Origin of the sequence: Rhodomicrobium sp. Az07 (assembly GCF_018619475.1) — a bacterium.
Taxonomy (GTDB): Bacteria; Pseudomonadota; Alphaproteobacteria; order Rhizobiales; family Rhodomicrobiaceae; genus Rhodomicrobium.
Window position 1 is genome coordinate 1 of the sequence record NZ_JAHFZG010000005.1, and the last position, 57069, is coordinate 57069.

The 57069-nt window shown below is 63.0% G+C and carries 51 protein-coding genes and 1 other RNA gene (1 of these 52 only partly in view); 20 read left to right on the top strand and 32 right to left on the bottom strand.

The genetic code is table 11. From position 1 onward, the window contains the following. Positions 1 to 3: 3 nt before the first annotated feature. Together KKP04_RS15885 and KKP04_RS04995 are read left to right on the top strand one after the other, a co-directional pair. Positions 4 to 192, top strand: coding sequence for an ATP-binding protein (locus KKP04_RS15885; protein WP_371818712.1), 189 nt, complete (start codon positions 4 to 6; stop codon positions 190 to 192). A 140-nt stretch (positions 193 to 332) separates the two neighbouring features. Further along, positions 333 to 1226, top strand: coding sequence for a response regulator (locus KKP04_RS04995; RefSeq protein WP_215027615.1), 894 nt, complete (start codon positions 333 to 335; stop codon positions 1224 to 1226). Between the two features lie 48 nt (positions 1227 to 1274). On the opposite strand, the gene KKP04_RS05000 is transcribed toward KKP04_RS04995, so the two are convergent. The 8 genes from KKP04_RS05000 to KKP04_RS05035 all read right to left on the bottom strand — a co-directional run bounded on the left by KKP04_RS05000 (position 1275) and on the right by KKP04_RS05035 (position 8817). Beyond that, a complete protein-coding gene (locus KKP04_RS05000) occupies positions 1275 to 1805 on the bottom strand; it encodes a GNAT family N-acetyltransferase (RefSeq protein WP_215027617.1) in 531 nt (176 codons plus the stop codon). 52 nt (positions 1806 to 1857) lie between these two features. Beyond that, positions 1858 to 2382 (bottom strand): MarR family winged helix-turn-helix transcriptional regulator, encoded by a 525-nt coding sequence (locus tag KKP04_RS05005; RefSeq protein ID WP_215027619.1) that lies wholly within the window; start codon positions 2380 to 2382, stop codon positions 1858 to 1860. A gap of 99 nt (positions 2383 to 2481) precedes the next feature. Continuing rightward, complete coding sequence (locus tag KKP04_RS05010) at positions 2482 to 3102, bottom strand: septation protein A (protein WP_215027888.1); 621 nt, start codon at positions 3100 to 3102, stop codon at positions 2482 to 2484. Positions 3103 to 3137: 35 nt separating this feature from the next. Then, on the bottom strand, positions 3138 to 4355 hold the full coding sequence (gene ftsY, locus KKP04_RS05015) for a signal recognition particle-docking protein FtsY (RefSeq protein ID WP_251133917.1): 1218 nt from the start codon (positions 4353 to 4355) through the stop codon (positions 3138 to 3140). Further along, positions 4352 to 5608, bottom strand: coding sequence for a tRNA (N(6)-L-threonylcarbamoyladenosine(37)-C(2))-methylthiotransferase MtaB (mtaB, locus tag KKP04_RS05020; protein WP_215027621.1), 1257 nt, complete (start codon positions 5606 to 5608; stop codon positions 4352 to 4354). The genes ftsY and mtaB overlap by 4 nt, the downstream gene beginning before the upstream one ends. Further along, entirely contained in the window at positions 5605 to 6480 is an 876-nt protein-coding gene (gene dapF, locus KKP04_RS05025; protein ID WP_215027623.1) for a diaminopimelate epimerase, read from the bottom strand. The genes mtaB and dapF overlap by 4 nt, the downstream gene beginning before the upstream one ends. Before the next feature lie 89 nt (positions 6481 to 6569). Further along, the gene (locus tag KKP04_RS05030; protein WP_215027625.1) at positions 6570 to 6980 is read right to left on the bottom strand and encodes a tellurite resistance TerB family protein; all 411 of its coding nucleotides are present in this window, start codon (positions 6978 to 6980) and stop codon (positions 6570 to 6572) included. 268 nt (positions 6981 to 7248) lie between these two features. After that, positions 7249 to 8817 (bottom strand): trypsin-like peptidase domain-containing protein, encoded by a 1569-nt coding sequence (locus tag KKP04_RS05035; RefSeq protein ID WP_215027627.1) that lies wholly within the window; start codon positions 8815 to 8817, stop codon positions 7249 to 7251. 289 nt (positions 8818 to 9106) lie between these two features. Between KKP04_RS05035 and KKP04_RS05040 the strand changes: the two genes are divergently transcribed. Then, a complete protein-coding gene (locus KKP04_RS05040) occupies positions 9107 to 9634 on the top strand; it encodes a Spy/CpxP family protein refolding chaperone (protein WP_215027629.1) in 528 nt (175 codons plus the stop codon). A gap of 137 nt (positions 9635 to 9771) precedes the next feature. On the opposite strand, the gene KKP04_RS05045 is transcribed toward KKP04_RS05040, so the two are convergent. Beyond that, positions 9772 to 10032, bottom strand: a complete 261-nt coding sequence (locus KKP04_RS05045) for a hypothetical protein (protein ID WP_215027631.1) — start codon at positions 10030 to 10032, stop codon at positions 9772 to 9774. A gap of 310 nt (positions 10033 to 10342) precedes the next feature. Between KKP04_RS05045 and mutM the strand changes: the two genes are divergently transcribed. The 3 genes from mutM to KKP04_RS05060 all read left to right on the top strand — a co-directional run bounded on the left by mutM (position 10343) and on the right by KKP04_RS05060 (position 12906). Then, positions 10343 to 11230, top strand: coding sequence for a bifunctional DNA-formamidopyrimidine glycosylase/DNA-(apurinic or apyrimidinic site) lyase (mutM, locus tag KKP04_RS05050; protein WP_215027633.1), 888 nt, complete (start codon positions 10343 to 10345; stop codon positions 11228 to 11230). A 14-nt stretch (positions 11231 to 11244) separates the two neighbouring features. Continuing rightward, complete coding sequence (locus tag KKP04_RS05055) at positions 11245 to 12033, top strand: enoyl-CoA hydratase (RefSeq protein ID WP_215027635.1); 789 nt, start codon at positions 11245 to 11247, stop codon at positions 12031 to 12033. Between the two features lie 180 nt (positions 12034 to 12213). Continuing rightward, positions 12214 to 12906, top strand: a complete 693-nt coding sequence (locus tag KKP04_RS05060; protein WP_215027637.1) for a Crp/Fnr family transcriptional regulator — start codon at positions 12214 to 12216, stop codon at positions 12904 to 12906. Positions 12907 to 12931: 25 nt separating this feature from the next. On the opposite strand, the gene KKP04_RS05065 is transcribed toward KKP04_RS05060, so the two are convergent. Beyond that, positions 12932 to 13348, bottom strand: coding sequence for a cytochrome c (locus KKP04_RS05065; RefSeq protein ID WP_215027639.1), 417 nt, complete (start codon positions 13346 to 13348; stop codon positions 12932 to 12934). Between the two features lie 123 nt (positions 13349 to 13471). On the opposite strand from KKP04_RS05065, the gene KKP04_RS05070 reads away from it, so the two are divergent. Then, positions 13472 to 13933 carry a GatB/YqeY domain-containing protein gene (locus KKP04_RS05070; RefSeq protein ID WP_215027641.1) on the top strand — a complete coding sequence of 154 codons (462 nt, stop codon included), beginning with the start codon at positions 13472 to 13474 and terminating at the stop codon, positions 13931 to 13933. 117 nt (positions 13934 to 14050) lie between these two features. Here KKP04_RS05070 and KKP04_RS05075 read toward each other — a convergent pair whose 3' ends face one another. Continuing rightward, positions 14051 to 14290, bottom strand: a complete 240-nt coding sequence (locus tag KKP04_RS05075) for a hypothetical protein (protein WP_215027643.1) — start codon at positions 14288 to 14290, stop codon at positions 14051 to 14053. 435 nt (positions 14291 to 14725) lie between these two features. On the opposite strand from KKP04_RS05075, the gene apbC reads away from it, so the two are divergent. The 6 genes from apbC to hpnH all read left to right on the top strand — a co-directional run bounded on the left by apbC (position 14726) and on the right by hpnH (position 20390). Then, positions 14726 to 15817: an iron-sulfur cluster carrier protein ApbC gene (apbC, locus tag KKP04_RS05080; protein ID WP_215027645.1), complete on the top strand. Its 1092-nt coding sequence runs from the start codon at positions 14726 to 14728 to the stop codon at positions 15815 to 15817. A 78-nt stretch (positions 15818 to 15895) separates the two neighbouring features. Next, positions 15896 to 16272: a transfer-messenger RNA gene (gene ssrA / locus KKP04_RS05085) on the top strand. Between the two features lie 37 nt (positions 16273 to 16309). Further along, positions 16310 to 16861, top strand: coding sequence for an SspB family protein (locus tag KKP04_RS05090; protein WP_215027648.1), 552 nt, complete (start codon positions 16310 to 16312; stop codon positions 16859 to 16861). Positions 16862 to 17138: 277 nt separating this feature from the next. Further along, positions 17139 to 17720: a L,D-transpeptidase gene (locus KKP04_RS05095; RefSeq protein ID WP_215027650.1), complete on the top strand. Its 582-nt coding sequence runs from the start codon at positions 17139 to 17141 to the stop codon at positions 17718 to 17720. Positions 17721 to 18201: 481 nt separating this feature from the next. Further along, on the top strand, positions 18202 to 19158 hold the full coding sequence (gene ispH, locus KKP04_RS05100) for a 4-hydroxy-3-methylbut-2-enyl diphosphate reductase (RefSeq protein WP_215027651.1): 957 nt from the start codon (positions 18202 to 18204) through the stop codon (positions 19156 to 19158). A gap of 89 nt (positions 19159 to 19247) precedes the next feature. After that, the gene (gene hpnH / locus KKP04_RS05105; protein ID WP_215027653.1) at positions 19248 to 20390 is read left to right on the top strand and encodes an adenosyl-hopene transferase HpnH; all 1143 of its coding nucleotides are present in this window, start codon (positions 19248 to 19250) and stop codon (positions 20388 to 20390) included. Between the two features lie 231 nt (positions 20391 to 20621). Here hpnH and KKP04_RS05110 read toward each other — a convergent pair whose 3' ends face one another. The 11 genes from KKP04_RS05110 to KKP04_RS05160 all read right to left on the bottom strand — a co-directional run bounded on the left by KKP04_RS05110 (position 20622) and on the right by KKP04_RS05160 (position 36657). After that, entirely contained in the window at positions 20622 to 21329 is a 708-nt protein-coding gene (locus KKP04_RS05110; protein ID WP_215027654.1) for a phosphorylase, read from the bottom strand. Positions 21330 to 21710: 381 nt separating this feature from the next. Further along, a complete protein-coding gene (gene shc, locus KKP04_RS05115; protein WP_215027655.1) occupies positions 21711 to 23750 on the bottom strand; it encodes a squalene--hopene cyclase in 2040 nt (679 codons plus the stop codon). 4 nt (positions 23751 to 23754) lie between these two features. After that, entirely contained in the window at positions 23755 to 25074 is a 1320-nt protein-coding gene (hpnE, locus tag KKP04_RS05120) for a hydroxysqualene dehydroxylase HpnE (protein ID WP_251133918.1), read from the bottom strand. Between the two features lie 2 nt (positions 25075 to 25076). After that, entirely contained in the window at positions 25077 to 25934 is an 858-nt protein-coding gene (hpnD, locus tag KKP04_RS05125) for a presqualene diphosphate synthase HpnD (RefSeq protein WP_215027656.1), read from the bottom strand. Continuing rightward, a complete protein-coding gene (gene hpnC / locus KKP04_RS05130) occupies positions 25931 to 26812 on the bottom strand; it encodes a squalene synthase HpnC (RefSeq protein WP_215027657.1) in 882 nt (293 codons plus the stop codon). Before hpnC ends, hpnD begins: the two co-directional genes overlap by 4 nt. Next, complete coding sequence (locus KKP04_RS05135) at positions 26809 to 27975, bottom strand: glycosyltransferase (protein ID WP_215027658.1); 1167 nt, start codon at positions 27973 to 27975, stop codon at positions 26809 to 26811. The genes hpnC and KKP04_RS05135 overlap by 4 nt, the downstream gene beginning before the upstream one ends. A 259-nt stretch (positions 27976 to 28234) precedes the next feature. Further along, positions 28235 to 30046 carry a translation elongation factor 4 gene (gene lepA / locus KKP04_RS05140; protein WP_215027894.1) on the bottom strand — a complete coding sequence of 604 codons (1812 nt, stop codon included), beginning with the start codon at positions 30044 to 30046 and terminating at the stop codon, positions 28235 to 28237. A gap of 679 nt (positions 30047 to 30725) precedes the next feature. Beyond that, the gene (alaS, locus tag KKP04_RS05145) at positions 30726 to 33410 is read right to left on the bottom strand and encodes an alanine--tRNA ligase (RefSeq protein ID WP_215027659.1); all 2685 of its coding nucleotides are present in this window, start codon (positions 33408 to 33410) and stop codon (positions 30726 to 30728) included. Between the two features lie 143 nt (positions 33411 to 33553). Continuing rightward, positions 33554 to 34693, bottom strand: a complete 1140-nt coding sequence (gene recA / locus KKP04_RS05150) for a recombinase RecA (RefSeq protein ID WP_215027660.1) — start codon at positions 34691 to 34693, stop codon at positions 33554 to 33556. A gap of 237 nt (positions 34694 to 34930) precedes the next feature. Continuing rightward, a complete protein-coding gene (locus KKP04_RS05155) occupies positions 34931 to 36229 on the bottom strand; it encodes a RuBisCO large subunit C-terminal-like domain-containing protein (RefSeq protein WP_215027661.1) in 1299 nt (432 codons plus the stop codon). Beyond that, positions 36226 to 36657: a secondary thiamine-phosphate synthase enzyme YjbQ gene (locus tag KKP04_RS05160; protein ID WP_215027662.1), complete on the bottom strand. Its 432-nt coding sequence runs from the start codon at positions 36655 to 36657 to the stop codon at positions 36226 to 36228. Before KKP04_RS05160 ends, KKP04_RS05155 begins: the two co-directional genes overlap by 4 nt. Before the next feature lie 149 nt (positions 36658 to 36806). Here KKP04_RS05160 and KKP04_RS05165 point away from each other — a divergent pair, with 149 nt between their 5' ends. After that, positions 36807 to 37469: a heme-binding protein gene (locus KKP04_RS05165; RefSeq protein ID WP_215027663.1), complete on the top strand. Its 663-nt coding sequence runs from the start codon at positions 36807 to 36809 to the stop codon at positions 37467 to 37469. 18 nt (positions 37470 to 37487) lie between these two features. Here the strand turns inward: KKP04_RS05165 and KKP04_RS05170 are convergent, their stop codons facing one another. The 4 genes from KKP04_RS05170 to KKP04_RS05185 form a co-directional block, all read right to left on the bottom strand. Then, positions 37488 to 38048 carry a metallophosphoesterase family protein gene (locus KKP04_RS05170; protein ID WP_215027664.1) on the bottom strand — a complete coding sequence of 187 codons (561 nt, stop codon included), beginning with the start codon at positions 38046 to 38048 and terminating at the stop codon, positions 37488 to 37490. A 172-nt stretch (positions 38049 to 38220) separates the two neighbouring features. After that, the gene (locus tag KKP04_RS05175) at positions 38221 to 38628 is read right to left on the bottom strand and encodes a DUF3775 domain-containing protein (RefSeq protein WP_215027665.1); all 408 of its coding nucleotides are present in this window, start codon (positions 38626 to 38628) and stop codon (positions 38221 to 38223) included. After that, positions 38576 to 39286: a uracil-DNA glycosylase gene (locus tag KKP04_RS05180; RefSeq protein ID WP_215027666.1), complete on the bottom strand. Its 711-nt coding sequence runs from the start codon at positions 39284 to 39286 to the stop codon at positions 38576 to 38578. The genes KKP04_RS05175 and KKP04_RS05180 overlap by 53 nt, the downstream gene beginning before the upstream one ends. Positions 39287 to 39355: 69 nt before the next feature. Beyond that, complete coding sequence (locus KKP04_RS05185) at positions 39356 to 39988, bottom strand: NYN domain-containing protein (RefSeq protein WP_215027896.1); 633 nt, start codon at positions 39986 to 39988, stop codon at positions 39356 to 39358. An 86-nt stretch (positions 39989 to 40074) separates the two neighbouring features. On the opposite strand from KKP04_RS05185, the gene folK reads away from it, so the two are divergent. The 4 genes from folK to KKP04_RS05205 all read left to right on the top strand — a co-directional run bounded on the left by folK (position 40075) and on the right by KKP04_RS05205 (position 46793). Further along, complete coding sequence (gene folK, locus KKP04_RS05190) at positions 40075 to 40674, top strand: 2-amino-4-hydroxy-6-hydroxymethyldihydropteridine diphosphokinase (RefSeq protein WP_215027667.1); 600 nt, start codon at positions 40075 to 40077, stop codon at positions 40672 to 40674. Positions 40675 to 40858: 184 nt separating this feature from the next. Further along, a complete protein-coding gene (locus KKP04_RS05195; RefSeq protein WP_215027668.1) occupies positions 40859 to 42085 on the top strand; it encodes an efflux RND transporter periplasmic adaptor subunit in 1227 nt (408 codons plus the stop codon). Next, on the top strand, positions 42082 to 45231 hold the full coding sequence (locus KKP04_RS05200) for an efflux RND transporter permease subunit (RefSeq protein ID WP_215027670.1): 3150 nt from the start codon (positions 42082 to 42084) through the stop codon (positions 45229 to 45231). The genes KKP04_RS05195 and KKP04_RS05200 overlap by 4 nt, the downstream gene beginning before the upstream one ends. Before the next feature lie 143 nt (positions 45232 to 45374). After that, on the top strand, positions 45375 to 46793 hold the full coding sequence (locus KKP04_RS05205; RefSeq protein WP_215027672.1) for a mannose-1-phosphate guanylyltransferase/mannose-6-phosphate isomerase: 1419 nt from the start codon (positions 45375 to 45377) through the stop codon (positions 46791 to 46793). Between the two features lie 196 nt (positions 46794 to 46989). Here KKP04_RS05205 and truA read toward each other — a convergent pair whose 3' ends face one another. The 6 genes from truA to KKP04_RS05235 all read right to left on the bottom strand — a co-directional run bounded on the left by truA (position 46990) and on the right by KKP04_RS05235 (position 54740). After that, entirely contained in the window at positions 46990 to 47727 is a 738-nt protein-coding gene (gene truA, locus KKP04_RS05210) for a tRNA pseudouridine(38-40) synthase TruA (RefSeq protein WP_215027674.1), read from the bottom strand. Between the two features lie 57 nt (positions 47728 to 47784). After that, entirely contained in the window at positions 47785 to 48537 is a 753-nt protein-coding gene (locus tag KKP04_RS05215) for a ribonuclease T2 (protein WP_251133921.1), read from the bottom strand. Between the two features lie 204 nt (positions 48538 to 48741). Then, positions 48742 to 50289, bottom strand: coding sequence for a helicase HerA-like domain-containing protein (locus KKP04_RS05220; RefSeq protein WP_215027678.1), 1548 nt, complete (start codon positions 50287 to 50289; stop codon positions 48742 to 48744). 268 nt (positions 50290 to 50557) lie between these two features. Continuing rightward, complete coding sequence (locus tag KKP04_RS05225; RefSeq protein ID WP_215027680.1) at positions 50558 to 50782, bottom strand: hypothetical protein; 225 nt, start codon at positions 50780 to 50782, stop codon at positions 50558 to 50560. Between the two features lie 186 nt (positions 50783 to 50968). Beyond that, entirely contained in the window at positions 50969 to 52789 is a 1821-nt protein-coding gene (locus KKP04_RS05230; RefSeq protein WP_215027681.1) for a glycosyltransferase family 39 protein, read from the bottom strand. 346 nt (positions 52790 to 53135) lie between these two features. Then, positions 53136 to 54740, bottom strand: coding sequence for a phosphoenolpyruvate carboxykinase (locus tag KKP04_RS05235; protein ID WP_215027684.1), 1605 nt, complete (start codon positions 54738 to 54740; stop codon positions 53136 to 53138). A 365-nt stretch (positions 54741 to 55105) separates the two neighbouring features. Here KKP04_RS05235 and KKP04_RS05240 point away from each other — a divergent pair, with 365 nt between their 5' ends. Then, positions 55106 to 55801 (top strand): response regulator transcription factor, encoded by a 696-nt coding sequence (locus KKP04_RS05240; protein ID WP_215027686.1) that lies wholly within the window; start codon positions 55106 to 55108, stop codon positions 55799 to 55801. Positions 55802 to 55909: 108 nt separating this feature from the next. Next, a protein-coding gene (locus tag KKP04_RS05245; RefSeq protein ID WP_251133922.1) for a sensor histidine kinase crosses the window boundary here: on the top strand, positions 55910 to 57069 show its 5' portion. Its footprint extends 703 nt past the window's final position; the window shows 1160 of its 1863 coding nt (coding positions 1-1160); its start codon is at positions 55910 to 55912; its stop codon lies off the right edge, out of view.

Genomic DNA, 57069 nt, shown 5'->3' on the forward strand with positions numbered 1-57069 from the left:
CGCGTGTTCGATAAATTTGCCCAGAGCGGCAAGACGAACATCGGAGCGGGCGGATCCGGGCTCGGTTTGACGATCTGCCGGGAAATCGTTCGGCTGCATGGCGGCCGGATCCGGGCAGCCCCGTCGACAACCGGGGGCTTCGATCCATTTCGAAATCCCGAGAGCCGGACCCGAGCGGATATATCAGTCTGAACCGGACAAGCAGAAAATCCCCTGAAGCCGGTCAATATTGCACATTCGGAACCCTGCATCGCGTTTTCAGGTTTTTCTAGTTCCTTGGTCAGGAGGCAATTAGTAGCCCTACGCCGTGCCGGTGTTTTCGCGGGTTCCACATGCGCAAGATCCTTTATGCCGACGACGATGCCTTGAACCGCGAAATCCTGCGGGAGCTTCTGTCCGACGGCGGCTACGATGTTGTCGAGGCCGACGACGGCGACACAGCGCTTCAGCGTCTGCGCGACACGTCAGGCATCGAAGCCATACTTCTCGACCGCATGATGCCGCGCATGAGCGGTATCGAGGTGCTGAAAGCGGTGAAGGCGGATGCGCGCCTTGCGGATATCCCCGTCATCATGCAGACGGCGGCGACCGCCCGCGACCAGATCCTTCAGGGCATCAACGCGGGCGTCTATTACTATCTCACGAAGCCGTATGAATATCAGACGCTCCTCGCCATCGTCGGCGCGGCGCTCAAGGACGCCGCACAGAAGCAGCGGCTCCGGGAGGAATTGGCGCAGCATCGCAGCCTCATGGGGCTCCTCGAACAGGCCCGCTTCCGCTTCCGCACTCCGCAGGAGGCGCGCAGCCTCGCCTTTCTCATCGCCAATTGTTTCCCCGAGCCGGAAGCGGCCATCTACGGTCTGCATGAAATGCTCTCCAATGCGATCGAGCACGGCAATCTGGGCATCACGTATGAGGAGAAGACGCGCCTGATACTCGACGGGCGGTTGCGGGAGGAAATCGAGCGGCGGCTCGACTTGCCGGAGCACAGCGAGAAATGGGCGTGGCTGAACTTTGAAACGGACGGCAAGATGCTTCGGGCACGCATTCGCGATCAGGGGGACGGGTTCGACTGGCGACCTTTTCTCGACATCAGCCCCGAACGGGCTACCCATCCCCACGGACGGGGGATCGCTACCGCGCGAAGGATGTCGTTCAGTTCGCTGGACTATGTCGGATGCGGCAACGAGGTCGTCTGCACATTTGTCATTGACGACGACGCGTAGCTTCAGCCCGCGCCGAGGCAGGCATCCGATGTCGAGCGAGTTATTGCCTCACGCCCTGGACGATTTCACGTTCACGCCCCACGCGAAGGCGACGCGTGTCAATGAAACGTCGCCGTAGCGCTCGGGCGTGGCCGCTACGATGGAGCCGCCCAGCCCGCCATAGAACGCGCAGGCCGACTCATTATCCTTGAGCGCCCAAACGACGAGCCGTTTCAGCCCTTGTCGCTTGAGCGCATCCTTCGCAGTGGCGAAAAGACGCGTGCCCAGGCCGACGCCCTGAAAGGCGGGGTTCACGTAAAGCTCGAAGATTTCGCCCGCTTCCCAAGGCCATGTGCCACGCGCCGCACCCCATGTCGCGTAGCCCTGCGGCACATCGTCGAACATGAGAAGCGTCACGTTCGCGCCGCGTTCGATCTGCTGCTGCCACCAGCGCGGGCCGCGCCTCGCGATCATGCGTTCAAGGTGAAGGTGCGGGATGATGCCCTGATAGGTCGAGCGCCACGCGGCATCGTGGATCGCTCCCAAGGCGTTGGCGTCTCTCGGCGAGGCAGGTCTGAAACTGATAAGATTCGCGCCCATCCCAACACTCTACATCCAGCCTCTTCGGTTGGCGAGATCGTTCATGTGCAACCTAGCGCGCGGTCTTCATCAAAACGTCATCCGCGTCTTCGTCGCCTTTACGCAGCAGCCGGGAAAGGATCTGCGCCACGAGCTTGCCGTCTTCATCGCCGAGACAGCCCATCACGAGACGGTCGGCGCGGCGCGCGATGGGCTTGATCGCGTCGAGAAGTTCGCGCCCCTCCGCCGACAGGCTTACGGCATAAGTCCGCCCGTCGCGCATCGTGCGTTCGCGCTCGATGATCCCGCGCTTCAAAAGGCGCTGCACCACATCGGCAAGCGTCGAGCGGTCGATGCCGGTCAGGCGCACGAGATCGGTCTGGCTAAGGCCTTCATGCCGCGCCACCGTCGTAACCACGGCGTATTGCCGCGCAGTCAGGTCGAAATCCCGCGTTTCCTGCGCGAATATTTCGGAAGCCCTTTGGCTGGCGCGGTGGAGCAGATGAATGATCGAAGCGTCTATGGCGGGGGCGCGGCTCGCGGTCGTCTTCTTCCGACGTCTGCCCGTTTGCCCCGCTCCTGTTTTGGTATCCAGCATTGTCATCCGGCACTCGGGTTAAGCTCTGAGCCTATCACGAGAAATGGATACGGCAACCGGAGGTTCCATACAGCGCACGGAAAGAATTATCCGTCGTGCCTAACTTTTGGCCTCGGATGCCTCCGGCTCCGCGTCCGGAATCTGATAGCGCATGATCAGCGCGATCTGGGACAGCATGAAGACGAAGGTCAGCGGCATGATGCCGAACGACTTGAAGGCGACCCATGTGTCGGTCGAAAAATTGCGCCACATGATCTCGTTCAGGATTGCGAGAAGGGCGAAAAACCCGATCCACCGGAGAGTGAGAATGCGCCACCCCTCGTCCTCCATCTTGAAGACTTCACCGAGCGCGAGCTTCAGGAGCGGGCGGCGGAAGTAAAGCCCGGTGGCGAGGATGACCACAAAAAGGCAGTTCACGATGGTCGGCTTGATCTTGATGAAGGTTTCGTCGTGCAACCAGATGGTAAGAGCACCGAAGACCATGACGAACACGCCAGTGACCAGCGCGATGACTGGTATGCGCTTGAACAGCACGCGGCTTGCGACGAGCGAAACGAGGGTCGCGACCATGAAAGCGCCCGTTGCGTAGAAAATGCCCGCCCGGCCGTTCATGATGAAGAAAATCGCAAGAGGCCCGACATCCAGCAAAAGTTTCAGGATCGAATTCTTGTCGACCGGATTCGTCGCCTCGGTCTTCGCCTTGATCGCCTCGGACTTCATCGCTTCGAAACCTGCCACTACCGAACCCTCCGACCTCAACTCACGCCCGCGATGGCGCGTGCAAAATCCTGCGCAGAGAAAGCTTGCAAATCGCTTGCGCCCTCGCCGACGCCGATGGCATGCACCGGCAGCCCGTGCCTGGCGGCAATGGCGACGAGGATGCCGCCGCGCGCCGTGCCATCGAGCTTCGTCATGATAAGGCCCGTGACGCCGGCGGTCTTGCCGAAAATCTCAACCTGCGAAAGTGCGTTCTGACCCGTCGTCGCGTCGAGCGTAAGCAGAACCGAATGCGGGGCTTCCGGGTCCACCTTGCGGATGACGCGAATGATTTTTTCCAGCTCGGCCATGAGACCGGTCTTGTTCTGGAGGCGGCCCGCCGTGTCGATGATGAGAAGGTCGGCGCCGTCTTTCTTCGCGCGGGTGAGCGCGTCGAAGGCGAGGCCCGCCGCGTCCGCGCCTTGCGCGCCGGACACCACGGGCGCGCCCGTGCGTTCGCCCCAGACCTTCAGCTGTTCGATGGCCGCCGCGCGAAACGTGTCGCCCGCCGCGAGCATGACCTTCAGCCCCTGCTCGGTGTACTGCTTCGCGTATTTGCCGATGGTCGTCGTCTTGCCGGTGCCGTTCACGCCGACCATGAGTATCACGTAGGGCTTCTTCGACATGTCGATTTCGAGCGGCTGCGCGACAGGGCCGAGCACCTTTTCGACCTCGGCGGCGAGGATCGCGCGCACTTCTTCCGGCGAAATGTCGCTGTTGTACCGCGCCTTCTTGAGCGCGGCCACAACGCGGGCCGATACGTCGAGACCGAGGTCGGCCTGTATCAGCAGGTCTTCGAGTTCTTCGAGCGTGTCGTCGTCGAGCTTGCGCTTCGTGAAGACGCCGGTGATGCCTTCGGTGAGCTTCGACGAGGTCTTCGTCAGGCCCTGCTTCAGCCGCTGGAACCAGCCCACGCGCGGCTTTTCTTCCGGTTCGGGGGCGGCGGCCGGCATTGTCTGAGCCGATGCGGCCGACTGCTCGGAAGGAGCCTTGAAATCCTCGCCGACAGCTTCGGTGCGTGGCTCGTCCACGATTTCGAAGTCTTTCCAGCTTTCGGTGGCTGCTGGCGCTTCAGCCAGAGCAACGGAGTCAGAACCCGCCGCTGTTGGGCTTTCCTCAGCCTCGGGCTTCGGAGCCTCCGGCTTCGGCTGTTCCTTCTTGCCGACGCCGAACATACGAACCGATCCGAACAGGCCGCCGCGCTTGTCTTCGCTCATGCCAGGCACTCCCCGATGAGGTGGCGCTTCTGGTGGCCGGTGGCGCGAGCGCGCACGATGCCGCCGCGTTCCGCGCCGCCGCCTGCAATTTCGATTTCCGTGAAGCCGGGCGTGCGACCGACGCGCTCGCGCTCCATCAGCACCTCGAAAACCTTGCCCGTTTCATCGGCGAGGTGCGCGCCGAGCCGCGTATCGGCCTTCCTGCGAAGCCGGGCAGCGCGTTCCTTCACAAGCGAGCGGTCGAGTTGCGGCATGCGCGCGGCGGGCGTCTTCGGGCGCGGCGAATAGGGGAACACGTGCATGAAGGACAGGCCGCATTCGTCCGCGAGCCGGACCGTGTTCGCGAACATCGTTTCGTCCTCGGTCGGAAAGCCCGCGATCAAATCCGCGCCGAAGACCATATCGGGGCGGATCTCGCGCATCTCGCGGCAGAAGCGGATGACGTCCTCGCGGGCGTGGCGCCGCTTCATGCGCTTCAGGATGAGGTTGTCGCCCGATTGCAGCGAGAGGTGAAGGTGGGGCATCAGCCGCTCTTCCTCGGCAAAGGCGTCGATGAGCGTGTCGTCCGCTTCGATGGTGTCGATGGAGGAGATGCGAAGGCGCGGCAGCTCCGGCACGAGGCGAAGCACGGTGCGCACGAGGTGGCCGAGCTTCATTTCCCCCGGCAGATCCGCACCGTAGGAGGTAAGGTCGACGCCCGTCAGCACTACCTCGCGGTAGCCGTCCTCGACGAGCGCGCGGATCTGGCGGACGACTTCGCCCGCAGGCACCGAGCGCGACGGTCCGCGCCCGTAAGGGATCACGCAGAAGGTGCAGCGGTGATCGCAGCCATTCTGTACCTCGACATAGGCGCGCGCGCGGCTGCCGAAACCGGAGATCATGTGCGGCGCGGTTTCGCGGACGCTCGCAATGTCGTTCACGCGCACGCGGGCAAGGTCGCCCGACGCGAGGCTCAGGAACGTCGCGGCGCTCGTCTTCTCGCCGTTGCCGATGACGTGATCGGCTTCGTTCATGTCGGCGAAGGTTTCCGGCTCGATCTGCGCGGCGCAGCCCGTGACGATGATCTTCGCGCCCGGTCGCTCCCGTCGAAGCTTACGGATCGCCTGCCGCGCCTGCCGCACGGCCTCGCCCGTCACCGCGCAGGTGTTGACGATCACGGCGTCGGTCACGCCGGCGTCCTGCGCGTGCTTCTTCGCCACTTCGCTTTCGTAAGTGTTGAGGCGGCAGCCGAAGGTGATGACGTCGACGGTCATGATTCGCGCGCCACCGTTACAGCGCCGTTGGACAGCGTCAGAGTGCCTTCGAACTCGTGCGCGACAGGCCCGGTCATGAGGATGTGGTCGTCGTCTGCGCGCCACTCGATGCCGATGATGCCGCCGGGCAGGCGGATTTCCACGGTGCGGCCGGTGCGGCCCGTGCGCGCGGCGGAAACGGCGGTGGCGCAGGCGGCGGTGCCGCAGGCTTGCGTGATGCCCGCCCCGCGCTCCCAGACGCGAAGTTTTACCGTCTTGTCGTCCAGCACCTCGGCAAGCGAGATGTTCGCGCGCTCGGGAAACATGGGATCGTATTCGAGCGCGCGCCCGAATGCCGCGAGATCATAGGCGTCCACATCGGCGACCCAGAAGATGCAATGCGGGTTGCCGATATTGGCGACGCTCGGCCCTTCCAGCACGCGGCCATCGGGAAGCGTGATCGCAAGCGAAATGGCCCGCGTGTCCGGCTCCTTCTTCGCGAGCGGAATGTCGCGCCAGCCGAAATGGGGCGCGCCCATGTCCACCGTCACGAGGCCGTCGCCCGCGATGCGCGCGTCGAGCACGCCCGCCGCCGTCTCAAGGGTGACGCGCTCGCGGCCGAGTTCCGCAGCCATAAGCGCGCCGACGCAGCGGCTTGCATTGCCGCACGCGCCGACCTCGGAACCGTCCGCGTTCAGGATGCGCATGAACACATCCGCGCGGCTCGACGGCTCCAGCACGATTACCTGATCGCAGCCGATGCCCGTCTCGCGGCTGGCGATGGCGTTCGCCTCTTCGGCCGTCAGCCGGAAGCCGCTCGCGCGCGCGTCGAGCACGGCGAAGTCGTTGCCGAGGCCGTTCATCTTCTTGAATGATAGGTGCGAGAGAGCCATCCGCACGCGCGCCTTTCAGGGAAATCGGTACGCGTTATATAGACGGCGTGCATGCGCTTTGCAAAGCAGGTTGTGGATTTGGCCCCGGCTCACAGCGTCTGATGCCGCGCGCGGGCGGCGCGCTCGATGGCCACGCACACGAGCTTGTCGAGGTGCAGCGCGTCGCGGATGATTTCGAGCAGGCGGATTTCCTCGTCCGGCACACGCAGATCCGCCGCCGCAACCTCCACCGCCAGCGCGTAGGCCGTTTCGTGCAGCTTCTTCGGCAGGGACGCGTAGACGAGTTCGAGAAGATGCTCCAGGCCCTCGTCTTCGCTCAACATGTTGCCGCAGCGTTCGGCTGTTTTCGGGAGGGTGTTCTCGTCGAAGCCGAGAAAAACGGGCAGATGCTTCACGATCTGCGCGATCCGATCCAGCTCCCGGTCCGATATCTGCCGATCCGCGGCCGACATGGTGATCATGACATAGACGAGAGCTTCAGTGGGGGTGATCTTCGGCATGGCGAGGAGGGTCCGTTCGTCAGAGCGCGTCCGTCTGCAACGGATTCGATAGAAGCGCTCTATCTTTTTCCTTTGTCGCAATTCCGGACGGAAAACCGGTTCCCGCTTATGGAATTGCCTCAAGGCACAGATTTAGGTTGCCGCGCGAAGCGGCGCAAGCCGTGATCCTACGGGACCGGAGCCGCTTCTCCAACAGCTGATGTGTCGCTGCTCGATGCGGATCGGGGGCGAAACCGCCCCCGATCCGCCCCTCAACCATTTTTGCCTGTCATCTCTTGCCGGTCGGCAGCGCGACAAACACCTGTGTGGCGCCGCGCTGCACGAGCGTCAGCGCGTGATACTTGCCGATGGCGCGGGCATTGCGGAGCGCCGCTTCCAGCGCGTCGGGCGAGAACAGATCCGAGCCGTTCGCCGCGAGGATCACGTCGCCCTGAACGAGGCCCATATCGGCGGCTTGCCCGTCCGGGCGGATATCCACGATAGCGAGGCCGGGCGTGCCGCCGGGGCCGCTCACCATGGGCGCGACCGAGATGCCGAGGCCCCCGATTTCGGATTGCAACTCGGGTCCGCTTCGGCCGCCCGGCAGTTTCGACTCGTCCTTGAGTTCCGACAGCTTCACGGCAAGGGCTTCGCGGCGTCCGTTGCGGAAGATCGCGAGGCGGACGGCGGTCTGCGGCGGTATGGAGGCGATCCGGCGCGCGAGGTCGCGGCTATCCTTCACGTCGCCTTCGTTGATCTTGAGCACGACGTCGCCGCGCAACAGGCCGCCCTTGTCGGCCGGGCTTCCCTGCATGAGCGAGGTCACGAGCGCGCCCTGCGCATCGCGCAGGCCGAGGCTGTCCGCCAGTTCCGGCGTCACGGGCTGCACCTCGACGCCGAGCCAGCCGCGTGTCACCCGACCCTTTTTCTTCAACTGCGCAACAATGGTTTCCACCGTCTTGGCGGGCACGGCAAACGCGATGCCGACCGAGCCGCCCGATGGCGAGAAGATGGCCGTATTCACGCCGATCACCTCGCCGGCCTGATTGAAGGAGGGACCGCCGGAGTTCCCCTGATTCACGGATGCATCGATCTGGATGAAGTTGTCATACGCGCCCGTGCCGATGTCCCGGCCGCGCGCCGAGACGATGCCCGCCGTGACCGTGCCTTCGAGGCCGAACGGATTGCCGAGCGCGATCACCCATTCGCCGACCTTCACTTCGCCCTTGCTGAACTTGATTGCCGGGAAATTGCCCCCGTCGACCTTGAGCAGCGCGAGGTCTGTCCCCGCGTCGGTGCCGATGATTTTGGCGGGCAGAACCCTGCCTTCCGTCGTCAGCACCTCCACCTTCATGGCGCCTTCCACGACGTGGCTATTGGTGACGATGTAGCCGTCCGGCGAGATGAAAAAGCCGGACCCCTGTCCAAAAATGGGCGCGCCGGGCGTTCCGCCCTTCTTGTACTTGCCCTTCGGCTCCGGGGGCATGAGCCCTTTCGGCCCCGCGAAGAAGCGTTCGAGCGGCGTGCCGCTGAAAGGATTGTCCTTGTTGCCTTCGGGGGAGCGCTCCTCCCCGCCGCCTTCCTGCGAAGCGATGAGGCGCGGGTCGGCCTTCACGCGTACCGAAACGACGGACGGCGAAACGCGCTCCGCAAGTGCCGTAAAGCTCGGCAGGGCGCCCGACGCCTCGGTTTGCGGCGCGAGATCCGGCGCCGCCTGCAATTGGTAGGCCCCGGCACCGGCGATCACGCAGAAGGCAACCGCGGATGCGCCGACAAGATTGCGGCTGACCAGCGACAGAGGCAAGCGACGCGACGTGTTCTTGATCGGAGCGTGGTCTTTGGAAGGTTTATTCGGCATGAACTTCCCGTATCATGAAGCGTTGGATGCAGTCAGCGAATGCTCCGCTGCCGCCCAGTTCAAGACGAAGGCTAAGGTAAAGGATTTATTTAAGGAATACGCATATCAAGCTATGGTAAATTCGGAAAATTGTCATCAAATGATACTCTACTTCGCAAACGGCGCAATAAGAGAGCATTCGGCTAAGGTGGCACTTTAATGCCCTGTTATTGCTCCGATCAGGATCTTACTTGACGCTCGTCTCCACCGTTACCTTATCAAATCCGATTTCGGTAGTGGAGGAAGTCCCATGAACAAGTCTATCGTCGCGGGCGTGATGGCGCTCGCGCTTGTCGGACCGTCGACCGTTTATGCGCAGCGGGCCGATATGGATGACAACGGCGCGCAAGCCACGCAGGCGCAGCCGCAGCAGCCGCGCCAGACCGAGAAGAAGAAATTCCGCTTCGGCCGGGACGATATGAAAGCCTTCGCGGATGCGCGTATAGCGGGCTTGAAGGCCGGGCTGAAGCTGACGTCCGATCAGGAAAAGAACTGGCCGCCGGTCGAGCAGGCCATGCGCGACATCATGCAGAAGCGCATGGATCAGCGACTCGCGAAGCGCGACCGACCGAAGCCCGAAAACGCCATTCAGGCGATGAAGGAGCGCGCCGAACAGCTTGAAGAGCGCGGCGGGTCGCTTAAGAAGCTCGCGGACGCCGCCGAGCCGCTTTATCAGACGTTGAGCGATGCGCAGAAGCGCAGGCTCGTGGCGATGCTGAAGGCGGGCGACGAGGGGCTGGGACGCGTTGCCAAAGGCCGCAGGGGCGGTCGCGGCTGACCATTGCTGCACGCTCGCCGCGCAGAATCTGCGCGTCAGGAGCATTGGCAATTACATTTGACGGTGCCACCAGCGGGCACGAACATTCTCTCCGCCGAGTATCCGCAGGAGAGGGCGACGCGTCGCCCTCTCGACCCTTAATCCTTTTCGCGCGGGTTATCGAGCGGCTGAAGCCGGATCGGCTTGCCGCTGTCCACCTTGGCCGCGGCCGTTACGATGTCGCCGGCCTTGATGATCAGGTCGCGAACCGCGGCGACGCTCTCGCCCACCTGCGCCCAGCCTTCCAGCTCGTTCATGAAGATGTCGGAACCGCCGTGAGCACCCTTGCGAACGCGCTGGATATCTTCCACGCAGATCAGCGTGAGGTTGCCATTGGTGTCGTGAAGTTCGATGAACATAGACCTTGATCCTCCCGAGCAGGGATAACGGCGCGCTTGTCCCGATCGCTCCCGCCAGACCTCTTATATCACTGCGGCGCGAGAGCGGACGCTTTAATTTGGGGTGGCTTCCGGCGCTTACTACCCGGAAGAGGCGCGGCGACCAGACGGTGTGCGCAGCGAAAACGCCTGTGCAGACGTGGCATGTCGCTAATCGACGTTGACCCGGCGCGGGCTTTGCGTTTCCTGTGGCGGCGCTTATATGACGCGACGGACCTTTGCACGCGATGCACAACAAGCCTCTCACGACCTCGCCTCTGAATCGCCAGCCATGCCCGAATTGCCCGAAGTCGAGATCGTCCGGCGCGGCCTCGCCCCCGCCATGGAGGGCGCGGCGTTTTCGGCTGTAACGCTCAACCGCGCCGACCTTCGTTTTCCCTTCGAGCCGCGTTTCGCCGAGCGGCTGCGCGGGCAAAACGTCGCGCGCCTCACGCGTCGGGCGAAGTACATCGTGGCGGAAGCGGATAGCGGGCTTTGCCTCGCCATGCATCTCGGCATGACCGGCCGCTTCACCATCGAGCGGCATTCCGATGGCGCGGGGATCACGCCGGGCTCCTTCTACTACGAGCATGCCGCCGACACGCGCCACGACCACGTGGTTTTCGCGATGAGCAACGGCGAGGTGATCCGCTACAACGACCCGCGCCGCTTCGGTTACATGACGCTGTTCGACGCGGGCGATATGGCCGAGCATGCGCTGTTTCGCGGGCTCGGGATCGAGCCGCTGTCCGATGCGCTGACGCCGGATTATCTCGCGGCGCGCGCGGCGGGGAAGACGCAGGCGTTGAAGGCGTTCCTGCTCGACCAGCGCATCATCGCGGGGCTCGGCAACATTTACGTTTGCGAGGCGCTGTTTCGTGCGGGCCTGCCGCCGGACGCGGCGGCGGGCGCGCTCGGCATCGGCAAGCGAGGCACGGCGGCGGCCGCGAGGCTCTGCGCGGCGATCAAGGGCGTGCTCGAAGACGCGTTGCTTGCGGGCGGCTCATCGATCCGCGATTACCGTCACGCCAACGGCGACGGCGGCCATTTCCAGGAAAAGTTCGATGTGTACGGGCGCGGCGGCGAGCCGTGTCATAATGATTGCGGCGCGCTCATCGTAAGAAAAGCCCAACAAGGGCGCTCGACTTTTTTCTGCCCGCGCTGTCAGGCAAGGATCTGAAAGGAAACACCCGAATGACTTCCGAAACCGCGTCTTTCGAAACGGTGCTCTTCGAGAAAAAGGGCAGGGTCGGGCTCATCACGCTGAACCGGCCCAAGGCGCTGAACGCGCTCAATGCGCAGCTCATCGCGGAACTCAATCAGGTGCTCGACGGCTGCGAGGCCGATGCGGACATCGGGGCTATCGTAATCACCGGCTCGGAGAAGGCATTCGCGGCGGGCGCGGACATCAAGGAGATGAAGGACAAGACCTTCGGCGACGTGATCCTGCAAGATTTCATCGCGCCGTGGGAGCGCATCACGCGCGTTCGCAAGCCGGTGATCGCGGCCGTATCGGGCTTCGCGCTCGGCGGCGGCTGCGAACTCGCCATGATGTGCGACTTCATCATCGCTTCCGACACGGCGAAATTCGGCCAGCCGGAAATCATGCTGGGGGTGATCCCCGGCGCGGGCGGCACGCAGCGGCTGACGCGCGCCGTCGGCAAGGCGAAGGCGATGGACCTCATCCTCACCGGGCGGCACATGGACGCGGCCGAGGCGGAGCGGGCAGGGCTTGTTTCCCGCGTCGTACCCGCGGCGGACCTCGTCGCGGAGGCGATGAAAGCGGCCGAGAAGATCGCAAGCTTCTCGCTTCCTTCGGTCATGCTGGCAAAGGAATCGGTCAATCGCGCTTTCGAAACGACGCTCTCCGAAGGGGTCAGGTTCGAGCGCCGGGCCTTCCACGCGCTGTTCGCGACGGAGGATCAGAAGGAGGGCATGGCGGCCTTCGCGGAGAAGCGGCCGCCGCGCTTCAAGCACGCCTAGCTGGTTGTGATCGCCACGCATTGGACAGACACGGCTTCCCACGCTACGATAACGGTAACGTGAAGGAAGGCATCTCGCTTGAAGATCATGTCCAACCCTGTGGCGGAACGCACCCAATTCAACGCCAGCCGGTGCGAATCCTGCTTCATCCGGCATCGCGGGATTTGTCAGGCGTTGTCGATGGAGCAGCTCGAACGGCTGAGTTCGATTGCCCGTCGGCGCGTCATCCCGGCCAACCAGTACATCTTTCGCGACGGCGACGAAGCCATCTCCTTCGCGGCGGTGAATTCAGGCGTGGCGAAGCTGATCAAGACCACCTCGGAAGGCGAGCGCCACGTTATCGGCCTCGTCTACGCGCCGGAATTTCTCGGCCACACCTTCGCGGAAACGCACAAGTTTTCTGCCGCCGCCGCGACCGATGTCGACATCTGCACATTCCCGCGCCAGGCGTTCAACCGCCTGCTTCTCGAATACCCGGACATGCAGCGCTGGCTGTTCGAGTTCACCGTGCAGGAACTGGACGTGACGCGCGAGTGGACGCTCATGCTCGGGCGTAAATCGTCTTACGAACGCGTGGCGAGCCTGCTTCTCATCATCGCGCGGCGCACCCGAAATGCCGGGGTCCAGCCCGTCCGGGAAAACGCCGCCGAGTTCGAGCTACCGCTGACGCGCTCCGAGCTTGCCGATTATCTCGGTCTGACGCTCGAAACGGTGAGCCGCAAGGTCAGCCAGTTGAAGCAGCAAGGATTGATCGAGCTACGCTCGACGCGCGACATCGTGGTTCCCGACATCGAACGTCTGGCCCAAGCCGCAAGCATGGATGAGCATCGCGAGCCTGCAAAGGCGGCCAAGGTCGCCGCCTTTCCCGCCTGACGCACGACAGCCGGAATCGCGCCCGTCACTTCGCCTGAATGCCCTTCAGGTAGACGCCAAGTTCCGTAACCGCGCGATTCGCGGAAGCCGGGCCGCATTCGTCCTGGAAAATCGACGTCCAGTTCGGCATGCCGCCATGCGTCTTGTTACTTTCGCCCTTCAGGAGCTTTGACACGTAATCCCTCGGAAACGCGCCGTTCGAGCGTTCCGCGAGCGTCGTCAGATCCGGCGGCGTGAGCTTCAATTCCTTTGCGAGGATGCCGCCGCCCTTGCCGTCGGGGCCATGACAGTACGTGCAGTTTTCGGCGAAAAGTTTCGAGCCGGGGAGCACTTCCATGCGCGCGCACGGGTCGATACCGCTGTCCATCTGCGCCGAGCAGGGCGAAGCGAACAGCGCAAGAGCAGTGGCAGCCAGGACGGTGTATCGTGGTAGTCTGCGCATGGCGATCACTCGAAACGATTCTCACGGGGAAGCCAACCGCGCGCGGCTGCTTTCCACCGCTGGCGTGCGTTGTCGAACGCCCGTCGACGCGCTAAATCATCTCCTCAAGGAAAGGATGCGGCCATGATTCGCCAGAAAATCTCCGAGACTTTAAAAGACGCCATGCGGGCGAAGGACGAGATGAAGACGACGACACTGCGCATGGTGAACGCTGCGATCAAGCAGAAGGACATCGACGTGGCGCGCGGTCGCGGCGACGAGCACATCGGCGAGGACGAGGTGCTGAACCTGCTGCAAAGTCTGATCAAGTCTCGCCGCGAGTCGGTCGAGCTTTACAGGAAAGGCGACCGCCCGGATCTGGTGGCGAAGGAAGAGGCCGAGATCGCGATCATTTCGGACTTTCTGCCGAAGCAGATGAGCGAGGATGAACTCAAGGCAGCCGTGAAGGATCTTGTCGCCTCGCTGGGTGCGACGGGGGTCAAGGACATGGGCAAGGTCATGGCCGCGCTGAAGGCGAATTTCGCGGGCCAACTCGATATGACAAAGGCAAGCGCCGTAGTGAAAGAGGTGCTGGCCGGGAACTGACGTCAGGAGCCCGCGTTTCTCGCTCTCAACCTGTCGATGGCGGACGCGTGGCCTCACATGTGAGGCTGCGCGAGCACAAATGTCGGGTGCGCCTGCGAAATCGCGCGAGCGGCCGACCTAATGAAGGTTGGCGACGCCCGTATGCGACAAGCGATCCTGCCGGGTGGTCAGAGACCTTGGCATTCTGGATACCAGCTCGATCAGCAGCAGAAGCTCCTGCCTGACATTGTAATCTTCAATTCGGCTGAAGGCTGTAACCAATTGCCGCGACTGATCCACGGCGCAGTTTTTCGAGTCGACCGTAGTGCCGACCCCATCGAGCAAGGAACGGAACAACTCGTCCATGTCCTGTTTCATCACCACCGACTCCAAACTCAACCTTACGCGAAGGTAACCGCCTAAACACTCATTAAGAGTGTATCAGGCAATTGTTGCAACTTTAAGTCAGAGTGCGTGATCATCGACAGTGCGCACCCTGCCTAAGAGGGGCTTGCAAAAGGAACAGCCGCCTGCCCTCCCGACCCTCACTCAAGCTTTACCGTGCTAAACGGACACTCTGATGTCGAAGATAAGCGCCCCGGCCTTTTCCACAGCTTCGATGAGGAAGCGCCTCCTCCGACACCGCGCCGGCGCCTTCACCCGCGTCGAGGCGCGGCGCGTCGGTCTTCGCTCACGGAAGTCGAAGAACGCAAATTCAGTCGGACTTTCGCAACGAAGGCGCTTTCGCGCCGCCACCGCGCGCCCTAGATTAAGACAAGTTCCATTCGCAGAAACCAGCCTGGCGGTTCAAAAATGCCCGACACTCCGACAAAAGAAACTGTCCTCGCGGCTCTCAAGAGCGTGCGAACGCCCGGCGGCGTGGACCTCGTCTCGGCGGGCATCCTGTCTGAGATCGCCATCGTCAAGGGCAAGGTGTATTTTGCGCTGAACGTGCCGCCGAGAGACGCGCGCGCCTATGAAGCGGTGCGGCGCGACGCCGAAGAGGCGGTTCGCGCGTTACCGGGCGTCGGGGGCGCGACCGTCGTGCTAACGGCCGACGCCAAGGAAGGCGAAGCCGCGAAGCAGGCCGACGCCGCCATCGGGCGCGGGATCGGCGGCGTCCGTCAGATCATCGCGGTAGCTTCGGGCAAGGGCGGTGTCGGCAAGTCCACGACGGCGGTCAACATCGCGCTGGGGCTTCTCGCGAACGGCCTGAAGGTCGGGCTTCTCGACGCGGACGTATACGGCCCATCCGTGCCGCGGCTTCTGGCTATCCATGAAAAGCCGGAGCTTATCGGCGAAAATATCCTCGCGCCCATCGAAAAATACGGGCTGAAAACGATGTCCATCGGCTTCCTCGTCGATGAGGAAACGCCGATGATCTGGCGCGGCCCGATGGTGATTTCCGCGCTGACCCAGATGCTGAACGATGTCGCATGGGGCGAACTCGACGTGCTTGTGGTCGATATGCCGCCCGGCACCGGCGACGCGCAGCTCACCATGGCGCAGAAAGCTTCGCTCGCGGGCGCGGTTGTCGTATCGACCCCGCAGGATCTGGCGCTGATCGATGCGCGCAAGGGCCTTGAGATGTTCAAGCGCGTGAATGTGCCCGTCCTCGGCATCGTCGAAAACATGAGCTATTTCATTTGCCCGAAATGCGGGGAGCAGTCGGACATTTTCGGCCATGGCGGCGCGGAAGACGAAGCGCGGCGGCTCGGTGTGCCATTTCTTGGCGCGCTTCCGCTGCATATGGCCGTGCGCGAGACGTCCGACGCCGGGCGGCCCATCGTCGTTTCGGCCCCCGAGTCGCTGCATGCGAAGCTCTACCGGGAGATAGCCGCTTCAGTCTGGAACCGCCTCTCCGGCGCGACCACGGCCAAAGGCCCGAAAATAGTGATCGAATAGGCTGCCGTCCGCGCGCCATGCCGCGCTTGTCGTGGAAGCGTGACATACATGCTGCGCTTTTCGACATTCTTGTCCCGCCGTCTTTCCAACGGGCTGGAGACGCTCTATATTACTCTTTGCTGGTTCGCCAGCTATGGCGATAAATGGATATCGTAATAAGCCTATCGGACCCGGGGGCGGTACCCGGCGCCTCCACCACAAGCCGTCGAATGGCGAAGTTTCAGCCGAAGCGCGGCGGCTTCTGATGGGGGCGAAATAGGATCGACGAGGGTGTAAAAGGTGGTCTTTCGCTCGGCATGGTACCGCCGTTTTGGGCCAAAATGATAGTTGCGAATGACAACTATGCTGGTGCTCGTCCCGTCGCGATTGCGGCGTAACTGCACCGAACTAAAGTCCTGACGGCGTAGCTGCTGTCAGGCGCGGCTGGCGGCGCCGGGCAACAGAAGCCCGCCACTTCCTTCATGGCCGATGGCCCATCGTGTAGAAGCAGACATGCCCGAAGACACCATTCCGTACGACGATCTCGTGCTCGAAGCCCTGCGCGGGGTCGTCCGGTCCGTTCTTCTGCGTGTCCTGAAGCGCGGCATGCCCGGCGATCACCACTTCTACATCACGTTCGACACACGCTCTGCGGGCGTCGGCCTTTCCAAACGTCTCAAGGACCAGTATCCGACCGAGATGACCATCGTGCTCCAGCACCAGTTCTGGGATCTGGCGGTGACGGAGGATCGCTTCGAGGTGCGCCTGTCGTTCAACAACATTCCCGAGCGGCTGGTCATCCCGTTCAGCGCGGTGCGTATTTTCCAGGATCCGAGCGTTCATTTCGCGCTCGGGCTGCGCGCGTCCGATGGCGAGATGGGAAAGTCCGACGAAGGGCTGACCGTTGTCCCTTCGTCGCTGGCCGAGCAGGAGGTTCTGGCGCTTCCCCATCACGACAATTCTCAACCTGAGGTTGCAACTGAAGCGCTCGGTGAGAACGACGAGGCCGAGACCGAGCGGAAGACAGCTGAAGTCGTTAGTCTGGACAAGTTCCGGAAAAAGTGATCGCCGGTAGTTGAAATATTCGATTGACTGCCCGCTCATATTAATTCTGCGGTCATCGGTACGTGTCATCTTCGCAACATCGATGGCGCAAAGCGGCAAGAAGGCGGCGGTTTGGGGGCTGACGCACAGCCTCTCGTTGGTTATGGTTTCACAAACGAAAGTTGTGGCCTTCGAAAGCCGTTTGCGATGGGAACCGCGGCTAACGCTCTCCGTTTAGGAAGCAAGCTGGGGCTTCTTCGTTGAATGTTGAGATTGGTGAGACGCAGGAGGGATTTGAATGTCACGCCTCATGAAGCAATTCGCGATTGCCAGCCTTGCACTGACAGTCGCTACCTCGAACGTTAATGCAGCCGGTTTTCTTGATAGCTTCTTCAACGATCTTTTCGGTCCGATGAGTCCGCAGGGACGTCAGGTCGTCAGGATTCAAGGCAACTACAATGTGGGCGATATCATCGTGAGCTTCGGCGATCGTCGCCTCTATTATGTAGAGTCCAAGACTATCGCCTACAGCTATCCGATCGCGATTCCGAAGGCAGATGCCAGGTGGTCCGGCGTCAGCTATGTCAGCCAGAAGCGCGAAAACCCGAGCTGGACACCCACTGCCGACATGCGCAGAGAGAACCCCAAGCTTCCGGCTTACGTGCCCGGCGGCGATCCGCGCAATCCGCTCGGCACCCGCGCCCTCTATCTTGGCGACTCCCTGTACCGCATCCACGGCACGGACGCTCCGTGGCTGATCGGCCAGCAGGTTTCCCACGGCTGCATCCGCATGTATAACGAGGACGCAGCAGATCTCTATCGCCGTGCGAAAGTTGGTGCGAAAGTCGTCGTGACCTGGAACCGCATGCGAACTCTGTAGTTGAGCGGACAGTCGCGCGATGAAAGGCCGGTCAGCCGGCCTTTTTCTTTTTCGTCCCCCTGCAAAGCTTGCATACCCCCTATTCATCGCTGACTCGGGCAAATTTTCGCCTTCCTTCGGTGAATGAACGTTAGTCTGTGCGGCCCTTGTCCGGCAAAAGCAGGGGAGTTTAGACTTTCATCATGGCGGATCGGGCATAATCAAGGCCCACGCCAGCTATGGTGTTCCTGGTAGCACTTGTTGACCCGGCATACGCTGGCGAAGACGCGCGTGGCGCTTGGGAAACACAGTTTTGGAGATGCGTTCCGAGCAGACGGGCGTTTGACCTTGAGTGCTGGACAGGAACTCTCAGAAAGTGTCAATCGAACTGCCGTTTATTGGGCAGACCTCGGAACGGTGAGTGCGAACGGCTTGTTGGCGAGAGGCAATTATTGTGGTTTGCGTGGAAAATGAGCCACGTCATCGATACGGGGTGACCGGGATGCAGAAACTCGCTCGCGATGCTGGCAGCATACAGGTCGTTCTGGTTCAGCCGCGTGGCTTTTGCGCGGGGGTTGTTCGCGCAATATCGATCGTCGAGCGCGCGCTGGAAAAATACGAGGCACCCGTTTTTGTCCGGCATGAGATCGTGCATAACAAGCACGTTGTCGACGACCTGAAGGCCAAGGGCGCCCGCTTCGTGGACGAGATCGACGAAATCCCCGAAGGTGCAGTGACCATTTTCAGCGCTCACGGCGTCGCGAGGGAGGTCGAGGTTTCGGCTGAAGAGCGAGGCCTTCCCGTCATCGACGCGACCTGCCCGCTCGTAACCAAGGTTCACCTGCAAGGCAAGCGCTACCTCGGTCATGGGCGCACGCTCATTCTCGTCGGCCATGCCGGACATCCGGAGGTCGAGGGCACGATGGGACAGATCCCCGGCGCTGTCCATCTGGTCCAGACGGAAGACGATGTCGCGCTGCTGCCAATCTCGCCGGATACGCCGGTGGCCTATATCACCCAGACGACGCTCAGCATCGACGATACGCGGGGCATCATCAATGCCATCAAGAGGCGTTTCACCGATGTGATCGGTCCCGGCACGAACGACATCTGCTATGCAACGCAGAACCGTCAGACGGCTGTGCGCGAATTGTCGAAGATCGCCGATGTCATTCTCGTTGTCGGCGCGAATAACAGTTCGAATTCGAATCGTCTGCGCGAGATCGGCGAGGAAGCGGGCGTGCCGAGCTATCTTCTGGCTGACGGGAGCGAATTGAATCCCGATTGGATACGCGGGGCGCAGATCGTCGGCCTTACGGCCGGGGCCTCCGCACCCGAGGCAATGGTTCAGAATGTGATCGAAGCCTTGCGCAAGCTTGGTCCGGTCGACGTGACAAATTTACCAGGCGTTGAAGAAAACGTGGAGTTCCGTCTCCCCGTCCAGCTACACGCCCTTTGAGATCGTGGTGATCGAGGCTAATTGCCTCTTCTCGATCATGACGATATGCCGAGGCGCGCATTCGCGCGACGATCAGTAGGAGCAGCGTAATGGTGTTGCCGTTTTTCAAGGAAAGACGGATTGGGTTTTATCTTCTCAAGCAGACGCTCAGGGGCAGGAAACACTATCCGCTCGTGCTGATGCTGGAGCCCCTCTTTCGCTGCAACCTCGCCTGCGCGGGCTGCGGAAAGATCGATTATCCCGATCAGATCCTCAACCGTCGGCTTTCGGTGAAGGAATGCCTCGACGCGGCGGAAGAATGCGGCGCGCCGATGGTGGCGATCCCCGGCGGCGAGCCGCTCATCCATCGCGAGATCGATCAGATCGTAAAGGGACTCATCGCGCAGAAGCGTTTCGTCTCGCTCTGCACGAACGCGATGCTTCTTGAGAAGAAGCTGCATCTGTTCGAGCCATCGCCTTATTTGTTCTTCTCGGTGCACCTCGATGGCCTACGAGATCATCACGACGCATCGGTGTGCCAGAAGGGCGTGTTCGACCGCGCGTTCAACGCCATTCGCGTGGCGAAGGCGAAGGGCTTCGAGGTCAACATCAACTCCACGGTGTTCGACGGCTACGATCCGAAGGAACTCGCGCGCTTCCTCGACTTCTGCAAGGAACTCGGCGTCGGTGTTTCCATATCTCCGGGCTACGCCTATGAGCGTGCGCCGGATCAGGATCACTTCCTGAACCGCCGCAAGACCAAGGAACTGTTCCGCAAGGTCTTCGCACTCGGTAAGGGCAAGCGCTGGACGTTCACGCATTCGCCGCTGTTCCTCGACTTCCTCGCGGGCAATCAGGAATTCCACTGCTCGCCCTGGGGCATGCCGACGCGCAACATCTTCGGGTGGCAGAAGCCATGCTATCTCATCGGCGAAGGCTACGTCCGCACCTATACCGAGCTGATGGAAACCACGAACTGGGATCTCTATGGCACGGGCCGCTACGAGAAATGCGCGAACTGCATGGCGCATTGCGGTTATGAACCGGCGGCGGCGCATGCCAGCATCGCGAACCCGCTGCGCATGCTGAAGCTCCTGTGGACCGGCATTCGCACGGAAGGGCCGTTTGCGCCGGAAATCTCGCTGGCGGACCAGCGACCCGCCGCCTATGTGCATTCGCTCCACGTCGAGCAGGAATTGAAGCGCATCGCGGACGAGGACGAGAAGCCGCAGCGTCTTTCGGCGGCGGAATAAGGCTAATGCCTCGCGGTTTGCCGCGAGGCATTCCGCGTTTATCGGGCGGCGCGGCTCGGCGCAAGCTCAGGGCGTGCGCGATCCAACGCTAAGGGCATGCGCAACCCACTATCGGGCTCCACGGCGAGCCGCTTTCCTGGCGTAATCTTTTTCAGTCGCCATCGTCTGGCGCAGCGGCCGATTCGACCTCACACGTAGCGCGTCGGTGTTCTTCGCGCAGACGTGGCTGCATCACTCGGTGTGAAGCGGCACGTCCACCGGATCCAACAGGCCGAACAGCGGCCCCAGCGTCTTCCGGCAATCCGCCAGCGCCTGCTTTGCCTTCCCGCTGTCGCCCGCGAGGCGGATGATACCCGGAATATCGCCGGGGCGGCGCAAGAGCGAGCGCAGCACCGCGACGGCGTCGGTCGTGCCGTCCTCGCGGACGCCCGCGATCGCGCTTGGCGGAAGCGCGCGCTCCACGGGATCGATCACAACGCGGAGGACAGCGAAGGGCAACGCATACTCGGCAGCGACCGCGGCGGCAACCTGCGATTCCATGTCCACCGCCGCTGCCCCGGTGTTCGATGCGAGCGCTTCCTTTGCAAGCGCCGACACGATGGGCGTTTCCGACCCGTAAACCGGCATCGCGTAAGCATGGGGCAGGGCGGTCAGGAGCGATTGCGTCCAGCGCGCGTCCGTGTCGAAAGCGCCATCCGCCGTCAGCACGGCAGTCGCGACGACGATGTCGCCGGGTTTCAGTGCGGGCAGCAGGCCGCCAGCCGTACCGAAGCTCAGAATGCCGCGCGCGCCGGCCCGTGCATGCGCGTGCAGATCGTCCTGCAATCTGGTCCGGTTCTGCCCGTAAACGGCACGAGCGCCGCCGTGCTTCTCGGCGAGGCGCGCCTCAAAGTCCATGCCCGTGGCCACGATGACGGGGCGGTCGGCCAGCATTTTCATGGAGAGTGCCTCCAAAGGATGCGCGCAGTTGCCGCGCCGGAGTCGGTAGCTTCTGGAGTGACGTTCAAACCCGGCGAATTGGATCGGCCTTCGACGAACCGACGTTGGACGAAGCAAAGCTAGCCGAGCATGCGCGCGAGTGCAACGACCTCTGAAGACGAGGTTAAATCCCGCGCGGAATCTTGCGATTGCGTGACAGCGTCGGCCGCATATCGGACGCGGCACGACGCTCGAAGTCTCCGGCGATAGGTTTCGCTGCGTCACATCGAGTTCGATTCAGCGCGGGCTGATCCAGGCGCCGCCCGCCAAGAGCGCGCCCGCAGAACGGGCACCTGTCACGGGACGCAGAACGGCGCGCGGCTGCGGGGCTCCCCGCCTGCCTTACATCCCGTGCATCACGGGTGCGCGATTGCCGCTCGTGAGGTTGCGATAGCGGGCCAGCGCCCACAGCGGGAAGTATTTCGAGTAGCCGTGATAGATGAGATAGAACACGCGCGGGAAGCCGGGCGCGTTGTGCCGATCTTCCTGCCAGGTGCCTGCCTCGTTCTGGTTCGCGACGATCCACGCGATGCCGCGCTTCACGGCCGGATTATCCACCTCGCCCGCCGCCATCAGGCCGAGCAGCGCCCACGAAGTCTGCGATGCCGTGCTGGGCGACTTCTCATAGCCCTTGTAGTCGAGCCGGTAGCTGGAGCCGTCCTCGCCCCATCCGCCATCCTCGTTCTGGATCGACACGAGCCACCCCACCGCCCGGCGCATCGCTGCGGAATCGTGCGTAACGCCCGCCGCGTTCAGCGCGCACAGGGCCGACCATGTGCCATAGATGTAGTTGGTGCCCCAGCGGCCGAACCACGAGCCGTCCTTCTCCTGTTCGGCCAGAAGATAATCGATGCCGCGCTTCATGACCGCGTTGGTCTCCGGCTTCTCGCCGAGTTGCGCCAGCATGGACACACAGCGCGCGCTGACGTCCACCGTCGGCGGGTCGAGCAGTGCGCCGTGATCCGAGAACGGGATGTTGTTCAGGTAATAGCAGGTGTTGTCGGCGTCGAACGCGCCCCATCCGCCGTTCTTGCTCTGAAGGCCGGAGACCCACTCCTTCGCCCGCCCGATCGATTGTTTGAAGTCGGCACGGTTGCGGGGCAGGTTTGTCGCCCGGTCGAGCGCCATCGCCACCACCGCCGTATCGTCCACGTCGGGGTAATGCGGGTTGGCATACTGGAAGGCCCAACCGCCGGGGCGCACATCGGGCTTCTCGATTGCCCAGTCGCCCTTCAAATCCAGTACCTGAAGCGGCTTCAGCCATTCAAGCCCGCGCAGCGCGGCCTCGCGTTCGGTTCCGCCGCCCGTCTCAAGCAGGGCATGCGAGGCAAGACCCGTGTCCCAGACCGGCGAGACGCAGGGCTGGCAGTAGACTTCGGTTTCCGTCTCCAACAGCAGCTTCTCGATGGAATGGCGGGCGATGGCGCGATCCGGATCGCTTTCCGGCACGCCGAGCGCCTCGAACATCATCACGCTGTTTGCCATGGCCGGGAAGATCGCGCCGAGCCCGTCCTCGCCGTTGAGCCGCTCCTTGACGAAGGCAACGGCCTTGTCGATGGCGCTGTTGCGCGACTGCTTCGGCAACATCGGATGGACCATGTGCAGGCAGGCGTCGACGCCCGAGAAAAACGCATACCATGAGCGGCTCTGCCCCTCGGCGCGCGGGCGCGGCCCGACCTTTTTCGGATCCTTATTAAACAACTCGTCTATGGAAACGCCGCGCGGGTTCTTCGCAACCGGTTTCAGCGCGTCGAGCACGAACAGCGGCACCATCACCGTGCGTGCCCAGTACGACACTTTCGATATGTGGAACGGGAACCAGCGCGGCAGGTGCATGACCTCGACGGGCATCACGGGCACGGCGCGCCACGTGACTACGCCGTAAAGCGCGAGGAGGATGCGCGTGAAGACGTTCGCCCCCTCCGCGCCGCCGCGCGACAGGATCGCCTCGCGGGCGCGGACCATGTGCGGCGCGTCGATGTCGTCGCCCATCATCTTCAGCGCGAAATAAGCCTTCACGCTGGCGCTCATGTCGAACGCGCCCTTGTGGAACAGCGGCCAGCCGCCGTGCTCGCCCTGGATGCGGCGAAGATAGTTGGCGATCTTCGCCTCGCGCTCGAGGTTGGGCTCTTCGCCGAGATAGTGGACCAGCAGCGCGTATTCAGCCGGGATCGTGGCATCGGCCTCGAATTCGAAACACCAGTGACCGTCTTCGCGCTGACGGGAAAGAAGAGCCGACGACGCGGCATTGATGCGCTCTTCGAGGAAGGCGCGGTCGGCAATGGTGCCGTGGGTGCGATTGAACTGGACGCGGTCGAAGTGGAAGCGTTCGGCATTGCCTTCGGCGAAATCGTGGCCGTTGCGGCCGGTGACATCCATCATTACTCTAAACCCTCATCGTCAACAGGGCGGCGCGCTCGCCGGAGCGGATCGCCCCCTCAATGGTCGCGGGGAGGCCGGTCTGCGTCCAATCGCCCGCGAGGAAAAGATTGCGCCACTGCGTTATCGCATCCGGGCGCATGGCATCCTGAACGGGCGTAGCGGCGAACGTAGCACGCTTTTCCTTGACGATCTGCCACGGGGGCAGTTCGGCCGGAAGCCCCGTAATTGTAACGACTTCCCGCCAGAGATCGGCGGCGAGGTCTTCGCGCGGGCGATCGACGAGCCGATCCGCGCCGCTGATGGTAATAGAGACTCTGTTCTCGAATGCAAAGATCCATTCGATAGTGCCGCGCACGACGCCCAGCAGCGGCGGAAAGCCCGGCGGCGGGGCGATGCGGAAATGCGCGTTCAGGATCGAGCGGACTTCGGTCGGCGCGGAGAGGCCGGGGACGAGCGCCGGCGCGATCCACTGCGGCACCGCCAGAATGACGGTTTCGCCCTCAGCCAGCGGAATTTCGCCGTCGCCGAAGTCGAGGCCCGCTACGCGGCCATCCGCGAAGGCGAGGCGCTTCAATCGCCGCCCGAAGGTGACGCCCTGGCCCCGCGCGCGCAGATAGTCGAGGGCCGGATCGATGAACGCCGCGGACAGTCCCTCCGCCACCAGCGGACGACATGCCGCGCCACCCTTCGCCAGCGTCTCGCGCATGATCGTGCCCGCGAGCCTCGCCGAGGCCTCGGAGGGGTCGGTGTTCAGCGCCGCGATCATCAGCGGCAGCCAGAGCCGCTCATAGAGGATGCCTTTGGGCGGGATAATGTCAGTTACAGTTTTTTCTGCCCCGGCCCACATCAGACGCGCCGCGCCGAGATAGTCGAGCGGCTTCGTGCCCGGCACGCGGCGCGCGCTTTCGAACAGCCACAGCGGAAGGCGCCCGTCATTGATGCGAAGAGTCCAGCGCTCACCGGTCACGAGGTCCGCGAACGGAAATTCCGCCTTCGCCGGGACATGCATCTTCGCCGCGCCGCCGATCAGCGACAGGTAACGGAAGGCGCAGTCGTTGCCGGACAGCAGCAGATGGTTGCCGTTGTCGATCACTTGATCGAGCGTCGCATCGTAATAGGAGCGGCAGCGCCCGCCCGCGTGGATGCCAGCTTCATAGACCGCAACGGGATGGCCCCGCTCGGCGAGGCGAACGGCTGCGGACAGGCCCGCGAGCCCCGCGCCGATGACATGCGTAAGCGGTGCGCCGCCGCTTGTGGGCGTTTCGGGCAAACCGTTCGCGGCCCCGCCTTCCCGGCGGGCTTCTGTCGAGTCGACCTGATCCATGGCTAGACGATGCAGTGACGCAGAACGATGTAGGCGATGCGCGGTTTCGAAAGCTTGACGCGAGTGCGCGGCGGCTTGAAGCCGCGCTTGATGAGGCCCGCGAGGATGGCCTTGTAGGCTTCCGACATCACGCGCGGCGTGCGCACGATGCGGCGGGGGTGCGCCTTCATGATCCGGTCGGCTTCCGCGAAGTGCCAGTGCGCGAGCTTCACGATGCGGTTGCACACCTCGCCCAGCGCGGGGTGCGCGAGCACGGCGGCCGGGTCGGCGCTTTCGATGCCTTCGTCGACGAGGAATTCGCGCGGCAGATAGAGCCGGTCGATGGCGGCGTCGTCGTCGAGGTCGCGCAGGATGTTGGTGAGTTGCAGCGCGCGGCCGAGATGCTCGGAAAGCTCGCGGCCTGAGTGGTCCGGCATGCGGAACACCTTGACCGACAGGCGGCCGACGGCGCTCGCCACGCGATCGCAGTAGAGGTCGAGGTCGTTGAAGCTCGGCGCCTGCACGGGGCCATGCACGTCGGTTTCCATGCCGTCGATCACGGCGCGGAAGTCCTCGCGCACAAGCCCGAAGTCGCGCACGGCGACGGCGAGGCCGGAAAGCCCGCGCACGGGTTCGCCGCGATACACCGCCTCGATGTCGCGCCGCCACAGGTCGAGCTTGCGAAGGCGGTCCTCCGCGTCTCCCTCGATGTCGTCGGCGATGTCGTCCACCGCGCGGCAGAAGGAGTAGATCTCGAACATCGCCTCGCGCTGGCCCGGCGGCATGATGCGCATCGCGGCGTAGAACGAACTGCCGAGCGCGCGCTTCGACGCCTCATCCTCGGGATGCTGAAGGTCGTCCAGAACTTCGGTGGCGGTCATTCGCCACCCCGCAACGCAGGTTGAGCGTTGCCCGGCGCGAAAATCCGCCGCCCGAATTCGAGACCCGCCGCCATGATCAGATTCGACGCGGACGCGGTTTTCGACAGATGCACGCGCTCGCTCAAGGGGTCGCGCTCCTTGAGCAAATGCAAAATCTTGCGGGCGAGCCGCTCGATGCCGGCAACTTCAAGACTGAGCCGCATATCGCGGATGCCGCGCGAGAGCTGCGCCGAGCCGAGGAGCGCTTCCGTTTTTCCGGCAAGCTCGTGGATCACGCCGAGCAGCGCGGGCGAAGCGTTGGAGGCGGCGAGCGCCTCGACGGGGATGCCGCGCCCTTCGAGCAGATCGAGAGGGATGTAAACGCGGTCGAGACGGCGATAATCCGCCCCGCAATCCTGAAGGTGGTTATTGATTTGAAGCGCGGCGCACAGCGCGTCGTTCGCGGGCCAGGTCGCGCGGCTCTCGCCGTGGACGTCGAGCACGAAGCGCCCGACCGGGATGGCGGAATAGCGGCAATAATCGATGAGGTCGTCCCAGTCGGTGTAGCGGGTCTTGCGCGCGTCACGGCGGAACGCGACGAGCAAATCCTGCGCATGCTGCGGCGATAGCCCGCGCTCGGCGAGCGCGGCGCGAAGCGGCACGGCATGCGCGATGGCGTCGGTCTGGCCAAGGAGCGTCGCCTCGAACGCGTCGAGCGTGAAAACCTTCTCGTCTTCCGAAAGCGTCGGATCGTCGGCGACGTCGTCGGCGGCACGCGCGAAGCGGTAGAACGCCATGATCGGCGCTCGGTGCCGCTTCGACACGAGATGCGACGCCACGGGGAAGTTCTCGTCCCGATGCGTCTTCTCGCCTGCTTCCCAGACCGGACCCGCCGTCATGATGCCTCCGCGCGTTGCGCCTGAACGCGCCCTTTCCAAAGGCCGCCCTTGCCGCGCCACTGTTGCAGTGCGGAGTCGACCGTGTACGTCATGTAAAGAACCGCAATGGCGGGCAGCGCAGCCGACCATAACGGCGAAAGCCTGTAGAAGCGGACAATCGGCCAGAACGCCGCCGTCATCAAGACAAAGCTTATCCCGCCGATGGCTTGCGCAAGCCCTGTGCCAAAAATCGCAAGCCAGAGCGGAATAAGATAGGTTAACGTCATTCCGATGACGGTGCCCGCGAGCAACAGCGGCGAATAATTGAGCTGATCGTAGGCCGAGCGCGCCACCATCTTGCGAATGTCCTCGAAACGAGGATAGGGGCGCAGGCTGTGAACGCTGTCCGTCAGCCCGAGCCAGATCGGCCCCTTGCGCTTCATCGCGCGGCCAAGCGCACAGTCGTCGATCAGCGCCGAACGGATGGCGCGGATGCCGCCCGCCGCTTCGAGGGCGTCGCGACGCGCGAGCATGCAGCCGCCTGCCGCCGCCGCCATCGGGTGGTCGCGGCGGTTCACCCACGAGAACGGATAGAGCATCTGGAAGAAGAAGACGAAGGCGGGGATCAGCATCCGTTCGGCGAAGCTTTCGCAGCGCAGCTTCACCATCAGCGAATTGAGCACGAGGCCCCGCCCTTCGGAACGGGCGACCAGGCGGCGCACAACGCCTTGATCGTAGGCGATGTCGGCGTCGGTGAGGAGAAGATAGCGCGAGGGAAGCGGCCGCGACGAAGCTTCCGCGATGCCCTGATTGACGGCCCAGAGCTTGCCCGTCCAGCCACGCGGCAGCGGTTGACCCGAGATGATCGTGAGGCGGTCGCTCGCGCCGTTAGCTTCGGCGGCCTTGCGCGCGACTTTGGATGTGCCGTCGTCGCTCTGATCGTCGACGAGAACGATGTCCAGCCGCGCGGGATAATCCTGCGCCAGGAGCGACGAGATGCATCGGTCGATGACGTCGGCTTCGTTCCGAGCCGGGATGACCGCCGTCACCGATGGCCAGGTTGCAGGCGCGATGGCGCGCTCTTTTGCTTCCTGAACATTCGCCCGCCAGAACCCCCCGCGAGCGGCCAACAGAAACACCCACGCCGCAAGCGCGACGCCGCCCAAACTCAACTCGACCGTCATGCCCAGACTCTTTGTTTATCGACGCCGGTCGCAGTGCCCCACTGCAACCGGCATCCGCCCCAAGTACCCTGTCGCTTCGAATAGAAGAGAAAGGAGGCTTGAGTCTATTGTTTTTGTTCGTCTTCTCGGCAGGACAAGTCCCCGGTCCACCGGATGGGCTTTGAGGCCCGATTTTTATTCTGCACGCCGGAGATGCTGTAATTCTTTATTTGCGCACGGAAATTGGACGAATACCCCCCAACGCGTACACGCCGCGCCGCTAGTTCGCATCCATCTTGAGCGCGGCGATGAACGCCTCTTGCGGGATTTCCACGCGGCCGAATTGCCGCATCTTCTTCTTGCCCTCTTTCTGCTTGTCGAGCAGCTTGCGCTTGCGGCTGACGTCGCCGCCGTAGCATTTCGCCGTCACGTCCTTCCGAAGCGCCGACAGCGTTTCGCGCGCGATGATCTTCGCGCCGAGGGCCGCCTGGATCGGGATCTGGAAAAGGTGGCGGGGGATCAGCTCCTTCAGCTTCTCGCACATCATGCGCCCGCGCATTTCGGCGCGTCCGCGATGGACGATGATCGAAAGCGCGTCCACCGGCTCCGCGTTGACGAGGATCGACATTTTCACGAGGTCGCCCTCGCGGTACTCGATGAGCTGGTAATCGAAGCTGGCATAGCCGCGCGAGACGGATTTCAGCCGGTCGTAGAAATCGAAAACCACCTCGTTCAGCGGCAGTTCATAGACCACCATGGCGCGGTTGCCCGCATAGGACAGGTCGATCTGTCGCCCGCGCCGGTCCTCGCACAGCTTGAGCACCGCGCCGAGATAGTCGTCGGGAACCAGAATCGTCGCCTTGATCCACGGCTCTTCCATGTGATCGATCTTCACGACGTCCGGCATGTCGGCCGGGTTGTGCATCTCCTGCATCTGACCGTCGGTCATGTAGAGATGATAGATCACCGAAGGCGCTGTGGTGATGAGATCGATATTGAATTCGCGTTCGAGGCGTTCGCGGATGATTTCGAGGTGGAGCAGGCCGAGAAAGCCGCAGCGGAAGCCGAAGCCGAGCGCGGCGCTCGTCTCCATTTCATATTGAAAGCTTGCGTCGTTGAGGCGCAGCTTTCCCATGGCGTCGCGCAAATCTTCGAACTGAGAGGCGTCGACCGGGAAGAGGCCGCAGAACACCACGGGCTGCACCGGTTTGAAGCCCGGAAGCGCCTTCGCGGTGGGCCGCTTTTCTTCCGTGACTGTGTCGCCGACGCGCGTGTCGGCCACTTCCTTGATGGCGGCGGTGAAAAAACCGACTTCGCCGGGGCGCAGTGCGTCGACCATTTCCTGCTTCGGGCGGAAGATGCCCACGCGGTCCACCGGATAAAGGCCGTCCGTGGCCATCAGTTTGATGCGCATGCCCTTCTTCAGCACGCCGTCGACCATTCGCACCAGCACCACCACGCCGAGATAGGGGTCGTACCAACTGTCGATGAGCATCGCCTTCAGCGGCGCCTTCACGTCGCCCTCGCGCGGAGGCGGCAGGCGATGCACGATGGCTTCGAGCACGGCAGCGATGTTGAGGCCGGTCTTGGCCGAAATCTCCACGGCATGAGACGCGTCGAGGCCGATGACGTCCTCGATCTGCTGCTTCACGCGCTCCGGCTCGGCGGCGGGCAGGTCGATCTTGTTCAGAACGGGGACGATTTCGTGATTGTTGTCGAGCGCCTGATAGACGTTCGCGAGCGTCTGCGCTTCCACGCCCTGGCTTGCATCGACGACGAGCAGCGAGCCTTCGCACGCGGCGAGGCTGCGGCTCACCTCATAAGCGAAGTCGACATGGCCGGGGGTATCCATCAGGTTGAGCTGATAGATCTCGCCGTCATTGGCCTTGTAGTCGAGCCGCACCGTTTGCGCCTTGATGGTGATGCCGCGCTCCTTCTCGATGTCCATGTTGTCGAGAACTTGCGCCTGTCCAGCCATTTCGCGGTCGGTCATGCCGCCGCAATATTGGATGAGGCGGTCTGCGAGCGTGGATTTGCCGTGATCGATATGCGCCACGATCGAAAAATTACGGATGCGCGAAAGCGGCGTCACGGTTTTTGGCGCTCCTTTGGCGACCTCCGCCGCTGGCGCGGTCGTCTCGACAGCGGGATTTGAAGGGTCATTGGTCATCGGCTCGGGCGATTTCGGCTCGGTCATGGCGCCTTACATAAAGGAAAAGACAAAAAGCTGAAAGGACGGCGAATGTTTCAGGCGTTGCCGCGAGTGCCGCATGGCGGCACGATCAGAAGGTTATCGCTTCTGACGACAGCAAATGCACGCCCCAGTTCCATATTTGAGCCTATCTTATGGCAATCGCGGCCCTCTTTGCAGAACTTCGCCGCTTCGAGAATGCGGCACACCGTGATTCCGGACATCGGCGATGTTTGACGGCCGCCGGGGGACAAGCTTCTGGAGCCGGATCCGATCAGGTTGACCCAACCTGATCGGTGAATCCGTCTCTAAACGTCAAGAAGAGACCGTTTTACCGTTCTGATTGCAATTCAATCAGATCGGAACGTGCTCTCGAGCCCCAAACCCCGCGCGGTCGTGAAGGTGGGTCCTCCATGGCGGCTCATCTCCCGCCGGGTATTCTGACAGCCCGCATGCGCGCTACTTGACACGCTCATATAACGCAATCGGACGATTTGCATGGTCCGGTTGTGAATCCCTATCGCGCGCGAAGCCACGCCCGACCGGGAAAAACGCCCGGCAGTCACGGCCCCGCAACGCTCTATGCCGGCGCAACCGCGCTCGCAAGGCGTTCGGCAATGGCGCTCAACGCGTCCTCCGCTTTTTCCCCGTTGGGGCCGCCTGCCTGAGCCATATCCGGCCGCCCTCCTCCGCCCTGACCGCCAAGAGCCGCCGCTCCTGCCTTGACGAGATCGACGGCGCTATATTGCTTGGTGAGATCGTCGGTCACGCCGATGACAATCCCCGCCTTGCCATCTTCCGTGACACCGACGATGGCGACGATCCCAGACCCGATCTGGCGCTTGCCGTCGTCCACCAGACTGCGAAGATCCTTGGGGTGTATGCCTTTAACCGTGCGCGCGAACATGGTCACGTCGCCAACCCGGCGAACCGGATTTTCCGCCCCGGCCTGACCGTTGCCGGTGCCGAGCGCGATTTTCTTCTTCGCCTCGGCAAGCTCGCGTTCAAGTTTCTTGCGCTCTTCGATGAGAGCCTGCAGACGCACCGGAACTTCAGACGGTGCCACGCGGAGAAGCTCGGCGGCCTGCCGGAGCGCCGCTTCCTGATGCGCGAGATGGAGACGCGCCGCATTGGCCGTCAGCGCCTCGATGCGTCGGACACCGGCCGCGACCGCACTCTCCTGCACGACCTTGACGAGGCCGATCTCGCCTGTCGCGCGGACGTGCGTTCCCCCGCACAACTCGACCGAGAACGCGCGGCTTCCACGCTCGTCATGGCTGGCCTCGCCCATCGACACGACGCGCACTTCCTCGCCGTATTTCTCGCCGAAAAGCGCCATCGCACCGGCGGCGATCGCGTCGTCCACCGCCATGAGGCGTGTCACTACCGGACTGTCGCGAAGCACCACCGCGTTGGCCAGTTCTTCGACGGTTGCGAGTTCTTCCTTCGAAAGCGGCTTCGGATGGGCAAAGTCGAAGCGGAGCTTGTCCGGATCGACAAGCGAGCCTTTCTGGGTGACATGCGTGCCGAGAGTCTCACGCAGCGCTTCATGAAGCAGGTGCGTCGCGGAGTGATTCGCGCGAATGGCAGTGCGCCGCGCGTGCTCGACCCGCATTTCCACGGCATCGCCGACCTTGAGCGGACCCTTCTTCACCGTCCCGACATGGGCGAACAGCTTGCCGAACTTCTTTTGCGTATCGGTTACATCGAAATGGGCGTTCTTCGGAGCGATGATCACACCCCGGTCGCCGACCTGGCCGCCCGACTCGCCATAAAACGGCGTCTGGTTGAGAACAAGAATGCCTTCGTCGCCGGTCTTCAACTGCTTGACCGACTTGCCATCCTTCACGATCGCGACGATCTGGCCCTCGGCGCTTTCGGTTTCATAGCCGAGGAACTCCGTCGCTCCGGCCTGATCCAGCACATCGAACCAGACCTTGTCGGTCGCGGCCTCGCCGGACCCCGCCCAGGCCTTGCGCGCTTCGGCCTTCTGCTGCGCCATCGCGGCGTTGAACTGCTCGATATCGACACTGATGCTGCGGGCTTTCAGCGCATCCTGCGTCAGATCGAGGGGAAACCCGTAGGTGTCGTACAGCTTGAATGCGACGTCGCCGGAAAAGGTGTCGCCCGCGCCAAGAGCGCCTGAAGCATCGTCGAGAAGGCTGAGGCCGCGAGCAAGCGTCCTCTGGAAGCGGACCTCCTCGATCTTGAGCGTTTCGCCGATCAGCGCCTGACCGCGCACGAGTTCCGGATAAGCCTGTCCCATCTCCCGCACAAGGACTGGAAGCAACCGATGGAGCAACGGTTCTTCCGCGCCCAACAGATGCGAATGGCGCATCGCGCGTCGCATGATGCGGCGGAGAACATAGCCGCGCCCCTCGTTTGAGGGCAGGACGCCGTCCGCGATGAGAAAGGCGGAGGCGCGAAGGTGATCGGCGATGACGCGATGGCTCGGAAGCGCTCCGCCTTCGGCCGGCACGCCGGTCGCATCGACGGAAGCGCGGATGATCGCCTGAAAGAGATCCGTATCGTAATTGTTGTGAACGCCCTGAAGTACGGCCGCCACGCGTTCCAGGCCCATCCCGGTGTCGATCGAGGGCCTCGGCAGGTCGAGCCGCTCCGCCTTCGAAATCTGCTCGTACTGCATGAAAACGAGGTTCCAGATTTCGATGAAGCGGTCGCCATCGGCGTCCTCGCTTCCGGGGGGGCCGCCCGGAACCTTGGGACCGTGATCGAAGAAGATTTCGGAGCAAGGACCGCAGGGGCCCGTCTCTCCCATCGACCAGAAATTATCCGAGGTGGAAATGCGGATGATGCGGTCGTCGGGCAGCCCGGCGATCTTCTTCCAGAGCGCATGCGCGTCATCGTCTTCGGAAAAGACCGTGACGATAAGCCGCTTCTTGTCGAGGCCGAATTCCTTGGTGACGAGCGTCCAGGCCAACTCGATGGCGCGCTCCTTGAAGTAGTCGCCGAAGGAGAAATTGCCGAGCATCTCGAAGAACGTATGATGCCGCGCCGTATAGCCGACATTGTCGAGGTCGTTGTGTTTTCCGCCCGCCCGCACGCATTTCTGCGAGGTCACGGCGCGTTTGTAGGGCAACGTCTCCATACCGGTGAAAACGTTCTTGAACTGCACCATGCCCGCGTTCGTGAACATCAGCGTCGGATCGTTCCGAGGCACGAGGGGGCTCGACGGGACGTGCTCGTGACCATTATTGCGGAAGAAATCGATGAATGTTCCGCGGATCTCGTTAAGGGTGCTCATAACCAAATTCGTTTCCAATGGACAAGCGCGGCTTTACCTGTGGCCAAATCCGCCCCGGAGATAAAGCATATCGGCACTCGACAGCGATACCGCAATTTCTCGTTATCGAGCAAGACGCCCACAGCAATCCTGCCACATGCAGATTAGCGGCTGGCTCCTTTTCTGCTCCGGCTTGGTGCCTCAGCCTCGCCTGGAATCTCGCCGTCGCCATTGTCGTCGTCGTCGCCATCCGCGCCGTCGAGGATTCTTGTCGCTATCAATCCGGCATTGGCGCGGATTTCCCGCTCGATCGCTTCGGCGACCGCGGGATTGCCGCGCAGAAAGGCCTTTGCGTTTTCCCGTCCCTGTCCAATTCGTTGGCTGTCATGCGAATACCAGGAGCCCGACTTCTCCACGATGTTCGCCTTCACCCCCAAATCGACCAATTCGCCGGTCTTTGAGATGCCTTCGCCATACATGATGTCGAACTCGACCTGCTTGAATGGCGGCGCCACCTTGTTCTTGACCACCTTGACGCGGGTCTGGTTGCCGACAACCTCGTCGCGCTCCTTGATCTGTCCGATGCGCCGGATGTCGAGGCGTACAGAGGAGTAGAATTTCAGCGCGTTGCCGCCCGTCGTGGTTTCGGGGTTTCCGAACATGACGCCGATCTTCATGCGTATCTGATTGATGAAGATGACGATGCAATTCGATTTCGAGATGGATCCGGTCAGCTTGCGAAGCGCCTGACTCATGAGGCGGGCCTGCATGCCGGGCAGCACATCGCCCATTTCGCCTTCGATCTCCGCCTTTGGCGTCAATGCGGCGACCGAATCAACCACGATGACATCGATTGCGCCGGAGCGAACCAGCGTATCGGTGATTTCGAGCGCCTGTTCGCCCGCGTCCGGCTGCGAGATGATCAGATCTTCGAGATTGACGCCCAGCTTTCGCGCATAGCCCGGATCGAGCGCGTGCTCGGCGTCGACAAACCCGCAGGCACCGCCCTTTTTCTGGGCTTCCGCGATCACGTGAAGCGCGAGCGTCGTCTTGCCGGACGATTCCGGCCCGAAAATTTCAATGACGCGACCACGCGGCAGCCCGCCTATTCCGAGCGCGATATCGAGGCCAAGAGATCCAGTGGAAATCGCCTCCACCTCGACGGGCTTGTCATTCTTGCCAAGCCGCATGACGGACCCTTTGCCGAAATTCCGCTCGATCTGGCTCAAGGCGGCTTCGAGGGCTTTCTGCTTGTCCATACTGTCCAAATTCCCTTCGATCACGCGGAATGGCGTTTCGCTCATGAATCGTAATCCTTCGTTTATTCCATAGCGGTCATGGACTTGCAAACGACACCGAATGTACCCCATTTGTTCTTGTGTGCAAGTATTTTTGCGCAACTTTAAATCGATCATCGCCGTCGTTGCAATTGTGCAACGGCGGCTTTGGGTTGCGAAAATGAAGTGTCGAGTTCGCGATTCGCATCGCGCATGTTGCCCGCCGTCGTTCGCGGCCGGGCTGTTTCGACGCCGATGTTGCGCTTACTTCTTCCCAAACGCCACAAGCGCCGCCATCAACTCCGCATGCTCCGCCGCCGCATCTGCCACGGGCACGCCCGCAGCGATTGCATCCCACGCGTGACGCAGGCTCGCCGCCCCGCCGCGCGGCCCCATCGGGTGGCCGAACACGCCGCGCCCCGGCACGAAGCCGAAATCCACGGTGCCGAGCTTCCGATACACGCCTTCGAGCGTCGCCGCGCTGTCGCTGCCGCCGGGCACGGGCAGGGCGGGCTTGATCGATCCCATCGGTTCGAGACACGCGCGCACGCAATCGAGCACTTCGCTTTCGGGCATCATCATGCGCGCGCCGAAGCCCGGCATGATGACCACGTCGAAGCCCGCGAGCCGTTGCAGGCGCGTAAACACCCGGCTATGGACGCCATATTGAGGTAGTCGCGCGAAGGCGGCGATGAACGGGAAATGCGCGATCAGCGGCACGCGCGCGTGCTTCCTGAGCATCCGAACGCCGGAGAGGCCGACCGGTAGCGCGTTGATGAGCAGCGTGTTCGCGCCGCGCGCAATGGCGAGGTCGTGTAGCTCAACGAGCCGGTCCACCTCGTCGGTGATATTGGCGAGGTACATCTTCGGCACGCCGGTCTCGCGTTCGGCCCGCTCGCGAGCAGCACCCAGCAGCGCGGCGCGGTCGGCCAGCGGACACCAGTCGACATCCGCCAGCATCTCGTCGTCCTTCGCGATGTCGAGGCCGCCGAGCCAAGCCTGATAGGCCAGTTCCGCGAACGGCTCCGGCGGCAACCCGATATTCGGCTTGATGACGCCGAAGAAGATCGGCCGCCCGAACGCCTGCAATTGCTCGCGCAGCCCCGCGATGCCGAATTGCGGTCCCTGAAACGCGGCGAGGTAGCTCGCAGGGAAGCGGATGTCTTCGAGCCGGATCAGCGGGATGCCGGGCGAGAAGAACACGCCCTCGCCCAGCACGGCGGAGATGAGGTTCGGGATCTTCGGGCCGAAATTGCCGTGCGGATGCGCGATGGTGGCGCGGCAGGCGTAAACGTCGCCTTTGGGCGCGTGCTCGATCGGGATGGAGAAGCCGCCTGCGCGCGGCGTCGCGTCGAGGTCCAGCACCTTCGCGGCGAAGCGCGGGCGGAAGTCCTCGTCCACGCCGACGCGCCGCCATTGCGCGGTCGATTGCTCGGAGCACAGATGCGCCGCCGCTTCGCGCGGTTCGCCCGCGCATTCGAAGGTGAAGTCGAGTTCGATATAGGCTTCGGCGTCAAGCTCGCCGCGACGCGCGTAAAAGCCCTGAATGTCGTCCGGCGTCACGCCGCATCTCCCATGAATTGCAGGTGAATCGTGCGCTTTTCGCGCGGGCCGTCGAGTTCGACGAAGAAGATCGATTGCCATTGGCCGAACACGAGCGCGCCATCGGCAACCGGCACCGTTTCCGTCTCGGTCATGAACAGGCCGAGCAGATGCGAATGCGCGTTGTCGCGGCCATCGACGGCCACGTCGTTGTGACGGTAGTTACCGTCACGCGCCACGAACCGTTTGAGGAAGGTGATCATGTCGAGCTGAAGCTGCGGCTCGCTTTCGTTCACGTTCACCCGCGCCGTCGTGTGCAGCGAGGTGATCGAGACGATGCCCGACCGCGCGCCAATGGCCGCGACCCATTTGCGGACCTCGTCTGTGATGTCGATAAACTCGATCGGCTCGATGGTTGAGAGTTCGATCCGGTGCGTCAGGATTTTCATGAAGCCTCGCGAGGGGGAGGGGCGCGCGCCGATGTTAGCCCGCGCGCTCGTGCGAGGCAACGCGCCAGGAAGCGCCATGGAACACATCGGGGTGTGCGGGATTCTCAATCGAGGCGGTGGAATCAGGGCCGCCGGCACGCGAGGGTGACATGCATCGAGTGATCTTGTTGGCGGCGTTGGGTCTCGGCGCGGTGGCGGTCGCGGCCGTGGTTGCCGGTCCGGCCATGAGCCGCGTCGAGCAGCCGGACTTTCGCATCGAAAAGCAGGATGGCGACATTGAGATTCGCGCTTATGGCCCATTGATCGCGGCGGAAGCGGAGGTCAAGGGCCAGCGTCGGGAAGCCATAAACGAAGGCTTTCGGCTGATAGCGGCTTACATCTTCGGCGCCAACCAGCCGAAGGCGAAGATCGAGATGACGGCGCCGGTTGAGCAGCAGAAGCAGAAGATCGCCATGACCGCGCCGGTCACGCAGCAGGGTGGCGGCACGCGCGATGGCGAGAGGCGCGAGAGCTGGACCGTCCGCTTCATCATGCCGAAGGCGTGGACGATGGAGACGCTGCCAGCGCCGACCGATTCGCGCGTGCGGCTGGAAGCGATCCCGCCGCGGCGCTTCCTCGCGATCCGCTTTTCGGGTTTCGCGGGGGAAGACGCGATCCGGGAGAAGAGCGACGAGCTTCGCCGCTATGCCGAGACGCATGGTCTTGCGATCAAGGGCGAGCCTGTGCTTGCGTTTTACGATCCGCCGTGGACGCTGCCTTTCATGCGCCGCAACGAAGTGATGTTCGAACTGGCGAACGGTGCGACCGGGTGACGGACCGCCACCGCGACGTCAGCGCAAGCGCAGCGTCACCCGATCCGTGCGACCGGCCGCGAACGGATTTTCGACATCCCTGAGCGCCGCCTCGATCTCGTCGAGGCTCCACGGCGTGAAATCGTGTGTGTCTGCGGCAACGTCGAGGCTGAACCCGAGAGGGGCGTGATTGAGTCGGCCATGCACATGGCCGAACAGGTGCCAGCTTCCCGTCCACGACCCGTTCCACTCGCGCATCGGATAATGGCACAGCACGATTCGATGGCCGCCCGCCTCGATCTCGCGAATGAGGCTGACGCTCGCGAAAAGCGAAGCGTGGTGTTTCAGCATGTCCGTGTCGTGGTTGCCCTGAACAAGGTGGATCGTGCCGTTGAGCCGCTTCAGATAGACGTCCGCGCCAATGAAATTGCGAAAGCAGAAGTCACCGAGGTGATAGACGGTATCGCCAGGCGCGACGCGCTCATTCCAGCGCGCGATCATTGCTTCGTCCATCTCGGCGACGCTCGCGAAGGGGCGATTGCAGGTGTGGATGATATTCTCGTGACCGAAATGCGTGTCCGATGTGAAAAATAACGTCATTGCCGCGCCTTACCGGAGCGCCTCTTGGCGCGAGAATCCGGGAGCCGAGGGGCAACGCGCCGCCTTGACTGCTCCAGCTTCAAATTTATGGCGCGGCTTGACGATATTCAAATGACGGCCTCGCTAAAGCAGGCTGTCGCTTCGCGATGGCGCTTTCGACGGCGGCGCAAGATCAGGCCCTGCCGACGATGCCTTCCTCGGCTTCCTCGACCGAATAGCCGAGCTGGTCGAGTGCGTCTTCGAGGTAATCCGGTAAAAGCGGCAGACCGAACAGGTAGTCGACCGGGTTGTTGCCGTGTTCCGCTTTCGCCGTCGCGATCGCCTCGTCGAGTTCGCCCGGCGCGTAGGTGCCGCGACCGATCCAGGCCAGCGCGATCAGGCTCGCCTGTTCGTCTTCGTTGAGACTGTCGAGAAATTCCCTGAGTTCCTGCCGCGTCGCATCGTCCGGGCGGTCTTCGAGGATCGTGTCGCTTGTGGCGTCGTCGCTATCCGAGTCGTCGTCCCATGCGGCGGTCTTTACGTCAAGCTCACGAGCGCGAAGGATGACATGCGCAACCTTGTCTGTGGTGACTTCCAGCATTGGCTTGGCTCTGTTCTTCTGCGGTGCTCTCTAGATAGACCGCGATTTGCTTAAAGATATCCCTGAACATTTCCGCCGTTAAGCGGCCCGTGTTCGTATTATACCGTGAACAATGATAACTGCCGAAAAGTTTATGCGCGCCGCCAAGATGCAGTGCGGAACCGTGGGCGAATTTGTACTGCGAAGCCTTGAGGTCCAGCGCCCGCAATGTCGCATCGAAAGCAATTCGGCCGAGCGCAAGGATCGCCCGCAGGCGCGGCATCTCCCGAATCGTCGCGGCGAGAAAGCCGCGGCACGCCGCAGCCTCCGCCGGTGTCGGCTTGTTCTCGGGCGGAACGCATCGAACGGCATTCGTGATGCGGCAATCGCGCAGCAGAAGGTCATCGTCGGCGCGCTGATCGTATGTGCCGGTAGCGAAGCCGAAGTCGAGCAGGGTCTCGTAAAGCAGCATCCCGGCGTAGTCGCCCGTGAACGGACGACCCGTGCGATTCGCGCCGCGGAGACCGGGCGCGAGACCGACGATCAGGAGCGAGGCATCGGCGGAGCCGAAGGAGGGAACCGGCGCGTTGAACCAATCCGGGTGATCGGCTCTGTTATCGCGGCGGAAATCGGCAAGCCTCGGGCAAAAGAGGCAATCGGGCTGCGGTTCGCTCGCCATTTTATCGCGCGGCGCAAGCGGCGGCTGAGGGGCAGGGCGCACATGAACGCCCTCGCGCCCGTCGCACCACTAGTCCGCGTCCACCTGAGTGTCGCGAATCGCCGCCGCGTTCATGCGCTCATGATGTCGTTGCTCATGAATGTGCGCCTGATATTCGCGCCCGTTTTCGCCTCGCTGGGTGCGGCAGATGTCCTTCTGAAGGTCCGCGAGGTCGATGAACTGATCCGCCTGCCGTCGAAGTTCGTCCGCGACCATGGGCGGTTGCGTCGTCAGCGTCGACACGACGCTCACGCGCTTGCCCTTGTGCTGAAGCGCTTCGACAAGCGTGCGGAAATCCCCGTCGCCCGAGAACAGGACGATGTGATCGAGATGCTCGGCCAGCTCCATGGCGTCGACAGCGAGTTCGATGTCCATGTTGCCCTTGATCTTCCGGCGCCCGGACGCATCGGTAAATTCTTTCGTGGGCTTCGTAACCATCGAGTAGCCGTTGTAATCCAGCCAATCGATCAAGGGACGAATGGAAGAATACTCCTGTTCTTCTGCAAGAGCGGTGTAATAAAGCGCGCGCAACAACACGCCTTTGTTGCGGAATAAATTCAAAAGTCGCTTATAATCTATATCGAAGCCTAAAGCCTTAGCCGTGGCATAAAGGTTCGCCCCGTCTATGAAAAGAGCAATTCGCTCGTTCGAGTAGAAATTCATGCGGTTACCTTGGCTGCGAATGTCTTGTTGCATTCTAAGTAGTTTCTAAGGGGCTACCGTTCCCCAATCAGGCGAAAGAAATAGTGATGGCTCAATATATGAGTGCAAATCAAGGCATTTTGTTTCAGGGCGGCATTTTGATTGCCCTCGGGTCCAATCTGCCTGGGCCATGGGGATCGCCCGAGGAAACTCTCCGACGGGCGGTCCGCGAACTGGCTTCACACGGCGTAGAAATCGAAAATACGTCGAGACTGTATCGGACGAAGGCTCACAGCGAACTCGCTCAACCCGACTATTTAAACGCCGCAGTGTCCGTCAACTCGTCAATGCCTGCAAATACGCTATTACGAGTTTTGAAGCGGATTGAGGCGCAAGCGGGGCGGCTTCTCACCGTCAAGCGTGATCGCGCCAATCACCGATGGGCACCAAGGCCACTCGATCTGGACATCGTAAGCTATAAGGGCCTCGTTCGCAACTGGCTGATGGGCCGTCCTGTCGAGGACGCGACGCTTGTTCTCCCCCATCCGCGCGCTCACGAACGGGCTTTCGTGCTCCGCCCGCTCATGGACATCGCACCGCGCTGGCATCACCCGGTGCTCGGGCTCACGCCCGCGGCGATGCTCGTTCGACCCGCAGTGCGCAACACCGGCGCGATCCTCGACGTCGGCCACTTCTCATCGAGTTGAAGAGTGCCGCTGGTCGAGGACATAACATCGCCTCGAACTGAAGCTTGAAAAGCTTTAGCTTTCTGGTTAATTGGCACGGGCGTGCTCTGCGCAAGTTTGCTGGCAGCGGATAAATTGAGGGCGACGGCCGCGAGCGGCTCGCTCTCCCATCATTTCGAGCCGTGCAACGATCATTGGAAAAAAGATGTCTTCCGCCATGGCGCTCGACTTTTTCGGACGCAGTCCTCTCGTGAGGATGCTGCTCATTGCTTTTCTCGCGCTGGCGGCGGTGGGCGACGCTTCGGCGGATGACACCCCTCCGAAGGCCAAGCCGCCGGTCGTAACCGTGGCCGAGGCGCGGACACGATCTTTTGTGGATAACCTTCTGGTGACGGGCTCGCTCGTCGCTCGCGACGAGGTGCTGGTCGGCCCGGAGATCGATGGACTGCGTCTCACGGAGCTTCTCGCCGAGGAAGGCGACACTGTCGCCGGAGGTCAGGTTCTCGCCCGCTTGTCCCGCGACATCCTCGAAGCCCAGATCGCGCAGAACGCCGCTTCGCTCGCGAAAACGCAAGCCGTCATCGAACAGGTCAAAAATCAGATCGTGGAAAGCGAGGCCACGCTGAAGCAGGCCGAAGACTCGTTCAACCGTGTGAAGCCGCTGCGCGAGTCGGGCACTGTCAGTCAGGCGACCTTCGACGAACGCGATGCGGCCTTCCGCACGGCGCGGGCGCGCCTCGCGGCGCAGCGCGAAGGGCTGAAACTTGCCGACGCCGAGCAGGCTCTGATTCTGGCGCAGCGCCGCGAACTCGACGTGAAGCTCGCGCGAACGGACATCCGCTCCCCCGCCTCGGGCATCGTGAGTCGCCGCACCGCGCGGGTCGGCGCCGTGTCCTCGTCGGCAGGCGACCCGCTGTTTCGTGTCATCAGGGACGGCGAGGTTGAACTCGACGCGGAAGTACCGGAATTCCATATGGCGAAGCTGAGGGCAGGGCAGCGGGCGCGCATCGAAATCGAGGGCCTCGGCGCGCGTGAGGGGCGACTGCGCCTCGTCTCGCAGGAGGTGAGTCCGACGACCCGCCTCGGCCGCGTGCGCATCTCGCTGGGCAACACGCCGGACTTGCGCATCGGCACCTTTGCTCAGGCGCTCATCGGCGCGGGCAAACGCGACGCCGTGGGCGTACCGGCGACGGCGGTGCTCTACAAGAACGACAGCGCAACGTTGCTCGTCGTCGTCGACGGCAAGGTGCGGGAGCGCGCCGTGAAGCCCGGCATTCTTTTTGGCGACAATATCGAAATCCGCGAAGGGCTTGCCGAGGGCGAGGTGGTCGTCATGCGCGCCGCATCGTTGTTGCGCGACGGCGACGAGATCGCGCCCCACTTCGCCGAAACGCAAACGGCCACCATGCCGCTGCCGGGAACCACGAAATGAGCACGAACGTCTCCGCGTGGGCGATCCGAAAGCCCATCCCCTCGCTCGTGCTGTTCCTGGTGCTGATGACTCTCGGGTTGATTTCGTTCTTCAGCCTCGGCGTTACGCGCTTTCCGAACATCGACATTCCCATCGTCACCGTCACAATCACGCAATCCGGTGCTGCGCCGGTCGAGCTTGAAACGCAGGTCACGAAGCGCGTCGAGGACACCGTCGCGAGCGTGACGGGCGTCAAGCATGTGATGTCGACGATCACCGACGGCTCGTCGGTTACCACCATCGAGTTCCGCCTCGGCACCGACACCGACCGCGCCGTCAACGACGTCAAGGACGCCGTGTCCAAGGTGCGCCAGGAACTGCCGCGCACCATCAACGAACCGATCACCCAGCGCCTCGACATCGAGGGCCTGCCCATCGTCACCTATGCCGCGTCGGCGCCGTCGATGACGCTCGAAGAGCTGTCGTGGTTCATCGACGATACAGCCGCGCGGAAATTGCAGGGCGTGCGGGGCGTCGCGCAGGTGTCTCGCGTGGGCGGCGTCAAGCGCGAAATCCGCGTTTCGCTCGACCCGGCACGGCTCATCGCGCTCGGCATTTCGGCGGGCGAGGTGAATGCGCAGCTTCACGCGACGAACACCGATCTCGCGGGCGGGCGCGGCTGGCTCGGCGGCGCGGAGCAATCCATCCGCGCGCTTGCGAGCGCCACCACGGTCGAGCGTCTCGCCGCCACCTCGGTCACACTGCCGGGTGGCCGCAAGGTGCGCCTCGATCAACTCGGCACGGTGAGCGACGCCACCGAGGAGCGCCGCACCTTCGCATCGCTGAACGGGCGCGACGTCGTTGCCTTCACCATCGTGCGCGCGAAGGGCGAAAGCGACATCGTGGTCGCGGAGCGCGTGGCCGATGCGCTCGCCGCGCTCGCCGCCGCGCACCCGCAAGTGACGTTCGAAAAGATCGACTCCACCGTCGATTTCACGATCGGCAATTACGAATCCGCGATGCATACGCTGCTCGAAGGCGCGGCGCTCGCGGTGCTCGTCGTCTTCCTCTTCCTGCGCGACATGCGCGCCACCATCATCGCCGCCATCGCGCTGCCGCTGTCGGTATTCCCCACGTTCTGGGCGATGGAGATGCTGGGCTTCTCGCTCAACATGGTGTCTCTGCTCGCGATCACACTCGTCACCGGCATCCTCGTCGACGACGCCATCGTCGAGATCGAGAACATCGTGCGGCACATCCGCATGGGAAAATCGCCCTATCGCGCGGCGCTTGAAGCCGCCGACGAAATCGGCCTCGCGGTGATCGCGATCACGCTGACCATCGTCGCCGTGTTCGCGCCGGTGAGCTTCATGGGCGGCGTCGCGGGCCAGTATTTCCGCGAGTTCGGACTGACGGTCGCCGCAGCCGTTCTGTTCTCGCTCTTTGTCGCGCGCCTCCTGACGCCAATGATCGCGGCCTATTTCCTTCGCCCGAAGCCGCACGAAGAGCCGCGCGACGGTTTCATCATGCGAGCCTACACGCGGCTGATCGGTTGGACGGTTCGCCACTACTACCGCACGCTGATGCTGGGCTTCGTGGTCTTCGCCGCCTCGATCGCGAGCGTGTCGCTCTTGCCGTCCGGCTTCCTTCCGGCGGAGGACTCGAACCGATCGCTTTTTGCGCTCGAACTGCCGCCCGGCTCGCGCCTCGGCGATACGCAAATCGTAGCGAGCAAGGCCGAAGCGATCATCAGGCGCAGACCTGAAGTGGTGTCTGTGTTCATCGACGGCGGTCGCATTCTTGGCCCGACCGGCGGTTCCGCCGAGGTGCGCAAGGCAACGCTCACTGTCCAATACACGCCCCGCGCCGAGCGCGCCGTCACTCAGCGCGAGCTTGAGCAGATCATTAGCGCGGAGTTGAAGGAAATCCCGGACGTCCGCTCCTGGGTGATGGCCGAAAACGGGCAGCGCAGCTTCACCATCGAAGTGACCGGCACCGACAATGAGAAGGTGAGCGAGACGGCGGCGAAGCTCACGAGCGAAATGCGCTCCGTCCCGTGGCTCGCGAATGCGGTGAACGGCGCAGCGCTCGACCGCCCGGAAATCCTCATCGTTCCCCGACCCGTGATTGCCGCTGAACTTGGCGTCTCGACGGAGGCCCTGTCCGAGGTCGTGCGCATCGCCACGCTCGGCGACGTGGACCAGAACCTCGCCAAGTTCAACGCGCCGGACCGGCAAGTTCCCATCCGCGTGCAACTCGACGAGCAGGCGCGCACGAACCTTCAGCTTTTGCAAAACCTCAAGGTGAAGACCGCGCGCGGCGATACCGTGCCGCTTATCACCGTCGCCGAGGTGAAGCTCGGCAAGGGGCCGTCGTCCATCGAGCGGTATGACCGCCTGCGCCGCGTCGCCATCGGCGCGGACCTCGTCGGCACAGACGCGCTCGGAGAGGCACTCGCCGCCGTGTACCAGCTTCCCGCCGCGAAGGCCCTGCCACCCGGCGTGGTCTTGCGCGAATCCGGCGACGTCGAGGTGATGACGGAGACGTTTGCGAGCTTCGGCTACGCCATGGGCGCGGGCGTCATGATGGTGTTCAGCGTGCTCGTGATCCTCTTCGGCAGCTTCCTTCAGCCGGTCGCGATCCTGCTTTCGCTTCCTCTCTGCATCGGCGGCGCGATCTTCGCGCTGCTCTTGACGGATCGGCCGATCAGTCTGCCCGTCTTCATCGGTTTTCTCATGCTGATGGGCATCGTGACGAAGAACGCGATCATGCTCGTGGATTTCGCGATTGTGGAATTGCGGCGCGGCGTGCCTCGCGGTGTCGCGATCGTCGACGCCGGGCGAAAACGCGCGCGGCCCATCGTCATGACGACCATCGCGATGGCTGGCGGCATGTTTCCGAGCGCGCTGGCGTTTGGCGCGGGCGGCGAATTCCGCTCGCCGATGGCGATTGCCGTAATCGGCGGTCTTCTCGTCTCGACACTGCTGTCGCTCCTTTTCGTGCCCGCATTCTTCATGGTGATGGACGACGCCAGCCGGCTGTTCCTGAGGCTGTTCGGATGGCTCGCGGGCCCGAGCGACGAAGCCGACGACGAGGAACCGCATCGACAGGCCGCGACCGCTCCCGGCAGACAAGCCGCTCGTCCCGACCGAATAAAGCAGATTTGACGCGACGGGCGTGGGGATTATCCTGCTTGAAGGCACATTGCCTTCCTTTTTCCCAAGTAATTGTCTTCACGCCATATTTCGGACACGACCTTCGCCTCGAAATCGCAAAAAGCAGATGACACACGTTTTGCACGAGGCTTAGGATGATCATTCCAGTCATTCTCGCGGGCGGCTCGGGTTCGAGGCTTTGGCCGCTTTCGCGCTCGAAGCATCCGAAGCAATTCCACGCCCTTGTCAGCGCCGAGCCGCTGCTGGTCGACGCCGCGCGACGGGTCCCCGGCTCCGGCGCGTTCATGCCGCCTTTCGTCATCACCAACGAAGAGAACCGCTTCGGCGTGGTGGCCGCGTTCCGGAACGCGAAGCTGGCGTGTCAGGGTATCGTGCTCGAACCGGAGGGCCGCTCCACCGCGCCAGCGGCCGCCGTCGCCGCACATCTCGCGCTCGAAAAGGCCGGCCCCGACGCGCTCATTCTCATCATGCCGTCAGACCATCACATCGAGAACCCGCGCGCATTCCTCGATGCCGTGGAGGCTGGCCGCACTGCGGCGCGAAACGGCCTTCTCGTCACCTTCGGCATCAAGCCGACGAAGCCTGAGACGGGCTACGGCTATGTGAAGACTGCCGCCGCCGCGGACGGATCGGGCGCAGTGCTCAAGGTCGACCGCTTCGTCGAGAAGCCCGACCGCGCGACCGCCGAGCGGTTCTGCGCGGAAGACCTCTATTTCTGGAACTCGGGCATCTTTCTGTTCGGCGCGCGAGCCTATCTCGACGAACTGGCGCGCTTCGAACCCGCCATGGCGGAGGCAAGCCTCGACGCCGTGCAGAACGCGACGGCCGACCCGATGAATTTCATCCGCCTCGCCGACAGTTTTCGCGAATGCCCCGCCGATTCCATCGACTACGCCGTGATGGAAAAGACCGATAAGGCGGCGCTCGTGCCGCTTGACGCCGGGTGGAGCGACGTCGGCACGTGGGACGCGCTTTACGATGCGGCGGAGAAGGACGAGCGCGAAAACGCGACGCGCGGCGACGTGCTTCTGCGTGACGCGAGCCGCTGCTATGTGCGCGCCGAAAGCGGCCTCGTCGCCGTCTCGGGCGTCGAAGATATCGTCGTCATATCCACGAAGGATGCAACCCTTGTCGCGAAGCGCACAGAAAGCGGCTCCGTGAAAGAGGTGGTGCAGCAGTTGGCCGCCACACGCCGGAACGAGGCGGAGCAGCACACCACGGTGCACCGGCCATGGGGCAGCTACGAGACGCTGCATCTTTCGGACCGATATCAGGTGAAGCAGATTGTCGTCGAGCCGGGCGCGGCGCTTTCGCTCCAGCGGCATCACCACCGCGCCGAACACTGGATCGTGGTCAAGGGAACGGCGCGCGTCACCATCGACGACGAAACCAGGCTTCTATCGGAAAACCAGTCGATCTATGTGCCGCTCGGCTCGACGCATCGGCTGGAAAATCCAGGGCTTATTCCGCTCACGCTGATCGAGGTTCAGTCCGGCCCCTACCTGGGCGAAGATGACATCGTGCGGCTGGAAGACGTTTACGCGCGCGTTTGAGCCGGTTACAGCCTCCTGCCGCAAATCAAACGCGGCACGACGCTGTGGGTTTCGGTTGTCGATGAGCTTTTCTGCTTCAAATCGAGTCCGATTAAACGCAGGCTGATCTAATACCGCGCGCTGTCCTTCGTCACGTTGAGCAAGCGGTCATGAGGACCAATCGCATTGTCGCCGGCAACGGGTTGGCCCGATTTCATCAATAATCCACGCTCATGAAATACAGACCGCAGGCGGGCGCCACTGGCCCGCATGCCGTACGGTCGCGCGCCTCAAGCGCCTCGCGCATTCCTTCCGGCCGCCATCTTCCTTCGCCAACAAGCTTCAGGCTGCCCGCCATTGAGCGCACCTGATTGTGGAGAAAGGATCGCGCGCTCGTGGCTATGAACACGCTTTCACCCTCGCGCCAGACGTTGAGCGTGTCGAGCGTGCGCAAAGGCGAGTTCGCCTGACATTGCGCGGCGCGGAAAGTCGTGAAGTCGTGATGGCCGAGAAGATGGCGCGCGCCCTCCTGCATGGCATCTGCATCGAGCGACGCGCGAACCTGCCAGGCGCGGTCACGGTCGAGCGCAAGGGGCGAGCGGCGCGTGACTATCCGATAAAGATAATGCCGCGCCTTGGCTGAAAAGCGCGCATCGAAAGTTTCATCCACCGTATCGCAGGCGAGAATGACCACGGGAGCGGGCCGGAGATGAAAATTCAACGCATCGCGAACCGTCGCCGGCGGCCAGGCGCGCTCAAGGTCGAAATGCGCGACCTGCCCGCGCGCATGGACGCCGGCATCCGTCCGCCCCGCCCCGCGCGGCACGACGCGCACGCCGGTGAACGCCTTGAGGGCGCGCGCGAGTTCGCCTTGCAGCGAAGGGCCGTTCGCCTGCATCTGCCAGCCTGAAAACGGCGTTCCGTCATATTCGATCGTGATCTTGTAGCGCGGCATGGTCTCGGCTTACGCCGGTTTGACGAGAAGAGAAAGCGGCCGGAGAACATTCCCGCTCTAAAGCCGGTCGCCACGCTGCGTCGGGCCGCCCTGCGGACCGAATCCACCCCCGCGAATCGGCGGCATGGTAACGGTGTCATAGTTGCAGAGCCTGCGGCTCCGGTCGCCTTCGGAACAAAGGCGTGGCTGCAAATCCTTCGTCATGCAGATGCGAACCTCCTGCAACCTGTTCCGCGAACAGACGATCTGAACCATGTCCGGCGTCAAATTGCGGTTTACGTCCAGAAAAGCGCGCCGCACCTCGTCCGGGCCTACCCGCAGCGGCTTTGTGAGATCCTGGAATTCGTCCGGAATGCGGATGCTGTTGTAAGCCTTGCGCGCGGCGGCGAAATAACCGCGCGGGTCCATCCCCGAGCATGTGCCGTGTTTCTTGTATTCGTGGATGACGAGCTGACGGCTCGGCATGATGTCGAGCATGCGGTCGATCAACTCGTTCGGGACCCACGGGCGGTAATCCGTCCGGCACGATTCCGGCCAGCCTCGCCGCTCATATTGGGGCCACAAGCCGTGGAGTATGAAGGCATAGGGCCGCGTGCCGTTGCATTGTTGCTCGGCACCGCTATCGCGGCGATTGCGGCGGTCGTCGGAGAAGCGATACCCATCATCGCCGTTGCGTGCGCGGCCGCGATCGTTGGCCCCATCCTCGCGGCTCGCGCAATAAGTCGGCGACCAGTTGAGGGTCAGGACGTAATAATCGAAGTCACCCGGCCGCGCGCTGCGGTCGCCCTGCGCGTGGGCGCCATCGATCATTGCGAGCCACGCAAAGCCGAACGCAAGACAGGCCCGCTGCAAATGTCTGATCCCCGTAACCATCACCACGCCACCCGAAAAAAGGTATCACAGAACGAAGCATGAACGTAGCCGCTTCTGCGGCAAAGTCAAGCCGCCGAAGCACGCATTCGGGAAAACTGGTGATTGCCGTCACGATCCCAAATGAGAAATCGGTAAGGTGGGCTATTTCGGCCTCAGCACGCGTTCGAGGATGCGCCCCGCCGCCGAGCCGAGCGACCGCAACAGCGACTTGCCGAACGCCTCGCCGTAGGTCTGGCGATTGTATCCGCCGCCTCGCCCGCGCCCCTTCGTTTGCGGTTCGGGTTCGGGATCGTCCTCGCGCGGCACCGGTTCGTCCGGGGAACCGGGTTTCTTGGGGATGCGAAACTCGCCCGCCCATTCGTAATCGTCGCCGTTGCGCGACTTGCCCGTGCGCGCGCCATCGCCGCTTCGCGCCCTGCCACCGTTCGAGGGCGCGGCGCTCTTCTCTTCCTCGTCGTATTTCCCTGCAACGGGGCTTTCCGCGACGATCGCCTTGCGCTCCTCCGGCGTGAGAGGGCCAAGCCGCGACGACGGCGGACGGATGAGCGTCCGCTGGACGATGGACGGCTCTCCCTTGGCTTCGAGGAAGGAGACGAGCGCCTCGCCCGTGCCGAGTTCGAGGATCGCCTTCTCGGCGTTGAAGGCCGGGTTCGCGCGGAAGGTCTCGGCGGCGGCGCGAACCGCCCTTTGCTCGCGCGGACTGAAGGCGCGAAGCCCGTGCTGCACGCGGTTGCCGAGCTGGCTCGATACGCGGTCCGGCACGTCGAGCGGGTTCTGCGTGATGTAGTAGACGCCGACGCCCTTCGACCGAATGAGTCGCGTGACCTGCTCGATGCGCTCCATAAGCGCCTTGGGTGCTTCGCTGAAGAGAAGATGCGCCTCGTCGAAGAAGAAGACGAGCTTCGGCTTTTTGATGTCGCCGACTTCGGGGAGCTTGTCGAAAAGCTCCGTCATCAGCCACAGCAGGAACGTGGAATACAGCCGGGGGGTCGACATCAGCTTGTCGGCGGCGAGGATACTGATGACGCCGCGCCCGTCCGGCGCTTTTCGCATGAAATCGTCGATGTCGAGTTCAGGCTTGCCGAAAAACAGCTCGGCCTTCTGTTCGTCGAGCACGAGAAGGCGGCGCTGGATCGCACCGACGGATGTCTTCGACACGTTGCCGTATTGCTGCGAAAGCTCCTGCGCGCGCTCCGACACGAGCGCGACGACGGAGCGCAAATCGCTGAGATCGTTGAGCGGCAGATTTTCGTCCGACGCGAGCCGGAACGCGATGGTCAGCACGCCTTCCTGCGTCTCGTTCAGTTCCATCAGCCGCGACAGGAGCATCGGCCCGAGCGAGCCGATGGAGGCGCGGATCGGCGTCCCTTGCTCGCCGAACAAGTCCCAGAAGATCGTGGGGAATGCCTCGAAGGTGTAGTCGTCGAGGCCGATTTCCTTCGCGCGCTTTTCGAGGAACGGCTTCGGTTCGCCCGCCGCCGCAATGCCTGAGAGGTCGCCCTTGATGTCGGCCGCGAAAACCGGGACGCCCGCGCGCGAAAAGCCTTCGGCCAGGATTTGCAGCGTCACGGTCTTGCCGGTGCCGGTCGCGCCGGTGATGAGGCCGTGGCGGTTGGCGAATTTGAAATTGAGATATTCGGGCTTAACGCTTTTGCCGACGAATATGCCGGTGTCCGTGTCTTCGCTCATGCCGTCTCCCGTGCGAGGCTGCCGAATCGATGCCTGAAAGTTAAGCATCTGCGGCGCTTTTCGCTACGAGAAAGGCGCGAAGACCAGGCAGGCACCGGCGCTGGCGGGCCTTGGGCATTGGGGGGTTCGGAGAAAGCGAACCAGCACCGGCTCCTGCTTGGAGGGGAAAGGTGCCCCTGCCGGGGGGCGCGGTTGCGTTCGAACAATGGCGGTTTCGTGAAAATTGTAGCGAAGTTTGACAGCGCCCGCCATGTGAGACGAGCCGCGATCAATCCCAATCGTCGTCGCGCGGACCCCAGTAGCGATGGTACGAGCCGGGGCGATAATGGCTGCGCGCGCGGCTATGCCACGGGTCGTCGCCCGCGAAAGAGCCCCAGCGGAAGTGGCTGCGCCAGCGATACGGATATTCGCCACGCGAGCCCCAGCGATGATGGCTGGGCCATGTGCTGTGTTCGCACTCGACATAGTAATAGTAACTGCAACCGACCTGCACGAGCGGTTGCGGCGCCGTTCGAGCGGGAGCAGGTTGAAGCGGGAGGGAAGCAGCGGGGGTGGGACCAAAGGCTGCGGCAGAAAAACAAAGGCATGCGGCTGCAATAAGCGGTTTCATGGAACCTACCTGGAAAAGAACTTCGTAAATCTTAACCAAATATGAAGGTAACAAAAAGCGGTCGAAAGATCAAAATTTCGTATCGAATAGCCGCCGCCAGCGCACGGCCTGTTTGTCGCGGCATTCTGTTTCGGGAACCGGCACGCAGCCGGAAAGCGCCGCCGTCTCGGGCCGCGCGAAGATGTTGAGGCGTGTCGGGCCGCGCCCATTGATGTTGATACCGTCCACGCAGCCGAGGAAGCGCGGTGCCGCACCGGCCTTCTCTTCGAACGCCTTTTCGAACATGTCGCGCCTTTTGCCGTTGACGAAGGCCAGCCGCGTGGCGCCCAACGCAAGCGCCTCGGCGGAACCGGGAACGCCACCAAGGACCGTGCTCGTGCCGTTCATGAAGACGAGGCTCGGTTCGCTTATGCCTGCGAATGCAATCGGCGCATCGCCGCATCCGCGCAACTGTTCGGCTGCTGCTGCCGCGTTCCTTGTGATCCAGATCGGTTCGAGGCCCGGTAGCGCGACGCGAAAGGCTGTGGTGTAAAATAACGCGGCGGAGACGACCGCGCCGGCCAACGCCGCGCGCGAATAGCTGCCCCACGCCGACGCCGCCGTGAAAGCCGATACCGCCGCAAGCGCGACGAGAAGGGCGGCGAGCAGCGGAAGACCCGGCGCCTCGGCAATCCATGACAGCCCGAGAAGCAGCACGATCTGCGCTGTGGCGAGTGTCGCCCACAGAACGGCGCTCAGTCGCGCGCGCGATACCTTCTGCGCCGCCTCGCGGAGGGCGAACGCGGCGGCCATGGCGATGGCCGGATAAAGCGGCAGCGCGTAATGCGGCAGCTTCGTCGGGATCGCCTCAATGATGAGCCACCACGGCACGATCCAGGCCAAAAGGAACAGCACGCGCCGCGAAACGCGCCTGCGCCGCCAAAGCCACGCAATCGCGCCGCCGGTCACGAACAGCACGGCGGGCCAGAACGTCCACCAGAAGGCGAGGAAGTAGAAGCCGGGCGGGCCCCAATGCTTTTCCTGACCGCTTGCGAGCTTGGCCGCGAAGTCCTGCCCGAGCGACGACTTGAAGAACGCGCCGCCGGACGACACGCCGATGGCGACGAACCACGGAAGCGTCAGCAAGAGAAGGAGCGGAACGCCCCATTTCCAGTGCAGGTTTCCGACCCACGCGCGGCGGCGGTCGAAAACAAGCACGACGGCGGCGGTGATGACCGAGAGGGCCGGCGCGACCGGTCCCTTGATAAGGATGCCGACGCCAAGCCCGATCCAGAACAGCGCAGCGAGCCCGCGTGTGCGGGCGGGGTTGCGCGCCATGTAGAGCCGAAACAGCGCGCCTTGCGCGAGCATGATGGCGGCTATGAGCGCCGCATCGGACTTTGCGATGCGCGCCTCGAACGACATCGTGAGGCAGGTTGCGAACAGCGCCGCGGCCACGAGCGCCGTTTCTCGCCCGAAGATGCCGCGCGCCGCCCAGAATGTCAGCAGCACAGCGCCGAGCGCGCCCAGAAACGACGGAATGCGGTAGGCCCATATGTCGGTGAGCGTCGCGCCTGCGCTTTCAGCCGCCGTCACCGCCGCCGATTGCAGCCAGTAGATGCCGACGGGCTTCTTGTAGCGCGTCTCCTGCTGGAAGTGGATGTCGACGAAGTCGCCCGTCTCCAGCATCTGCTTCGTGGCCTGCGCGAAACGGGCCTCGTCGCGGTCGGTGACGGGAAGGGACGCGATCCCCGGCAGGAAGAGTACGGCGCAAAGGAGCGCGAGGGCAAGCGCGGCCGCATAGGGACGGAAGGCGAGGGCACGCAGTCCGCGCGCGACAGCCGCATCGACGGCGGCTAGCCGCGACGTCTCGCCAGGAGCACGGGGAACGCTGAACGGGATCGCTTCCATGCGTTTTGCGAAGATCGCGCCGCGAAGGTCGGTCGCGTGCGATCATGGTCCTTTTTTGTATGCGGCACCCTCAATCGATAAGGCTCTCTCGCTCATCGATGCGACGCGCTTCCTTCGATCAGCGGTGATCACCCGCTCGAAAGACGCTTAGGCGGGAACTCGGCCGAAAGCAACGGTGCGCTTTGTAACGAAAGCTGGCGAGCGGTCGGCGGCGGTGCGTCGTGGCGGACACCTGCGGCGATGGGCACCGATGCGGCGCGATGAAGGATTCGCGGCAGCGCCTCTTCACAAACGAAAAGCGCCCCGCGAGAGCCGGAAGGCCACTCGCGGGGCGCCAACTTCCCTCTTACTCGGCCGCCTTGCGCGCGTGCGTGATCATGGCCACGTCGGCCTCGACGAGAGGCTGGAACTTCCTGAAGTTCTCGGAGAACATGGCAACGAGCTTTTTCGCGGTGGCATCGTACTCGGCCTTGTCCGCCCAGGTCTCGCGCGGATTGAGGATGCGCGAATCGACACCCTGCGCTTCGGTCGGGACGAGAAGGCCGAACACCGGGTCCTGCACGAACTCGATGTTGTCGAAGCCGCCCGAAAGCGCGAGGTTCACGAGCGCGCGCGTCGCGGGCAGCGACATGCGTTTGCCGACGCCGTATTTACCGCCGGTCCAGCCCGTGTTCACAAGCCAGCAGTTCACCTTGTGCTCGGCGATGAGTTTGCGCAGCATGTCGCCGTACACGGTGGGATGGCGGGACATGAACGGCGCGCCGAAGCACGTGGAGAACGTCGCGGTCGGCTCCGTCACGCCCTTTTCGGTGCCCGCCACCTTTGCGGTGTAGCCCGAGAGGAAGTGATAGACGGCCTGGCCGGGCGTCAGCTTCGAGATGGGCGGCAGCACGCCGAACGCGTCCGCCGTCAGCATCAGGATGTTCTTCGGCTGGGCCGCGATGCCTTCAAGGCTCGCGCCGGGAACATAGGAGATGGGATAGGCGCCGCGCGTGTTCTCGGTCAGCGCGTCGCTTGCGTAGTTCGGCTCGCGAGAGTGCTTGTCGAGCACGACGTTTTCGAGCACTGCCGCCCACTGCGAAACGGCGTGATAGATGCCGGGCTCGTTTTCCTTGGAAAGCTTGATAACCTTCGCGTAGCAGCCGCCCTCGAAATTGTAGAGGCCGTCCTTCGACCAGCCGTGCTCGTCGTCGCCGATGAGGGTGCGAAGCGGATCGGTGGAAAGCGTCGTCTTGCCGGTGCCCGACAGACCGAAGAACACCGCCGCGTCGCCCGCCTTGCCCTCGCTGACGGAGCAGTGCATCGGCAGCACGTTTTCCGGCGGCAGCACGTAATTGAGGTACGAGAACACCGACTTCTTGATCTCGCCGGCGTAGGAGCTTCCGCCGATCAGAATCAGGCCGCGCGTAAAGTCGCACGCGATGACGGTTTCGCTGCGGACGCCGTAGCGCGCCGGGTCGGCCTTGAAGCTCGGCAGGTCGATGATCGTCAGTTTCGGCGCGAAGCTGCGAAGCTGTTCCGGGGTCGGCTTGATCAGCAGATGATCGATGAACAGCGCGTGCCAGGCAAGTTCGGCGAAAACGCGGACAGAAACGCGGTGTGCCTCGGAGGCGCCGCCGAACAGGTCCTGCACGAAAAGGTTCTTCTCGGCCGCGTGTGCCAGAAAATCCTTGTGGAGAAGATCGAACTGTTCGGTGGATATCGCCTTTGAGTTGTCCCACCAGACGGTGCCTTCCGTCTCGGCGTTGCGGACGACGAACTTGTCTGCGGCGGATCGGCCCGTATGCAGCCCCGTGACGGTTGCAAAGGCACCCGTCGACGTTACCTGACCCTCACCGCGGCGAATCGCCTGTTCGTAAAGCGCCGCGACAGACCCGTTATGCAGCACTGCCCGTTGGAGATCTGGCGCCGCCAGTTGATTGGAAGAGGTAGAGAAATTTGAGGAAGGCACGTTCATCTCCAGGGCCGGGGTTGAATTGAAGCGAGCGTCACGCGATCAGCGGGTTCAGGATCAACACCTGAAAGCCGGAACGGTGCACGCCCGCCGCTTCTGAAGCTGTACTTTGCTCAATTTGCCCGCTTCGCAAGCGGTCAAACTAACGCGGGGCGGTTCTTCCGAAAAAGCTTGACTGCGACTCCTTGCCATAGTCCTAAGCGGCAATGACGTTAACGAAGGGTTAAATGGAAATTTGACTGCTGTTCCGCAATTCCGCCATCATGGACCGGTGGGTTGGTTGCGCTTTATGTTTTTTTCTGCATAGAGGTATTTCGGCAACAGAACTTTACCGGCTAACAGAAAGCAACCTTGGATCGCTGATGCCTACAATCGCCCTCGTCGATGACGACCGTAACATCCTGACCTCGCTGCGGATGCTTCTGGAGGCGGAAGGATACAAGATCCTTGCCTATACGGATGGCGTCTCCGCATTCGACGGAATCACGAACGATCCGCCGGATCTCGCGATTCTCGATATCAAGATGCCGCGCATGGACGGAATGGAGTTGTTGCGCCGCCTGCGTCAGAAAACCGAAATGCCCGTGATCTTCCTCACCTCAAAGGATGAGGAGATCGATGAGCTGTTCGGTCTCAAGATGGGCGCGGACGATTTCATCCGCAAGCCGTTCTCGCAGCGCCTCGTGGTCGAGCGCGTCCGTGCGATCCTGCGCCGCAGCGCGCCGCGCGAAGCTCAGGCGCAGGCGGACGACTCGTCGAAGATCATCGAGCGCGGCAAGCTGAAGCTCGATCCCGAACGCCATACCTGTATCTGGGACGGCAAGCAGGTCACGCTCACGGTGACCGAGTTCCTGATCCTCCAGGCGCTCGCGACGCGCCCCGGCGTGGTGAAGAGCCGCGACGCGCTGATGGATGCCGCCTACGACGATCAGGTTTATGTCGACGACCGCACCATCGACAGCCACATCAAGCGCCTCCGGAAGAAGTTCAAGGTGGCCGACAACAATTTCGATGTCATCGAAACGCTGTACGGTGTGGGTTATCGCTTCAAGGAATAGCAGGCGGCGTTGCAGCCGCTCGAAAAAGGTGAGAGCCTACTCAGGCGACAGGACGCGGCTCGGGAAGCGCACTCCCGCCGCGTCAAGTCATCCGGACCCGGGTTGAACATGGTGCTCGATATGTCCCGGTGGTGGGAAGCCGCGAGCGTGAGGCGGCCGGGCCGCGCGCTTCGTCTGCGTGTGCTGCGCGCCGGGCGGCATTTCCTCAGCCGCTATCGCTTCAACAGCATCACCCGCCGCATCATTGTCATCAATATCATCGGCGTGGCCGTTCTGGTGAGCGGTATTCTGTACCTGAACCAGTACCGTGTTAAGTTTATCGGCACGCGCGTCGAGAACCTCACGACGCAGGCGCAGATCATCGCCACGGCCATTGCGCAGACGAGCAAGTTCGGGGGCGACGCAGCGGACGTCCCGCGCCCGGACGACAGGCTCGCCGTGCCGTCCTCGGGGCTTTCCGATCCCGAACTTTCTTTCCGCGTCGATCCGGAAGTCGTCTCGCCGATGCTTCGCGATCTCGTGGGCCCCACCAAAACGCGGGCGCGCGTTTTCGACCCTTACGGCACGCTCATTTCAGACAGCCTGAGCCTTTACACGCGCGCTCCCACGGGCCGCGCGCCCGACGGCGGAGCGGCTCAGGGCGAAACCGACCTTTTCGGCGAGGTCTGGACGTGGCTTCGCGAGCAGTTCTGGACGTCCGATCTTCCGATTTACAAGGAGTTCGGAGCCGACGGGAAATCCTATGAGGAGGTTCGGGTCGCGCTCGCGGGCAGTCTTGCGCCGCTCATTCGCGTGACCGAGGCCGGCGATATCGTAATCTCGATCGCCGTTCCGATTCAGCGCGATTCCGCCACGCTCGGCGCGCTTCTCCTGACGGCGCAGGGCGGCGACATCGACGACATGATCGCCCGCGACCGGCTTCAGATCGTGGAGGTGGCTGCGCTCGTCGCAGTCGTCACGGCGATCCTGTCGCTCCTTCTCGCCAGCACCATCGCGGAGCCGATGCGCCGCCTCGCGGTCGCGGCCGAGCGCGTTCGCCGCAACATCAAGAACCGCGAACAGATTCCCGACTTCAGCGACCGGCCGGACGAAATAGGCCACTTGTCCCGCGCCTTCCGCGACATGACGAACGCGCTTTACTCGCGGCTCGATGCGATCGAGAGCTTCGCCGCCGACGTCTCGCACGAGTTGAAAAATCCCCTGACTTCGCTCAGAAACGCGGCAAGCCTGCTGCCGAAGGTGAAGAACGACGACGACCGCGACAAGCT

Bases quoted from the DNA above. Each gene is read 5' to 3' on its own strand.
- KKP04_RS05095 (WP_215027650.1), top strand. From the start codon at position 17,139: ATGTCACGCCTCATGAAGCAATTCGCGATTGCCAGCCTTGCACTGACA.
- KKP04_RS05040 (WP_215027629.1), top strand. From the start codon at position 9,107: ATGAACAAGTCTATCGTCGCGGGCGTGATGGCGCTCGCGCTTGTCGGA.
- ispH (WP_215027651.1), top strand. From the start codon at position 18,202: ATGCAGAAACTCGCTCGCGATGCTGGCAGCATACAGGTCGTTCTGGTT.
- truA (WP_215027674.1), bottom strand. From the start codon at position 47,727: ATGCCGCGCTACAAGATCACGATCGAATATGACGGAACGCCGTTTTCA.
- KKP04_RS05000 (WP_215027617.1), bottom strand. From the start codon at position 1,805: ATGGGCGCGAATCTTATCAGTTTCAGACCTGCCTCGCCGAGAGACGCC.
- KKP04_RS05055 (WP_215027635.1), top strand. From the start codon at position 11,245: ATGACTTCCGAAACCGCGTCTTTCGAAACGGTGCTCTTCGAGAAAAAG.
- apbC (WP_215027645.1), top strand. From the start codon at position 14,726: ATGCCCGACACTCCGACAAAAGAAACTGTCCTCGCGGCTCTCAAGAGC.
- ftsY (WP_251133917.1), bottom strand. From the start codon at position 4,355: ATGAGCGAAGACAAGCGCGGCGGCCTGTTCGGATCGGTTCGTATGTTC.
- KKP04_RS05030 (WP_215027625.1), bottom strand. From the start codon at position 6,980: ATGCCGAAGATCACCCCCACTGAAGCTCTCGTCTATGTCATGATCACC.
- KKP04_RS05165 (WP_215027663.1), top strand. From the start codon at position 36,807: ATGCATCGAGTGATCTTGTTGGCGGCGTTGGGTCTCGGCGCGGTGGCG.
- hpnH (WP_215027653.1), top strand. From the start codon at position 19,248: ATGGTGTTGCCGTTTTTCAAGGAAAGACGGATTGGGTTTTATCTTCTC.
- KKP04_RS05185 (WP_215027896.1), bottom strand. From the start codon at position 39,988: ATGAATTTCTACTCGAACGAGCGAATTGCTCTTTTCATAGACGGGGCG.
- KKP04_RS05230 (WP_215027681.1), bottom strand. From the start codon at position 52,789: ATGGAAGCGATCCCGTTCAGCGTTCCCCGTGCTCCTGGCGAGACGTCG.
- shc (WP_215027655.1), bottom strand. From the start codon at position 23,750: ATGATGGATGTCACCGGCCGCAACGGCCACGATTTCGCCGAAGGCAAT.
- hpnC (WP_215027657.1), bottom strand. From the start codon at position 26,812: ATGACGGCGGGTCCGGTCTGGGAAGCAGGCGAGAAGACGCATCGGGAC.
- KKP04_RS05180 (WP_215027666.1), bottom strand. From the start codon at position 39,286: ATGGCGAGCGAACCGCAGCCCGATTGCCTCTTTTGCCCGAGGCTTGCC.
- KKP04_RS05240 (WP_215027686.1), top strand. From the start codon at position 55,106: ATGCCTACAATCGCCCTCGTCGATGACGACCGTAACATCCTGACCTCG.
- KKP04_RS05010 (WP_215027888.1), bottom strand. From the start codon at position 3,102: ATGAAGTCCGAGGCGATCAAGGCGAAGACCGAGGCGACGAATCCGGTC.
- KKP04_RS05005 (WP_215027619.1), bottom strand. From the start codon at position 2,382: ATGCTGGATACCAAAACAGGAGCGGGGCAAACGGGCAGACGTCGGAAG.
- alaS (WP_215027659.1), bottom strand. From the start codon at position 33,410: ATGAGCACCCTTAACGAGATCCGCGGAACATTCATCGATTTCTTCCGC.
- KKP04_RS05035 (WP_215027627.1), bottom strand. From the start codon at position 8,817: ATGCCGAATAAACCTTCCAAAGACCACGCTCCGATCAAGAACACGTCG.
- folK (WP_215027667.1), top strand. From the start codon at position 40,075: ATGGCTCAATATATGAGTGCAAATCAAGGCATTTTGTTTCAGGGCGGC.
- KKP04_RS05065 (WP_215027639.1), bottom strand. From the start codon at position 13,348: ATGCGCAGACTACCACGATACACCGTCCTGGCTGCCACTGCTCTTGCG.
- KKP04_RS05060 (WP_215027637.1), top strand. From the start codon at position 12,214: ATGGAGCAGCTCGAACGGCTGAGTTCGATTGCCCGTCGGCGCGTCATC.
- KKP04_RS05110 (WP_215027654.1), bottom strand. From the start codon at position 21,329: ATGAAAATGCTGGCCGACCGCCCCGTCATCGTGGCCACGGGCATGGAC.
- recA (WP_215027660.1), bottom strand. From the start codon at position 34,693: ATGAGCGAAACGCCATTCCGCGTGATCGAAGGGAATTTGGACAGTATG.
- KKP04_RS05195 (WP_215027668.1), top strand. From the start codon at position 40,859: ATGTCTTCCGCCATGGCGCTCGACTTTTTCGGACGCAGTCCTCTCGTG.
- KKP04_RS05090 (WP_215027648.1), top strand. From the start codon at position 16,310: ATGCCCGAAGACACCATTCCGTACGACGATCTCGTGCTCGAAGCCCTG.
- KKP04_RS05160 (WP_215027662.1), bottom strand. From the start codon at position 36,657: ATGAAAATCCTGACGCACCGGATCGAACTCTCAACCATCGAGCCGATC.
- hpnD (WP_215027656.1), bottom strand. From the start codon at position 25,934: ATGACCGCCACCGAAGTTCTGGACGACCTTCAGCATCCCGAGGATGAG.
- KKP04_RS05200 (WP_215027670.1), top strand. From the start codon at position 42,082: ATGAGCACGAACGTCTCCGCGTGGGCGATCCGAAAGCCCATCCCCTCG.
- hpnE (WP_251133918.1), bottom strand. From the start codon at position 25,074: ATGGATCAGGTCGACTCGACAGAAGCCCGCCGGGAAGGCGGGGCCGCG.
- mtaB (WP_215027621.1), bottom strand. From the start codon at position 5,608: ATGACCGTCGACGTCATCACCTTCGGCTGCCGCCTCAACACTTACGAA.
- KKP04_RS05045 (WP_215027631.1), bottom strand. From the start codon at position 10,032: ATGTTCATCGAACTTCACGACACCAATGGCAACCTCACGCTGATCTGC.
- KKP04_RS04995 (WP_215027615.1), top strand. From the start codon at position 333: ATGCGCAAGATCCTTTATGCCGACGACGATGCCTTGAACCGCGAAATC.
- KKP04_RS05170 (WP_215027664.1), bottom strand. From the start codon at position 38,048: ATGACGTTATTTTTCACATCGGACACGCATTTCGGTCACGAGAATATC.
- mutM (WP_215027633.1), top strand. From the start codon at position 10,343: ATGCCCGAATTGCCCGAAGTCGAGATCGTCCGGCGCGGCCTCGCCCCC.
- KKP04_RS05175 (WP_215027665.1), bottom strand. From the start codon at position 38,628: ATGCTGGAAGTCACCACAGACAAGGTTGCGCATGTCATCCTTCGCGCT.
- KKP04_RS05220 (WP_215027678.1), bottom strand. From the start codon at position 50,289: ATGAGCGAAGACACGGACACCGGCATATTCGTCGGCAAAAGCGTTAAG.
- KKP04_RS05070 (WP_215027641.1), top strand. From the start codon at position 13,472: ATGATTCGCCAGAAAATCTCCGAGACTTTAAAAGACGCCATGCGGGCG.
- KKP04_RS05075 (WP_215027643.1), bottom strand. From the start codon at position 14,290: ATGAAACAGGACATGGACGAGTTGTTCCGTTCCTTGCTCGATGGGGTC.
- KKP04_RS05205 (WP_215027672.1), top strand. From the start codon at position 45,375: ATGATCATTCCAGTCATTCTCGCGGGCGGCTCGGGTTCGAGGCTTTGG.
- KKP04_RS05215 (WP_251133921.1), bottom strand. From the start codon at position 48,537: ATGATCGATGGCGCCCACGCGCAGGGCGACCGCAGCGCGCGGCCGGGT.
- dapF (WP_215027623.1), bottom strand. From the start codon at position 6,480: ATGGCTCTCTCGCACCTATCATTCAAGAAGATGAACGGCCTCGGCAAC.
- KKP04_RS05135 (WP_215027658.1), bottom strand. From the start codon at position 27,975: ATGACGGTCGAGTTGAGTTTGGGCGGCGTCGCGCTTGCGGCGTGGGTG.